Origin of the sequence: Enterobacter cloacae complex sp. SHL012, assembly GCF_049237505.1 — a bacterium.
Taxonomy (GTDB): Bacteria; Pseudomonadota; Gammaproteobacteria; order Enterobacterales; family Enterobacteriaceae; genus Enterobacter; species Enterobacter kobei.
In genome coordinates this window covers 1-57,478 of the sequence record NZ_JBMKIZ010000009.1, presented here as the reverse complement: position 1 = coordinate 57,478, position 57,478 = coordinate 1, and the positions used below count along the sequence as shown (strand labels likewise).

Annotated in this window: 51 protein-coding genes and 1 riboswitch (1 of these 52 cut by a window edge); of the genes, 25 read left to right on the top strand and 26 right to left on the bottom strand. The window is 56.1% G+C overall.

From position 1 onward, the window contains the following. Both rhaA and rhaB read right to left on the bottom strand, forming a co-directional pair. A protein-coding gene (rhaA, locus tag ACOTY9_RS20600) for an L-rhamnose isomerase (RefSeq protein ID WP_063614521.1) crosses the window boundary here: on the bottom strand, positions 1-1,092 show its 5' portion. It extends 168 nt beyond the left edge of the window; 1,092 of the gene's 1,260 nt are visible here — the first part of the coding sequence; the start codon lies at positions 1,090-1,092; its stop codon lies off the left edge, out of view. Further along, complete coding sequence (gene rhaB / locus ACOTY9_RS20595) at positions 1,089-2,558, bottom strand: rhamnulokinase (protein WP_348566086.1); 1,470 nt, start codon at positions 2,556-2,558, stop codon at positions 1,089-1,091. Before rhaB ends, rhaA begins: the two co-directional genes overlap by 4 nt. Positions 2,559-2,859: 301 nt before the next feature. Between rhaB and rhaS the strand changes: the two genes are divergently transcribed. Next, positions 2,860-3,693, top strand: a complete 834-nt coding sequence (gene rhaS / locus ACOTY9_RS20590) for an HTH-type transcriptional activator RhaS (protein WP_032635176.1) — start codon at positions 2,860-2,862, stop codon at positions 3,691-3,693. Positions 3,694-3,765: 72 nt separating this feature from the next. After that, on the top strand, positions 3,766-4,614 hold the full coding sequence (rhaR, locus tag ACOTY9_RS20585) for an HTH-type transcriptional activator RhaR (protein WP_023336471.1): 849 nt from the start codon (positions 3,766-3,768) through the stop codon (positions 4,612-4,614). On the opposite strand, the gene rhaT is transcribed toward rhaR, so the two are convergent. Then, positions 4,615-5,649, bottom strand: a complete 1,035-nt coding sequence (gene rhaT / locus ACOTY9_RS20580) for an L-rhamnose/proton symporter RhaT (protein WP_014885719.1) — start codon at positions 5,647-5,649, stop codon at positions 4,615-4,617. It lies immediately after the preceding gene. 289 nt (positions 5,650-5,938) lie between these two features. On the opposite strand from rhaT, the gene sodA reads away from it, so the two are divergent. Both sodA and yiiM read left to right on the top strand, forming a co-directional pair. Further along, complete coding sequence (gene sodA / locus ACOTY9_RS20575; protein WP_004203668.1) at positions 5,939-6,559, top strand: superoxide dismutase [Mn]; 621 nt, start codon at positions 5,939-5,941, stop codon at positions 6,557-6,559. A 70-nt stretch (positions 6,560-6,629) separates the two neighbouring features. Next, on the top strand, positions 6,630-7,325 hold the full coding sequence (gene yiiM / locus ACOTY9_RS20570) for a 6-hydroxyaminopurine reductase (protein WP_421637397.1): 696 nt from the start codon (positions 6,630-6,632) through the stop codon (positions 7,323-7,325). Between the two features lie 36 nt (positions 7,326-7,361). Here the strand turns inward: yiiM and cpxA are convergent, their stop codons facing one another. Both cpxA and cpxR read right to left on the bottom strand, forming a co-directional pair. Next, positions 7,362-8,735 carry an envelope stress sensor histidine kinase CpxA gene (gene cpxA, locus ACOTY9_RS20565; protein WP_421637396.1) on the bottom strand — a complete coding sequence of 458 codons (1,374 nt, stop codon included), beginning with the start codon at positions 8,733-8,735 and terminating at the stop codon, positions 7,362-7,364. After that, a complete protein-coding gene (gene cpxR, locus ACOTY9_RS20560) occupies positions 8,732-9,430 on the bottom strand; it encodes an envelope stress response regulator transcription factor CpxR (RefSeq protein WP_006179159.1) in 699 nt (232 codons plus the stop codon). Before cpxR ends, cpxA begins: the two co-directional genes overlap by 4 nt. Positions 9,431-9,580: 150 nt before the next feature. Between cpxR and cpxP the strand changes: the two genes are divergently transcribed. From cpxP to ACOTY9_RS20530, 6 genes are all read left to right on the top strand, one after another. Continuing rightward, positions 9,581-10,087 (top strand): cell-envelope stress modulator CpxP, encoded by a 507-nt coding sequence (gene cpxP, locus ACOTY9_RS20555; protein WP_047027628.1) that lies wholly within the window; start codon positions 9,581-9,583, stop codon positions 10,085-10,087. Positions 10,088-10,240: 153 nt separating this feature from the next. Next, on the top strand, positions 10,241-11,134 hold the full coding sequence (gene fieF, locus ACOTY9_RS20550; RefSeq protein ID WP_014885715.1) for a CDF family cation-efflux transporter FieF: 894 nt from the start codon (positions 10,241-10,243) through the stop codon (positions 11,132-11,134). 174 nt (positions 11,135-11,308) lie between these two features. Continuing rightward, on the top strand, positions 11,309-12,271 hold the full coding sequence (gene pfkA, locus ACOTY9_RS20545) for a 6-phosphofructokinase (protein WP_045268704.1): 963 nt from the start codon (positions 11,309-11,311) through the stop codon (positions 12,269-12,271). A 229-nt stretch (positions 12,272-12,500) separates the two neighbouring features. After that, positions 12,501-13,490, top strand: coding sequence for a sulfate ABC transporter substrate-binding protein (locus tag ACOTY9_RS20540; protein WP_348566089.1), 990 nt, complete (start codon positions 12,501-12,503; stop codon positions 13,488-13,490). 107 nt (positions 13,491-13,597) lie between these two features. Continuing rightward, positions 13,598-14,341 carry a CDP-diacylglycerol diphosphatase gene (locus tag ACOTY9_RS20535; protein ID WP_014885712.1) on the top strand — a complete coding sequence of 248 codons (744 nt, stop codon included), beginning with the start codon at positions 13,598-13,600 and terminating at the stop codon, positions 14,339-14,341. A 73-nt stretch (positions 14,342-14,414) separates the two neighbouring features. Next, positions 14,415-15,719, top strand: a complete 1,305-nt coding sequence (locus ACOTY9_RS20530; protein ID WP_348566090.1) for an SLC13 family permease — start codon at positions 14,415-14,417, stop codon at positions 15,717-15,719. A gap of 81 nt (positions 15,720-15,800) precedes the next feature. On the opposite strand, the gene tpiA is transcribed toward ACOTY9_RS20530, so the two are convergent. Together tpiA and ACOTY9_RS20520 are read right to left on the bottom strand one after the other, a co-directional pair. After that, the gene (gene tpiA, locus ACOTY9_RS20525; RefSeq protein WP_003862019.1) at positions 15,801-16,568 is read right to left on the bottom strand and encodes a triose-phosphate isomerase; all 768 of its coding nucleotides are present in this window, start codon (positions 16,566-16,568) and stop codon (positions 15,801-15,803) included. 111 nt (positions 16,569-16,679) lie between these two features. Continuing rightward, positions 16,680-17,276, bottom strand: coding sequence for a DUF1454 family protein (locus ACOTY9_RS20520; RefSeq protein WP_014885710.1), 597 nt, complete (start codon positions 17,274-17,276; stop codon positions 16,680-16,682). 112 nt (positions 17,277-17,388) lie between these two features. Between ACOTY9_RS20520 and ACOTY9_RS20515 the strand changes: the two genes are divergently transcribed. Next, positions 17,389-17,808, top strand: a complete 420-nt coding sequence (locus ACOTY9_RS20515; protein ID WP_023331602.1) for a DUF805 domain-containing protein — start codon at positions 17,389-17,391, stop codon at positions 17,806-17,808. On the opposite strand, the gene fpr is transcribed toward ACOTY9_RS20515, so the two are convergent. From fpr to ACOTY9_RS20495, 4 genes are all read right to left on the bottom strand, one after another. Further along, positions 17,809-18,555 carry a ferredoxin--NADP(+) reductase gene (fpr, locus tag ACOTY9_RS20510; RefSeq protein ID WP_014885708.1) on the bottom strand — a complete coding sequence of 249 codons (747 nt, stop codon included), beginning with the start codon at positions 18,553-18,555 and terminating at the stop codon, positions 17,809-17,811. A gap of 96 nt (positions 18,556-18,651) precedes the next feature. Next, a complete protein-coding gene (gene glpX / locus ACOTY9_RS20505) occupies positions 18,652-19,662 on the bottom strand; it encodes a class II fructose-bisphosphatase (RefSeq protein ID WP_023331601.1) in 1,011 nt (336 codons plus the stop codon). Positions 19,663-19,779: 117 nt separating this feature from the next. Next, the gene (gene glpK / locus ACOTY9_RS20500; RefSeq protein ID WP_014885706.1) at positions 19,780-21,288 is read right to left on the bottom strand and encodes a glycerol kinase GlpK; all 1,509 of its coding nucleotides are present in this window, start codon (positions 21,286-21,288) and stop codon (positions 19,780-19,782) included. Between the two features lie 21 nt (positions 21,289-21,309). After that, positions 21,310-22,155: an MIP/aquaporin family protein gene (locus tag ACOTY9_RS20495; protein WP_014885705.1), complete on the bottom strand. Its 846-nt coding sequence runs from the start codon at positions 22,153-22,155 to the stop codon at positions 21,310-21,312. 399 nt (positions 22,156-22,554) lie between these two features. On the opposite strand from ACOTY9_RS20495, the gene zapB reads away from it, so the two are divergent. Then, positions 22,555-22,794, top strand: a complete 240-nt coding sequence (gene zapB, locus ACOTY9_RS20490) for a septal ring assembly protein ZapB (protein ID WP_008501806.1) — start codon at positions 22,555-22,557, stop codon at positions 22,792-22,794. A 78-nt stretch (positions 22,795-22,872) separates the two neighbouring features. Here zapB and rraA read toward each other — a convergent pair whose 3' ends face one another. From rraA to priA, 7 genes are all read right to left on the bottom strand, one after another. After that, the gene (gene rraA / locus ACOTY9_RS20485) at positions 22,873-23,358 is read right to left on the bottom strand and encodes a ribonuclease E activity regulator RraA (RefSeq protein ID WP_014885702.1); all 486 of its coding nucleotides are present in this window, start codon (positions 23,356-23,358) and stop codon (positions 22,873-22,875) included. 92 nt (positions 23,359-23,450) lie between these two features. Continuing rightward, a complete protein-coding gene (gene menA / locus ACOTY9_RS20480) occupies positions 23,451-24,371 on the bottom strand; it encodes a 1,4-dihydroxy-2-naphthoate polyprenyltransferase (RefSeq protein ID WP_348566091.1) in 921 nt (306 codons plus the stop codon). A gap of 68 nt (positions 24,372-24,439) precedes the next feature. Further along, positions 24,440-25,774 carry an HslU--HslV peptidase ATPase subunit gene (hslU, locus tag ACOTY9_RS20475; RefSeq protein WP_010436948.1) on the bottom strand — a complete coding sequence of 445 codons (1,335 nt, stop codon included), beginning with the start codon at positions 25,772-25,774 and terminating at the stop codon, positions 24,440-24,442. A gap of 9 nt (positions 25,775-25,783) precedes the next feature. Continuing rightward, a complete protein-coding gene (hslV, locus tag ACOTY9_RS20470; RefSeq protein ID WP_008501802.1) occupies positions 25,784-26,314 on the bottom strand; it encodes an ATP-dependent protease subunit HslV in 531 nt (176 codons plus the stop codon). A 94-nt stretch (positions 26,315-26,408) separates the two neighbouring features. Then, entirely contained in the window at positions 26,409-27,413 is a 1,005-nt protein-coding gene (gene ftsN, locus ACOTY9_RS20465; protein ID WP_100124744.1) for a cell division protein FtsN, read from the bottom strand. A gap of 93 nt (positions 27,414-27,506) precedes the next feature. Beyond that, entirely contained in the window at positions 27,507-28,532 is a 1,026-nt protein-coding gene (cytR, locus tag ACOTY9_RS20460; protein WP_014885699.1) for a DNA-binding transcriptional regulator CytR, read from the bottom strand. A gap of 119 nt (positions 28,533-28,651) precedes the next feature. Next, positions 28,652-30,847: a primosomal protein N' gene (gene priA, locus ACOTY9_RS20455; RefSeq protein WP_348566092.1), complete on the bottom strand. Its 2,196-nt coding sequence runs from the start codon at positions 30,845-30,847 to the stop codon at positions 28,652-28,654. Positions 30,848-31,047: 200 nt separating this feature from the next. On the opposite strand from priA, the gene rpmE reads away from it, so the two are divergent. Beyond that, the gene (gene rpmE, locus ACOTY9_RS20450; protein WP_003862040.1) at positions 31,048-31,260 is read left to right on the top strand and encodes a 50S ribosomal protein L31; all 213 of its coding nucleotides are present in this window, start codon (positions 31,048-31,050) and stop codon (positions 31,258-31,260) included. 48 nt (positions 31,261-31,308) lie between these two features. Here the strand turns inward: rpmE and metJ are convergent, their stop codons facing one another. After that, positions 31,309-31,626, bottom strand: a complete 318-nt coding sequence (gene metJ, locus ACOTY9_RS20445; RefSeq protein WP_006179183.1) for a met regulon transcriptional regulator MetJ — start codon at positions 31,624-31,626, stop codon at positions 31,309-31,311. A 275-nt stretch (positions 31,627-31,901) separates the two neighbouring features. Between metJ and metB the strand changes: the two genes are divergently transcribed. From metB to katG, 4 genes are all read left to right on the top strand, one after another. Continuing rightward, entirely contained in the window at positions 31,902-33,062 is a 1,161-nt protein-coding gene (gene metB, locus ACOTY9_RS20440) for a cystathionine gamma-synthase (RefSeq protein WP_014885697.1), read from the top strand. 2 nt (positions 33,063-33,064) lie between these two features. Next, positions 33,065-35,497, top strand: coding sequence for a bifunctional aspartate kinase/homoserine dehydrogenase II (locus tag ACOTY9_RS20435; protein ID WP_023338878.1), 2,433 nt, complete (start codon positions 33,065-33,067; stop codon positions 35,495-35,497). A 225-nt stretch (positions 35,498-35,722) separates the two neighbouring features. Next, entirely contained in the window at positions 35,723-36,610 is an 888-nt protein-coding gene (gene metF / locus ACOTY9_RS20430; protein ID WP_023331596.1) for a methylenetetrahydrofolate reductase, read from the top strand. Positions 36,611-36,758: 148 nt separating this feature from the next. Further along, positions 36,759-38,939, top strand: coding sequence for a catalase/peroxidase HPI (katG, locus tag ACOTY9_RS20425; protein WP_348566093.1), 2,181 nt, complete (start codon positions 36,759-36,761; stop codon positions 38,937-38,939). Between the two features lie 92 nt (positions 38,940-39,031). On the opposite strand, the gene gldA is transcribed toward katG, so the two are convergent. The 5 genes from gldA to argE form a co-directional block, all read right to left on the bottom strand. Beyond that, positions 39,032-40,135 (bottom strand): bifunctional L-1,2-propanediol dehydrogenase/glycerol dehydrogenase, encoded by a 1,104-nt coding sequence (gene gldA, locus ACOTY9_RS20420; protein ID WP_014885694.1) that lies wholly within the window; start codon positions 40,133-40,135, stop codon positions 39,032-39,034. A gap of 12 nt (positions 40,136-40,147) precedes the next feature. Further along, entirely contained in the window at positions 40,148-40,810 is a 663-nt protein-coding gene (gene fsa, locus ACOTY9_RS20415) for a fructose-6-phosphate aldolase (RefSeq protein WP_032635167.1), read from the bottom strand. Between the two features lie 128 nt (positions 40,811-40,938). Beyond that, entirely contained in the window at positions 40,939-41,700 is a 762-nt protein-coding gene (locus tag ACOTY9_RS20410) for an AraC family transcriptional regulator (RefSeq protein WP_348566094.1), read from the bottom strand. Between the two features lie 55 nt (positions 41,701-41,755). Further along, on the bottom strand, positions 41,756-44,407 hold the full coding sequence (gene ppc / locus ACOTY9_RS20405; RefSeq protein ID WP_014885691.1) for a phosphoenolpyruvate carboxylase: 2,652 nt from the start codon (positions 44,405-44,407) through the stop codon (positions 41,756-41,758). 271 nt (positions 44,408-44,678) lie between these two features. Continuing rightward, positions 44,679-45,830, bottom strand: a complete 1,152-nt coding sequence (gene argE / locus ACOTY9_RS20400; protein ID WP_014885690.1) for an acetylornithine deacetylase — start codon at positions 45,828-45,830, stop codon at positions 44,679-44,681. 88 nt (positions 45,831-45,918) lie between these two features. Here argE and argC point away from each other — a divergent pair, with 88 nt between their 5' ends. The 4 genes from argC (at position 45,919) to oxyR (ending at position 50,400) form a co-directional block, all read left to right on the top strand. Then, positions 45,919-46,923, top strand: a complete 1,005-nt coding sequence (argC, locus tag ACOTY9_RS20395) for an N-acetyl-gamma-glutamyl-phosphate reductase (RefSeq protein WP_047027616.1) — start codon at positions 45,919-45,921, stop codon at positions 46,921-46,923. A 6-nt stretch (positions 46,924-46,929) separates the two neighbouring features. Then, a complete protein-coding gene (gene argB, locus ACOTY9_RS20390; protein WP_086527814.1) occupies positions 46,930-47,706 on the top strand; it encodes an acetylglutamate kinase in 777 nt (258 codons plus the stop codon). A 77-nt stretch (positions 47,707-47,783) separates the two neighbouring features. Beyond that, positions 47,784-49,157: an argininosuccinate lyase gene (gene argH, locus ACOTY9_RS20385; protein ID WP_047365887.1), complete on the top strand. Its 1,374-nt coding sequence runs from the start codon at positions 47,784-47,786 to the stop codon at positions 49,155-49,157. Between the two features lie 325 nt (positions 49,158-49,482). Further along, entirely contained in the window at positions 49,483-50,400 is a 918-nt protein-coding gene (gene oxyR, locus ACOTY9_RS20380; RefSeq protein WP_421637395.1) for a DNA-binding transcriptional regulator OxyR, read from the top strand. On the opposite strand, the gene sthA is transcribed toward oxyR, so the two are convergent. Next, positions 50,383-51,783, bottom strand: a complete 1,401-nt coding sequence (gene sthA, locus ACOTY9_RS20375; RefSeq protein WP_014885685.1) for a Si-specific NAD(P)(+) transhydrogenase — start codon at positions 51,781-51,783, stop codon at positions 50,383-50,385. The two genes, oxyR and sthA, sit on opposite strands and share 18 nt — an antisense overlap. Positions 51,784-51,979: 196 nt before the next feature. On the opposite strand from sthA, the gene fabR reads away from it, so the two are divergent. Both fabR and ACOTY9_RS20365 read left to right on the top strand, forming a co-directional pair. Next, the gene (gene fabR, locus ACOTY9_RS20370) at positions 51,980-52,618 is read left to right on the top strand and encodes an HTH-type transcriptional repressor FabR (RefSeq protein WP_008501784.1); all 639 of its coding nucleotides are present in this window, start codon (positions 51,980-51,982) and stop codon (positions 52,616-52,618) included. A 9-nt stretch (positions 52,619-52,627) separates the two neighbouring features. Beyond that, entirely contained in the window at positions 52,628-52,987 is a 360-nt protein-coding gene (locus tag ACOTY9_RS20365) for a YijD family membrane protein (protein ID WP_008501783.1), read from the top strand. 56 nt (positions 52,988-53,043) lie between these two features. Here ACOTY9_RS20365 and trmA read toward each other — a convergent pair whose 3' ends face one another. Continuing rightward, positions 53,044-54,144 carry a tRNA (uridine(54)-C5)-methyltransferase TrmA gene (gene trmA, locus ACOTY9_RS20360; protein WP_023338877.1) on the bottom strand — a complete coding sequence of 367 codons (1,101 nt, stop codon included), beginning with the start codon at positions 54,142-54,144 and terminating at the stop codon, positions 53,044-53,046. Positions 54,145-54,248: 104 nt separating this feature from the next. Next, positions 54,249-54,424, top strand: a riboswitch (cobalamin riboswitch). Positions 54,425-54,490: 66 nt separating this feature from the next. On the opposite strand from trmA, the gene btuB reads away from it, so the two are divergent. Both btuB and murI read left to right on the top strand, forming a co-directional pair. Then, positions 54,491-56,338 (top strand): TonB-dependent vitamin B12 receptor BtuB, encoded by a 1,848-nt coding sequence (gene btuB / locus ACOTY9_RS20355; RefSeq protein ID WP_048996438.1) that lies wholly within the window; start codon positions 54,491-54,493, stop codon positions 56,336-56,338. Beyond that, entirely contained in the window at positions 56,283-57,134 is an 852-nt protein-coding gene (gene murI / locus ACOTY9_RS20350) for a glutamate racemase (RefSeq protein WP_014885682.1), read from the top strand. The genes btuB and murI overlap by 56 nt, the downstream gene beginning before the upstream one ends. Positions 57,135-57,478 lie beyond the last annotated feature (344 nt).

Genomic DNA, 57,478 nt, shown 5'->3' with positions numbered 1-57,478 from the left:
CTCCAGCTGTTTCAGTGCTTCAGTGGGCTCCAGCAGGGCACGAAGCAGCGCTTTCTTCATGTTGCGGGTGCCGATAACCCACGCCGCGATGCGGTTGATGGAGGCGTCAAAGAAGTCGAGGCCAATATGGACGCGGTCGAACAGGTCGTGGCGAACGATCTCGCTGGCAATGGCCTGCGTTTCGTCATCCAGCAACACCACATGGTCGCTGTCCCAGCGCACCGGACGGCTGACGTGCAGCAGCAGGCGCGGCACGTAGAGCATGGCGGCAGAGATTTTGTCGGAGATGACCTCCGTCGGGTGGAAGTGTCCGGCATCCAGACACAGGGCAGTCTGGCGGCTGGTGGCGTAACCCATATAGAACTCGTTCGAGCCGACGGTATAACTCTCCGCGCCAATGCCGAACAGCTTGCTCTCCACGGCATCAATATGGTGCGCCGGGTTAAGCTTCTCGCTAATGGCTTCATCCAGTGCAGCCAGCAGGCGCTGGCGCGGGGCGAGGCGGTCAATGGTGACGTCCTTCATGCCGTCCGGGATCCAGATATTCATCACCGACGGGGTGCCAAGCTGTTCACCAAACCAGGCTGAAACGCGGCGGCAGGCCTTCACGTGGTCGATCCAGAACTGACGGATCTCGTGACTGGCATGGGCGAGGGTAAAGCCGTCAGCGCTGAGCGGGTGCGAGAAGCAGGACGGGTTGAAGTCCAGGCCCAGACCGTTGGCTTTTGCCCACGCCACCCAGTTTTTAAAGTGTTTCGGCTGGATTTCATTACGCGCGACCGGCTCGTCGGATTCCAGATAAATCGCGTGCAGGTTCAGGCGCTTCGGACCGGGTATCAGGCTGAGCGCCAGCGTCAGATCGGCGCGCAGTTCGGTCGCGTTGCGCGCTTTCCCGGGATAGTTACCGGTTGCCTGAATACCCCCCGTCAGGGAACCGCCTGGGTTTTCGAAGCCGGCGACGTCATCGCCCTGCCAGCAATGCATGGAGACCGGCAGACGGTCGAGCTGACGCAGTGCCGCTTCGACATCCACGCCGACGGCGGCGAAACGCTGTTTAGCCAGGTTCCAGGCTTGTTCAAGTTGAGTGGTCATGCGCAAAGCTCCTTAGTCAGTCGGTTTTGCTGAAACTGCGCCCGGTAGCGGGCAATTTCATGGCAGGGATCGGGAAGGAACGTGGTCAGGCTGCCGCTGGCGGTGACTACCGAGCGGAAATCGTCCACGCTGGCCAGTTCGTCAAGGGTCATCAGCTGAATGCCGATATTGCCGAGCGTGGAGGCCTCGACCGGGCCCGCCACCACGGTGATGCCGCAGGCATCGGCACAAAGCTGGTTTAACAGCGCGTTCTGGCAACCGCCGCCAACAATATGCAGCGTGTCGAACGGTCTGCCGCGAAGGCTGGCCAGCTCGCTCAGCACATCCGCATAAAGCAGGGCAAGGCTGTCAAAAATACAGCGCGCCAGTTCGGTCGGGCTTGATGGTACAGGCTGTCCGGCCTCGCGGCAGGCGGCCTGGATCTCGGTGCTCATGTGCGCCGGATTGATAAAGCGATCGTCATTGGGATGAATCAGGAACGTACAGGCTTTGCGCTTTTCGGTGTCGGCGATAAGCCCGGGCAGATCGGTAATTTTCTGCTCCTTAAGCACCCGCTGGAGCAGCCACAACCCCATAATGTTCTTTAACACCCGATAGCGCCCTTCGGCCCCGCCTTCGTTGGTGATATTTGCGGCCATTGCCTCCTCGCTGACGTAAGGCGTTTTGCTTTCAAAGCCCATCAGCGACCAGGTGCCGGAAGAGAGATAGGCGGCATCTTTACCGCAAAGCGGCGAGGCAATAACCGCGCTGGCGGTATCGTGGCTCGCCACGGCAACGACCGGGATCGCATTCCCCTGCGGGCACACCCACTGGCCGATGACGTTGCCGGGATGGGTCGGCGTACCGAACCACGCCGGGGATGCGCCCGTCCAGGCCAGCAGGTGCTCATCCCAGTTATCCGAGTTGATGTTGACCAGCTGGGTGGTGGTGGCGTTGGTATATTCCCAGTTCATGTTGCCGGTCAGGCGATAGCTCAAGTAGTCCGGGATCAGCAGCACATGGGCAACGTCTGCTGCCAGCCCTGGCTGCTGCTCGACCAGCGCGCGCAGCTGATACAGCGTGTTAAACGGCAGAAACTGTATGCCGCTGCGCCCGTAGATATCATCCTTACCGAGCCGGGCGATGGCGTGCGCCATCAGGCCATCCGTGCGGCTGTCGCGGTAGGAGACGGGCAGGCCAACGCGAGCGCCGCTGCTGTCCAGCAAGACATAATCGACGCCCCAGGTATCTATGCCGATGCTGTCGATGAGGATCCCGCTATCGCAGACTTTTTTGAGCCCGGTACGGATCTCCGTCTCAAGTTCATCAATGTTCCAGGTATCAAAGCCGTCCTGTTTTTGCAGGCAGTTCGCAAAATGATGCATCTCGCGAAGGGAAAGGGTGTGCTGGTCGCAGTCCCAGGTGGCGAGCATTACACGGCCGCTGGATGCGCCTAAATCCACAGCGACACAATGGCGAAAGGTCATGGTCGGATCCTTCTTGAAATCATTAGCGCTGAGTGTAAAAAAGGGGCGAAAAGACCACCTTCTCGCCACTGACAGTCCGCAACCCGTGCTGGCAAGAAAGCAAAGATGAACGTGAGGGGGTTCACACTTTTCCGCGAAGGCGCGCCGTTCAGCCACTGTGACGTTGACCGCAATTCCGGATCTTTCCCGCTTATTCTTGAAAAACAGGCAGGTTTTGCGGCGTTTGCTGTCGAAAATTTAAGGTGAGGGTGAGAGGCCTTATTTACTATTTTGAGAACATTTCTCATTGGTGGGGGGCGTTATGACCGTACTGCACAGCGTGGACTTTTTTCCGGCGGGTGGCTCGCCTGTGGCGATAGAGCCGCGGCTGCCGCAGGCGGCTTTCCCGGAGCATCATCATGATTTTCATGAAATCGTGATTGTTGAGCATGGCACGGGCATCCATGTCTTTAACGGTCAGCCCTACACCATCAGCGGCGGCACAGTCTGCTTTGTGCGCGACCACGATCGGCATCTGTATGAGCATACCGACAACCTGTGCCTGACGAACGTGCTCTATCGATCCCCGGACGCATTCCAGTTTCTCGCAGGGCTTCATCAGCTACTGCCGCAGGAGAAGGAAGGACATTATCCGTCGCACTGGCGCGTGAATCAGGCCACGCTGCAGCAGGTTCGCCAGATTTTGCTCCAGATGGAGCAGAGTCAGGACGGACAGGAGATGCATGCGCTCGCCACGCGCGAGATGTTGTTTATGCAGCTGCTGGTGGCGTTGCGCCGCAGTAACCCGGTGGAGGGGGAGAGCAGCGAAGCCCGCCTGAACCAGCTGATGGCCTGGCTGGAGGAACATTTTGCCGAGGATATCTGCTGGGAAATGCTGGCGAGTCATTTTTCACTCTCCCTGCGCACCCTGCACCGCCAGCTTAAGCAGCGAACCGGGCAGACGCCCCAGCGTTACCTTAACCGACTGCGGCTGATAAAAGCGCGCCACCTGCTGCGCCACAGTGATGAAAGCGTCACGGATATCGCTTATCGCTGCGGTTTCGGCGACAGTAACCACTTTTCGACGCTGTTTCGTCGGGAGTTCAGCTGGTCTCCGCGTGATATTCGCCAGGGGAGGGACACCTCACTACAGTAACGCGAGCCCAGTCAACGTTTTGCTGCCGTAAAGCGGGTAATAATGTCAGGTTTTCGCCGTTGAGGTGGTGATGTGGCCGCACCGTTAATTCTTCGCAAAGATGACTTTTTTGCCTCCGCTGAACAAGCTGTTGCGGTGGCGGATCGCTATCCGCAAAACGTCTTTGCTGAACACACGCACGAATTTTATGAGCTGGTGCTGGTGTGGCGCGGCAACGGTCTGCACATTCTCAACGATCGGCCTTACCGCATTACCCGGGGGGATCTGTTTTACATTCGTGCCGAAGATAAACACGCCTACGCCTCGGTGAATGACCTGGTTTTACAGAACGTTATCTACTGCCCCGATCGGCTCAGCCTTAACGTTGACTGGGCAGCATGCATTCCCGGCTTCAACGGCGCGAAAGGCTCGCCACACTGGCGTTTAAGCAGCAGCGGCATGACTGCCATCCGTCAGGCCATTTCCCTCCTTGAACAGGAGAGCTATAAAACCGATCCGCTGGCTAACCCGATGGCGGAGATCCTCTTCGCACAGCTGGTGATGATGCTTAAACGGCATCGCTACGAGACGGATAACCCCTCCGCCACGCAGCAGGAGACCCTGCTCGATAAACTGATTGCCACGCTGGCGGCCAGCCTGAATAAAAGCTTTGTACTGGAAAAGTTCTGCGAGCAGGAGCAGTGCAGCGAACGTGCCCTGCGTCAGCAGTTCCGTACCCAGACGGGCATGACGGTCAATCACTATTTGCGCCAGCTGCGCATTTGCCACGCCCAGTATTTGCTCCAGCATACAGAGTTCATGGTCAGTGACGTGGCAATGCGCTGTGGCTTTGAGGACAGTAACTACTTTTCGGTGGTTTTTAATCGCGAGGTAGGGATGACGCCGGTGCAATGGCGTCATCACAGTCGCAGGGCGGCGTAATCAGTTCGCCATACCGAGGCCGACAATGTTGGCCGCAATGATAATCACCACGCAGCCCAGGCTCAGAACGCCCACCGGTCGGCGTCCGGCATTGTTCCACTCTCTCAGGATGAGACCCACCAGTCCGCCGCACAGCACGTAGAAGCTCATGTGCAGCATCCAGCTCATATAGTCATATTGTGCCGGGATGCTGGCATGTCCCCAGGCGTAGAAAAAGAACTGCAGGTACCACATCAGTCCGCCGAGCGCCGAAAGCAGTACGTTGGTGATGATGACCCGTTTTGCCAGTGAGAAGTCGGCTTTTAGCGACAAACTCTCAACTTTTGCCAGACGAATTACGCAATAGCCGAGGTTAACCAGTGCACCGCCGCCCATGATCACCACGTAGCTGGGCAGCGCCACGTACAGCGGGTCGACGCCCAGCGCGGCTGCCGCCTCGTGCATCGGTTTGGCGGCGTTCATGGCAAACGACATTCCGGCGGAGAAGATGCCGCACATTACCGCCAGCAGCAGACCCTTTTTCAGGTTAAAGTCCTCGGCTTTTATGCCCATCTTGCGCTCTTTCAACTGGCCCGCGCGGGTCACTATTCCGACGCCAATAACCGCTACCAGCACGCCCAGCAGCGTCATTCTGCCGCCTTCGGTATTCAGTAACACGTCGAGGTTACCGTTGAGGATGGGCGTCATCAGAGTGCCGACAATCAGCGTGATGCCAATCGCGATGCCGATCCCCATCGACATGCCGAGATAGCGCATGGTGAGGCCGTAGTTAATATTGCCGATGCCCCACATGGCACCAAACAGAAACACCGGCAGCAGAGTGGAGGCGTTAAAAGAGGAGAAGTAGCCCCAGAAATCCGGGAGTAGCATGGCGCTGATGGCCCAGGGAAGCAGGATCCAGGAGACCACACCGCCAACCGACCACATGGTTTCCCATGACCACTGCCTGACTTTTTTAAACGGAGCATAGAAGCAGGCTGCACTGGCCGCACCTATCAAATGCCAGAAAATACCCATCGTAATCGCATGATTCATGTTTACGTCCTCATCGTTTTTATCGGTCAATGGCATCCCACCGACCCGATGAGTGTAAAAATTAAGCAGAACGACCACCTTCGGGAGGCTGCCGCACTTTGGTTTTAAATGGCAATCAACGCGTTAAGCGGGTGAGCAGATTCACATTTTCACGCTTCATCAGAAAAGGAATGACCTTACAAAAACTACGGCATTGATAATCATTTTCAATATCATTTAATTAACTATAATGAACCAACTGCTTACGCGGCATTAACAGCTGTGCCGCCCGACAATAATGGAGAGGATTATGAGTTATACACTGCCATCCCTGCCGTATGCCTACGACGCACTGGAACCGCATTTCGACAAGCAGACGATGGAAATCCATCACACTAAACACCACCAGACCTATGTGAACAACGCGAATGCTGCGCTGGAAAGCCTGCCAGAGTTCGCTAACCTGTCTGCTGAAGAACTGATCACTAAACTGGACCAGCTGCCAGCGGACAAGAAAACCGTTCTGCGTAACAACGCAGGCGGCCACGCTAACCACAGCCTGTTCTGGAAAGGCCTGAAAACCGGTACCACCCTGCAGGGCGACCTGAAAGCGGCTATCGAGCGCGACTTCGGCTCCGTTGACAACTTCAAAGCGGAATTCGAAAAAGCCGCTGCAACCCGTTTCGGCTCTGGCTGGGCGTGGCTGGTTCTGAAAGGTGACAAACTGGCGGTGGTTTCCACTGCTAACCAGGACTCCCCGCTGATGGGTGAAGCGATCTCTGGCGCATCCGGCTTCCCGATCCTGGGTCTGGACGTGTGGGAACACGCTTACTACCTGAAGTTCCAGAACCGTCGCCCTGACTACATCAAAGCGTTCTGGGATGTGGTGAACTGGGACGAAGCAGCAGCGCGTTTCGCCGCTAAAAAATAAGGTTGCATTGACGCCTGTGAGAAGCGAGTCTGATGACTCGCTTTTTTGTATCTGCGTAATGGAGGCAGCGATGCATTACCCGGTGAATGTGTTTACAGGCAAGGTAAGGGAGTACGACGGCAGCCGCCCGAGCGCCATCGCGAAAGTGCAGGTTGACGGTGAACTGACCTTAACCGACCTTGGGCTGGCAGGCGATGAGCAGGCCGAAAAGAAAATCCACGGCGGGCCGGATCGCGCGCTGTGTCACTATCCTCGCGAGCACTATCAGCACTGGAAAACCGAATTTCCTGACCAGGCGGACCTCTTCGTCGCGCCTGCATTTGGTGAGAATCTCTCGACGGAAGGGCTGACGGAAAAGAACGTGTTTATCGGCGATATTTATCGCTGGGGCGACGCCCTGATTCAGGTGACGCAGCCTCGCTCGCCGTGTTTCAAGCTCAACTACCACTTCGGCATTCAGGATATGTCGGCCCAGCTGCAAAGCGCGGGTAAAACCGGCTGGCTGTACCGTGTGGTGCTGGCCGGGCAGGTTTCAGCGGATGCGCCGCTTGAGCTGGCTTCGCGCCTGAGCGACGTGTCGGTGTATGACGCCTGCGCCATCGCCTGGCATATGCCGTTTGATGATGAACAATATCATCGATTGCTGTCTGCGGCGGGGTTATCGACCAGCTGGACCAGAACGATGCAGAAGCGGCGGTTAAGCAACAAGATCGAAGATAATTCGCGGAGATTGTGGGGAAAGAAAATAGTGCTCCGCAGAAAGTAGGCCGGGTAAGGCGAAGCCGCCACCCGGCACATACAGTTACGAACGCTTATACAACGGCAGCCACAGCGTTAACCGCAACCCGCCCAGCGGGCTGTCGTCAGCTTTCACCCAGCCGCGATGCTGTTGCATGGCGGTTTCAACTATTGCCAGACCCAAACCTGTACCGACGGATTCACGGTCGCGCGCTTCGTCAGTACGGTAGAACGGACGGAAAATCTGCTCCCGATCTTCAGGGCTGACGCCTGGACCGTCGTCATCCACGATAACGGTGATCCCGTCTTTATCCACCGAGAACGCCACCTCAATCTTGGTATGCGAGTAGCGCAGAGCGTTACGCACAATATTCTCCAGCGCGCTTTCCAGCGTGTTAGGGTTGCCGTACAGCGGCCATGGACCCGGCGGGAAGTTAACGGTGAACGATTTGCCCATCTGTTCCGCTTCGAACGCCGCGTTGTCCAGCACCTCATGCCACAGGTGATTGGCTTTCACCGTTTCGCTGACCAGAGCGTTTTTCTGCTGGTTGCGTGACATCACCAGCAGGTCATTGATCATGCTGTCCAGGCGGTGAGCTTCCGTTTCAATACGTTCCAGCTCTTTACTTTCCCCACTGCGGCGGCGCAACAGCGCGGTGCCAAGCTGCAAACGTGTAAGCGGGGTGCGCAGCTCGTGCGAGATGTCCGATAGCAGACGCTGCTGTGAGGTCATCATTCGATCGAGGGCGCTGACCATCTGGTTAAAACTGGTCCCGGCGGCAAGGAATTCCTGTGGCCCCGCTTCCAGCTCAGGGTGTTGTCGCAGGTTACCCTGCGCCACTTCATCGGCGGCGTTTTTCAGCTTACGTGCGGGTTTTGCCAGACTCCACGCCAGCCATAACAGCAGCGGCGAGCTGACCAGCATGGTAACAATCAGCAGCAGGAGCGGACGGTCAAACAGCAGGTTGATGAAATCGGACTGGGAACTGCTCGCAGGGCGAATCAAATAGAGCTGGTAATTGTCTTCCCCATCCCGTACCGAGAAAGGACCGACCATCTCTACCCGACCATATTTCTTTTTCTGTGGGTGATCGGCATTATCCGCCTGGCCAATAAAGTTACGGATAATCTGCATTTCATTGCGATCGGCCCCAATGACGCGGCCTTCGCTGGTGACCAGCAAAAGGCGTTGCCCGGGCGGCGCCCACTTGTCGATAGCGCGAAACAGCCTGCGCCACCACATCAAATCGTTCGGCGGATCGTTTGCCAGCTCCGCTTCAACATGCTGCTCGATCATCACGCCCTGACGTTGCTCGCTGTCAAGAAGCTCCGTCATCTGGCGTGAGTCGAGTTTTGGCAACATCAACACGAGCATTAAAACCAGGGCCAGCGTCAGCCAGAAGATGGCAAAGATGCGGGCGGTTAAGCTGCCTATCATGAAGCGGAAACCATCAGATAGCCGCGACCACGCAGGGTTTTAAACCATGGGTGACCGTCTTTACGCTCCGGCAGCTTGCGGCGCAGGTTAGAGATGTGCATGTCGATGGCGCGGTCAAACGGGGTAAGACGTTTGCCCAGCACTTCCTGACTCAGGTGTTCACGCGATACCACCTGGCCGAGGTGCTGCGCCAGCAGATAAAGCAGGGTGAACTCTGTGCCGGTCAACTCCAGGGTCTGACCGTCGAAGCTCGCTTCCTGACGACCTGGGTTCAGGCTAAGGGAGTCCACTTCCAGCGTGGGTGAGCTGTTGTCGGTATTCTGCTGCTGCTCGCTCCAGTGGGAACGGCGCAGGATAGCGCGAATACGGGCCACCAGTTCACGATCGTTGAACGGTTTCGGTAAATAGTCATCCGCACCCAGCTCAAGGCCGAGAACGCGGTCAAGTTCGCTGCCGCGGGCGGTCAGCATGATAACGGGGGTCTGGTGTGTCTGGCGAAGCTCTTTCAGCGTATCAATACCGTTTTTCTTCGGCATCATGACGTCGAGCAAAAGTAAATCGATGCTGTCGTCAAGGAGACTCAGCGCCTGCTCGCCATCATGGGCAACCAGGACGTTGAAACCTTCCATGTCGAGCAACTCCTTTAAAAGGGATGTGAGCTCTCGGTCATCATCAACTAACAGGATTTTATTCATTGTTTAAATACCTCCGAGGCAGAAATTACGACATCAAGGCTATCTAATCCATGACTTTACGTTGTTTTACACCCCCTGACGCATGTTTGCAGCCTGAATCGTAGACTGTCTCTCGTTGAATCGCGACACGAAAGATTTTGGGAGCAAGTGATGCGCAAAGTTACCGCTGCCGTCATGGCCTCAACGCTGGCGTTCAGTGCGTTTAGCCAGGCCGCTGTAGCTATCAACGGCGATACCGGTCCCTCACCAGAGGGCGCAACGCAGCTCAGTAGCCAAAGCCATATGTTTGACGGCATAAGTTTAACCGAACATCAGCGTCAACAGATGCGAGATCTGATGCAGAGGGCACGACACGACCAGCCCCCTGTTAATGTTAGCGAAATGGAGACAATGCACCGCCTTGTCACCGCAGAAAATTTTGACGAAAGCGCTGTACGCGCTCAGGCCGAAAAAATGGCAGAGGAACAGGTTGCCCGCCAGGTAGAGATGGCGAAGGTCCGTAACCAGATGTTCCACCTGCTAACGCCCGAGCAGCAAGCGGTTTTGAACACCCGACATCAGCAACGAATGGACCAGTTGCGTGAGGTTGCACGGATGCAGCGAAGCCTGGATGCGACGCTTTTCAGTAGCAATAGCAGTACCCGTAGTAACCAGTAAACCCTGTTTTCCTTGCCATAGACACCATCCCTGTCTTCCCCCACATGATGTGGGGGTTTTTTTTGCCCCGCATTCTGATTTGTTAACCGTTTATTCATCCTCCGTCCCCCTATGCTTCCGTTATACTAGCGGCAAGACATGACAGGAGCGTTTATGAATCAATCCTATGGAAGGCTGGTAAGCCGGGCCGCTATTGCGGCAACCGTTGTGGCGTCTGGCCTGTTACTGATTAAAATCTTTGCCTGGTGGTATACCGGTTCGGTCAGTATTCTGGCGGCGCTGGTGGATTCGCTAATGGATATTGCCGCCTCGCTAACCAACCTGCTGGTGGTGCGCTATTCACTGCAGCCCGCGGATGAAGAGCACACGTTTGGGCACGGTAAAGCGGAGTCGCTGGCCGCGCTGGCGCAAAGCATGTTTATTTCCGGTTCTGCACTGTTCCTGTTTTTGACCGGCATTCAGCATCTCGTCTCGCCGACACCGATGAACGATCCCGGCGTGGGCGTAGTGGTGACGGTCGTTGCACTTATAAGCACACTTGTTCTGGTAACGTTCCAGCGCTGGGTGGTTCGCAAAACGCAAAGCCAGGCTGTACGGGCGGATATGCTTCATTATCAATCTGATGTTATGATGAATGGGGCAATTCTTATTGCGCTGGGCCTGGCCTGGTATGGCTGGCACCGGGCCGATGCGCTATTTGCGTTAGGTATCGGCATCTATATTTTGTATAGCGCCTTACGGATGGGGTATGACGCGGTGCAATCGTTGCTTGACCGAGCCCTTCCGGACGCAGAACGCAATGAAATTTTTTCTCTTGTGACCTCCTGGCCTGGCGTCAGCGGTGCACACGATCTTCGAACGCGGCAGTCAGGGCCGACCCGCTTTATTCAGATTCATATTGAAATGGAAGACAACCTGCCACTGGTACAGGCTCACGTGATTGCTGAGCAGGTCGAGCAGGCAATTTTGCAGCGTTTTCCTGGTTCAGACGTCATTATTCACCAGGATCCCTGCTCGGTTGTACCCGGACACGTGGGGCTTTCGTAATTGGTTGTAAAAAAGTGAGCCAGGCCAGCATTTTGTGTATAAATTACCGCCATTTGGTCTGACCTGAATCAATTCAGCTGGAAGGGATTGATATACTATTTGCAGTATTCGTTGGTCGATAAGTTTCTTCCGGCAACAGATTTCAATTTTGCATTCCTAAGTTCAGAGGTAGTCATGATTAAGAAAATCGGTGTGTTGACAAGCGGCGGTGATGCGCCGGGCATGAACGCGGCAATTCGTGGTGTTGTCCGTGCAGCGCTGACGGAAGGTCTGGAAGTTTTTGGTATCTATGATGGTTACCTGGGTCTGTATGAAGATCGTATGGTTCAGCTCGACCGTTACAGCGTGTCCGACATGATTAACCGTGGCGGTACCTTCCTTGGGTCTGCGCGCTTCCCGGAATTCCGTGACGAACACATCCGTGAAGTGGCTATCGAGAACATGAAAAAACGCGGTCTGGACGCGCTGGTGGTTATCGGTGGTGACGGCTCTTACATGGGTGCAAAACGTCTGACCGAAATGGGCTTCCCGTGCATCGGTCTGCCGGGCACCATCGACAACGACATCAAAGGTACTGACTACACTATCGGCTTCTTTACTGCACTGGGTACCGTTGTTGAAGCGATCGACCGTCTGCGCGATACCTCGTCTTCTCACCAGCGTATCTCTATCGTTGAAGTGATGGGGCGTTACTGCGGTGACCTGACCCTGGCCGCGGCGATTGCCGGTGGTTGTGAGTTCGTGGTGGTTCCGGAAGTGGAATTCAGCCGTGAAGATCTGGTCGCTGAAATCAAAGCCGGCATCGCGAAAGGTAAAAAACACGCGATCGTGGCTATCACCGAGCACATCTGTGACGTTGACGAGCTGGCGAAGTACATCGAAACCGAAACCAAACGCGAAACGCGCGCGACGGTTCTGGGCCACATTCAGCGCGGTGGTTCTCCGGGTCCTTACGACCGTATTCTGGCGTCCCGCATGGGTGCATACGCTATCGAGCTGCTGCTGCAGGGCCACGGCGGCCGTTGCGTCGGTATTCAGAACGAAAAACTGGTTCACCATGACATCATCGACGCGATTGAAAACATGAAGCGTCCGTTCAAAGGTGACTGGCTGGACTGCGCGAAAAAACTGTACTGATCGGCTCTGTTGCCCGGTGGCAAGGTAAATGCAAAACGGTAACCCTTGGGTTACCGTTTTTTATGTTTGCTCCCTCTCCCGTGGGAGAGGGTTGGGGTGAGGGCATCTGGCTGCTCACATTCTTCTTTTTATTCCTCTACGTTATAGCCAATCTTTTTTTATTCTTTAATCATCGAATCGCTTTCTGGCACGCTGCATTCATCAAAACACTACACAAGAGAGCCGGGCGATGAATAAATGGGGCGTGGGTTTAACATTATTGCTGGCATCGGCCAGCGTTCTGGCGAAGGACATCCAGTTACTGAACGTGTCTTACGACCCGACGCGTGAGCTGTACGAGCAGTACAACAAAGCATTTGCGGCGCACTGGAAACAGGAAACTGGCGACAATGTCGTGGTTCGCCAGTCTCACGGCGGCTCCGGTAAACAGGCGACCTCCGTCATCAACGGTATCGAAGCCGATGTGGTCACGCTGGCGCTGGCCTACGATGTTGACGCCATTGCCGAGCGTGGCCGTATCGACAAAAACTGGATCAAACGCCTGCCGGATAACTCTGCGCCATACACCTCGACCATCGTCTTCCTGGTACGTAAAGGCAACCCGAAACAGATTAAAGACTGGAACGACCTGGTAAAACCGGGCGTGTCAGTGATTACACCAAACCCGAAAAGCTCCGGCGGCGCTCGCTGGAACTACCTGGCGGCCTGGGGTTACGCGCTGCATCACAACAACGGTGACCAGGCCAAAGCGCAGGAGTTCGTGAAAGCGCTGTACAAAAACGTCGAAGTGCTGGACTCCGGCGCGCGTGGGGCCACCAACACCTTCGTCGAGCGCGGTATCGGCGACGTGCTGATCGCATGGGAAAACGAAGCCCTGCTGGCCACCCACGAGCTGGGTAAAGACAAGTTCGAGATTGTGACCCCTGGCGAGTCTATTCTTGCCGAGCCGACTGTTTCCGTGGTCGACAAAGTGGTTGATAAGAAAGGGACAAAAGCGGTGGCGGAAGCCTACCTGAAATATCTCTACTCGCCTGAAGGCCAGGAAATTGCGGCGAAAAACTTCTATCGTCCACGCGATGCGGCTGTTGCGAAGAAATATGAAGGGGAATTTCCGAAACTGAAGCTCTTCACCATTGATGATGTGTTCGGCGGCTGGACGAAAGCGCAGAAAGAGCACTTCTCTAATGGTGGCACCTTCGACCAGATTAGCCAGCGCTAAGCGTTATCAAACGGCACGGTGACCCGGTGTGAGAAATCCACCGGGTTTTTTATTTGGTCATCATTTTGCGTTACTCTTTCGCCTCTATCGAAAACAGGGAACGCGTTGTGAAAAAAATTATCTTATTGATCCTTATTATCATCGCCCTTGCCGCTGGCGGCGTGTACTGGATAAAAGCGGGTAATCCGAATGCGTTGCGTCATATCGTTCTCGACCAGTGCCTGCCTAATCAACTGCAACACCGTAACCCGGCACCCTGCGCACAGGTGAAGCCTGATGCGGGCTATGTCGTATTTAAAGACCGCAACGGGCCGTTGCAGTATCTGCTGATGCCGACATACCGCATTAATGGAACCGAAAGCCCGCTCCTGACCGAGCCTCACACGCCAAATTTCTTCTGGCTGGCGTGGCAGTCGCGCAGCTTTATGACCCTGAAGCGGGGATCTGAGGTGCCTGACAGCGCCATTTCACTGACGATTAACTCGCCGACTGGCCGTACGCAGAACCATTTCCATATTCATATCTCCTGTCTGCGCCCGGACGTACGTGAGAAACTCAATGCGGCACAGGGCGACATTAGCACCCAGTGGCTACCTCTGCCCGGTGGGCTGGAGGGGCACGAGTATCTTGCCCGACGGGTAACGGAGAATGAACTGGTCCAGCGCAGCCCGTTTATGATGCTGGCGGAAGAGCTACCCGAAGCGCGCGACCACATGGGGCGCTTTGCGCTGGCGATGGCGCAGCAGTCGGATGGTTCGTTTGTTTTGCTGGCGACCGAGCGAAACCTGCTCATGCTTAACCGCGCCTCGGCTGAGGAATTGCAGGATCATCAATGCACTATCCTGAAGTGACCCCACCATAAATAGCGTTTACTCGTCCTGCCTGTCGCCGTAGACTTGCTGAAAAAATCTACAGGAGACAGGTATGTCGCTCTGGTTATCTCATCCTCTGCTGCTGCCTTCGTTGATTGTTGGCGTCACCATCGTGCTATGGGCGACGTCGCTATTGCCAGAATTTATCACCGCGCTGCTGTTTTTCACGGCAGCGATGGCCGCCAGAATTGCCCCGCCGGAAGTCATTTTCGGCGGCTTTGCCTCGTCGGCTTTCTGGCTGGTATTCAGCGGTTTTGTACTGGGGGTGGCGATCCGTAAAACCGGTCTGGCTGACAGGGCCGCCCGGGCGCTGTCAGCAAAGCTTACCGATTCCTGGATATTGATGGTGGCGAGTGTGGTGCTGCTGAGCTATGCGTTGGCGTTTGTGATGCCGTCGAATATGGGGCGTATTGCGCTGCTGATGCCGATTGTTGCGGCGATGGCGAAACGTGCCGGTATCCCTAACGGTTCCCGCGCCTGGTTTGGTCTGGCGCTGGCCGTGGGGTTCGGCACTTTTCAGCTCTCGGCAACTATCCTGCCTGCTAACGTCCCTAACCTGGTGATGAGCGGTGCGGCGGAAGGCTCGTACGGCATCCACCTGAACTATGTTCCGTATCTGCTGCTGCACACCCCAGTGCTGGGCATTCTCAAAGGGCTGATCCTGATTGGCCTCATCTGCTGGTTATTCCCCGGCAGCCCAAAACCGCCGAAGGATCTGGCGCCATCTGAACCCATGGGGCAGGATGAAAAGCGCCTCGCCTGGCTGCTGGCGGTGGTGCTGGTGATGTGGGTCACGGAGAGCTGGCATGGTATTGGGCCGGCATGGACTGGGCTGGCGGCGTCCGTCATCGTTATGCTGCCGCGCGTTGGTTTTATCACCGGGGAAGAGTTTTCTGCGGGGGTGAATATGCGTACCTGTCTCTATGTTGCAGGCATTCTTGGGCTGGCCATCGTGGTGACGCAAACCGGTATCGGTACGGCGGTGGGCGAAGCGTTGCTCCGCATTATGCCGCTGGACGCAGACAAACCGTTCACCAGTTTCCTGGCGCTGACCGGTATCACCACCGCGCTCAACTTCATTATGACTGCCAACGGCGTTCCGGCGCTGTATACCACCCTGGCACAGAGCTTCTCAGATGCCACCGACTTCCCGCTGCTGTCGGTGATTATGATTCAGGTACTGGGTTATTCCACGCCGCTACTGCCGTATCAGGCGTCGCCGATTGTTGTGGCGATGGGGCTAGGGAAGGTGCCTGCAAAGGCGGGGATGATGCTCTGTCTGGCGCTGGCCGTTGCGACGTATCTGGTGCTGCTGCCGCTGGATTATCTGTGGTTTAGCTTGCTGGGGAAAGTGTAGTCCGCCCAACCCTCTCCCGAAGGGAGAGGGAGGAGAAGAGCGTAGGGCGGGTTAGCGAAGCGCCACCCGCCGCAAAGGCAATTACGCCTGTTTAGCCGCTTCTGCCGCTTTAACGATCACCGCGAAAGCGTCAGCTTTCAGGGATGCACCGCCAACCAGCGCGCCATCGATGTCTGGCTGGGTGAACAACTCAGCAGCGTTGGATGCGTTTACGGAACCGCCGTACTGGATAATCACTTGCTCAGCCACTTTCGCGTCGGCTTTAGCAATGTGGTCACGGATGAATTTGTGCACGGCCTGAGCCTGCGCTGGCGTTGCAGATTTGCCGGTACCGATCGCCCAGACTGGCTCGTAAGCAATGACTGCACCTTCGAACGCTGCTGCGCCCTGCGTTTTCAGAACCGCGTCGATCTGACGTGCGCACACTTCTTCGGTTTTGCCCGCTTCGTTTTCTGCTTCGGTTTCACCGATGCACAGAACCGGGATCAGACCCTGCTCTTTCAGCACAGCGAATTTCTTCGCGATGAACTCGTCGGATTCTTTGTGGTAGGTGCGACGCTCTGAGTGGCCGATGATGATGTATTTTGCGCCGATATCTTTCAGCATTTCAGCGGAAGTTTCACCGGTGAACGCGCCAGACAGGTTAACGTCAACGTTCTGTGCACCCAGAATGATGTGGCTGCCGTCAGCGGCGCGTTTAGCCAGATCCAGGTACATATCCGGCGGAGCGATAGCAACCGCGCAGCCCGTTACGCCAGCCAGCTCTTTACGCAGGTTCGCAACCAGTTCGTTTACCATGTGGCGGCTGCCGTTCAGTTTCCAGTTACCCATCACTAAAGGATGTCGCATTTCAATTCTCCACGCTAAATAAGCGAATTAAGGAATATGGCCGCCCTGTCGGGCAGCATGGTCTGTGAATCAGTATAGAGATTTTCCCTCGAAAGGCTTTGCTTTTTGTCATTAATTCGCCCCGCCGAGGGTGTCAGATAGCGCCAGCTTAATCGGTTCAACTGCGAAGGTCAGTCCTTTTTCGCCGTTATCCGCCACCACATAGCGAATTGCCCCTTCAGTTGTGGCGTAGTACCGCTTGTTTTTACCCGCGGCCAGCAGCTTTTGCAGCTTTTGCTGGCTTTGCTTTTTCGTCAGCGCGGGCGTAAACGCCTGTAATACCGCGCTCATGTACTCCTGCGCCTTCGTTTTTGCCGCTTTCTGCTCTGGGCCCTGGATCGGTAGCCAGGTGATTTGCATGCTTTTGATTTTTAACGTCCCACGCTCCAGCGCCGTGGAGGCATACAAGTTTTCGTTTATCTTGCTCGCCGCGCGGGTCAGGGTTGGGGTATCACGAGAGCTATCAATTGCGCGAAACTCATCCAGCGGCAACGTAGGGTTGGTCTGATTGAAGGTTTCACGAAACTGACTGATGGATTGATCGAACGACGGCGCGCCTGCCAGCAAATAGGGTGCCGTGGTAGGGGCCGACGTGTCGGCGGCGTGCAGCGGAAAACCCGCGCCAAGCATCGCTATACACAGGAAGAGAGTGTGTGCCGAACTTTTCATCAACATTGCCCCTGGCCGTAAGTGCTCATGATTAAAACGATATCTGCCCGGCTTGTCAAAAGGTCACAACTCCAGGGTAAAATGCGGACTAAATGATAATAAGGAACCTTACATGACCATACAGCAGTGGCTGTTTTCATTCAAAGGGCGTATCGGACGCCGTGATTTCTGGGTCTGGATGGTGACGTGGGTTGTCGCCATGCTGCTTCTGTTTTTCGTTGCGTACAATGCCTGGTTGAGCACGCAAACGGCGGCTTTCGCGCTGGTCTGTTTGCTGTGGCCAACGGCGGCCGTGGTGGTGAAACGTCTTCACGATCGTGGCCGTTCCGGCGCGTGGGCCTTTCTGATTATTCTGGCGTGGATGCTGGTCGCAGGGAACTGGGGGATGCTGCCGTCCATTCTTCCCTGGGTGGTGGGCAGACTGCTGCCGTCCGTTATCTTCGTGATGATGATTGTCGATCTGGGCGCGTTTATCGGCACCCAGAGCGAAAATAAATACGGTAAAGACACCCTTGAGGTGAAGTACCGCTGATCACCAGTAGTGTTCGGCAGTCATATGACCCGGTCGGCGGCGAAGATGTTTCGTCATCTGCCGGGTATCCTTCAGAAGCTGTTGCGTATCCCGAACCATCTGCGGGTTACCACACAGCATGACGTGGCTGGTGTCTGCAGTCATCGGTAAACCCACTGCGTTTTCCAGCACACCACTCTCAATTAACGCCGGCACGCGACCGGTCAGCGTACCTGCTACGGTTTCGCGGCTGACGACGGTCTGAATTTTCAGCTTCCCGCCATATCGCTGTTCCAGCGCCTGCATCTGCGGCAAGTAGCTCAGGTCTGCGGCGTAGCGCGCAGCATGCACCAGCACGATGTTTTTAAAGCGCTCAAGGTCTTTGCCATATTGCAGAATGGAGAGGTAGGGGCCAATGGCCGTGCCGGTTGCCAGCATCCAGAGCGTGTCACAATCAGGGATCTCTTCGAGTACAAAGAAACCTGCTGCTTCACTCACAATTTGCACATCGTCACCGGGCTTAAGGGCGGCAAGGCGCGGGCTGAGCTTACCGTCCGGGACGGTCACCAGATAGAACTCAAGATCCGGATTATCCGGCGCGTTAACGTAAGAGTAGGCGCGCTGCACGCGTTCGCCGTCGACATCCAGCCCCAGCTTCGCAAATTGTCCGGCCTTAAACGGGTGAACGGGAGCATGCAGGGTGAGACTAAATAGCGCATCGGTCCAGAACTCTATCTTTGTGACTTTACCTGTTACCCAGTCCGCCATGATCTTCTCCTGTGCTGTTTCTCTGTTCTATCTTCCGTACTTGTGGGAAACATTTCCAGCCCCTTCGGGCCGGAAAGCTCTATCGATCAAACGGTTTTACAGAATGTGCGTCTGTACGTCCGGGTCTTTACGATCGAGATAGTGGATGGACTGAATGCGGCGAATAGTGCGCGATTTACCGCGGATCAGCAGCGTTTCGGTGGTCGCCATATTGCCCTTGCGGGTGATGCCGTCCAGCAGGTCACCTTTGGTGATGCCGGTGGCGGAGAAAACAACGTTGTCGCTGCGTGCCATTTCATTCAGCGCGAGAACCTTATTGGCTTCGATACCCATTGCTTCGCAGCGAGCCAGCTCGTTTTCACCAATACGGCGGTTCTCGTCGCTGTCGCCTTTCACCTCATGGCGGGGCAGCAGGCGCGCCTGCATATCGCCGTCCAGCGCGCGGATCACCGCCGCCGAGACCACGCCCTCCGGCGCACCGCCGATGCCGTACAGCACGTCTACTTCGCTGTCCGGCATGCAGGTCAGAATTGAGGCGGCAACATCGCCATCCGGAATGGCAAACACGCGCACGCCGAGCTTTTGCATCTGCGCGATGGTGGCGTCGTGGCGCGGTTTTGCCAGAATCGTCACGGTCAGTTCACTCAGGGGTTTGCCCAAAGCTCTGGCGATGTTGCGCAGGTTCTCTTCCAGCGGCAGGCTGAGGTCGATTGCGCCCTTCGCACCAGGACCGACTATCAGCTTTTCCATGTACATATCCGGCGCGTTAAGGAAGCAGCCTTTATCGCCCACGGCCAGAACCGCAAGCGCGTTGGCCTGACCCATCGCCGTCATGCGGGTGCCTTCAATCGGGTCTACGGCGATATCCACCGCATCCCCTTTGCCGGTACCGACTTTTTCACCAATATAGAGCATTGGCGCTTCGTCGATCTCGCCTTCGCCGATGACGATAGTGCCGTCGATGTTGACCTGGTTAAGTACAATGCGCATGGCATGGACAGCAGCACCGTCCGCGGTATTTTTGTCGCCACGCCCCAGCCATTTATAGCCTGCGAGGGCGGCCGCTTCGGTGACGCGGGAAAACTCGATAGCAAGTTCACGTTTCATGAGGTACTCGTGCAATCAAAAGGAATTGCACGAAGTTTATCACAGAGTGGGGAGGGGAGAGGGGACCGGTGCTGTCTGGGCCCCTCACCCTCTCCTCATGGGAGAGGGAATATAGGATTACTCGTCGTGCTCTTCCCACGCCAGGGCGCGCTTCACTGCTTTCTTCCAGCCGCTGTAGCGGAAGTTGCGCTCGGTGGTTTCGATGCCCGGGCGGAACTCGCGTTCGATAACCGCTTTTTCCTGCAGCTCGTCCAGGTTCTGCCAGAAGCCTACCGCCAGACCGGCAAGATACGCCGCACCCAGCGCCGTGACTTCACGCACTTCAGGGCGCTCAACGCGGGTACCCAGAATGTCGGACTGGAACTGCATCAGGAAGTTATTCGCTACCGCGCCGCCGTCCACGCGCAGGGCGTGCAGACGAATGCCGGAGTCTGCCTGCATCGCTTCCAGCACGTCGCGCGTCTGGTAGGCAATGGATTCCAGGGTGGCGCGAATAATGTGGTTCGAGTTCACACCACGCGTCAGACCGAAAATCGCACCGCGTGCATAGGGATCCCAGTACGGTGCGCCCAGGCCGGTGAACGCTGGCACCACGTACACACCGTTGGTGTCCTTCACTTTGGTTGCAAAGTATTCGGAGTCGAAGGCATCGCTAATCAGCTTCATCTCGTCACGCAGCCACTGAATAGACGCACCCGCCATAAACACCGCACCTTCCAGGGCGTAGTTCACTTCACCGCGAGGGCCGCAGGCGATGGTGGTCAGCAGGCCGTTTTCTGATTTCACCGCTTTCTCACCGGTATTCATCAGCATAAAGCAGCCGGTGCCGTAGGTGTTCTTCGCCATCCCTTCTTTGACGCACAGCTGGCCGAACAGTGCCGCCTGCTGGTCACCGGCGATACCGGCGATAGGAATACGGGTGCCGCCTTTACCGCCAATGTTGGTCTGACCGTAGACTTCTGAAGACTTGCGCACTTCAGGCAGCATCGCGCGTGGGATATCCAGCGCGTCCAGCATCTTGTCATCCCACTCCAGGGTGTTGATGTTGAACAGCATGGTACGCGAGGCGTTGGTGTAGTCGGTAACGTGAACGCGTCCCTGGGTCATCTTCCAGATAAGCCAGGTATCAACGGTCCCGAACAGCAGCTCGCCGCGTTTTGCACGCTCGCGTGAACCTTCCACGTGGTCGAGGATCCACTTCACTTTGGTGCCGGAGAAGTACGGGTCAACCACCAGACCGGTGGCGCTGCGCACGTACTCTTCCATCCCATCACGCTTCAGCTGTTCACAGATTTCTGAGGTACGGCGGCACTGCCAGACAATAGCGTTATAGATAGGCTTACCGGTTTCGCGTTCCCAGACAATCGTCGTTTCACGCTGGTTGGTAATACCGATAGCGGCAATCTCGTCGGAACTGATATCGGCTTTCGCCAGTACTTCAACCAGCGTTGAGCTTTGTGAAGCCCAGATCTCCATTGGGTCATGTTCTACCCAGCCTGGACGAGGGTAAATTTGCTCAAATTCACGTTGAGACACGCTGACAATGTTCGCGTCATGATCCATTACGACAGCGCGGGAGCTGGTAGTGCCCTGGTCGAGCGCAACGATATATTTTTTTTCGGTCATGGTATGTGTCCCGTAGTCAGATTACAGCGAAGCTTTTTGTTGTGCGGTAGAAGTCGTTTCCTTCTCCTCTTCCACACAGGTGTCGCACGGTAAGTGGCGACCAATTAATTTGCGGTAGCTAAACGCGCCCAGCGCAGCCCCAACTACCGGCGCAAACAGCGGTACCAGGAAGTAAGGGATATCTTTCCCGCCAGTAAAGGCCACGTCGCCCCATCCCGCGATAAACGCGAAGGCTTTCGGTCCGATATCACGCGCCGGGTTCATCGCAAACCCGGTCAGCGGGCCCATGGATGCGCCGATCACCGCAATCAGCAGACCAATCAGCAAAGGTGCCAGCGGGCCACGCGGAATGCCGTTTCCGTCGTCGGTCAGCGCCAGGATAACGCCCATCAGAATAGCGGTAATCACCATTTCAACTGCGAACGCCTGCACAAAATTGATATGCGGGTTTGGATAGGTTGAGAAGATGCCTGCCAGATCCAGACTTTCGACGCTGCCGCGCACCATATGATGCGTCTGTTCGAAGTCGATGAAAAGATTGTAATAAAGCCCGTAAACTAACGCCGCTGCACAAAACGCGCCGGCAAACTGAGAAAGAATGAAGGGAACAACTTTGCGTCCGTCGAAGCACGCGAACAGCCACAGTGCGATAGTCACCGCCGGGTTAAGATGTGCACCAGAAACCCCTGCAGTCAGGTAGATGGCCATCGCCACGCCCAGACCCCAGATGATACTGATTTCCCACTGACCAAAACTGGCACCCGCCACTTTCAGTGCAGCGACACAGCCCACTCCGAAGAATATCAACAACCCGGTACCAAGGAACTCGGCAATGCACTGGCCTTTTAAGGTTGATGTCTGACTCATAATCGGAATCCTGAAGAAATTGATGTTTATTGTTAGCGTGGTCGCCCGTGACAGCCACGATGCCCTGTAGACATAGTGTTAATTTATCGTTAACGAGCAAAAACGAGAAATATCGAAATCAAAATGTGTGGTCTGCGTCAATAAAATGAGCGTTTTCGCGCCATAAAGCGCGTTTTTGCATCAGAAATGAAATGTGAGCTGAATCATTTCATTAACGAATGAGTTAACAACTTAGTGGTATATGCCGCGAACGCACCAGGACGAGACCGAAAAGTGTTGCAAACCGCGATCTGCGCGGCGTGTCGCTGGACACAGAGCGCCGCGCTCCATACAATCGATGAAATATGTCGTGCGCGTTTACGTTAAAGCGTCGCCTTGCAATTCAGGAGAGGTAGCATCATGTCTTTAGAAGTGTTTGAGAAACTGGAATCGAAAGTACAGCAGGCGATTGACACCATCACGCTGCTGCAAATGGAAATTGAAGAGCTGAAAGAGAAAAACAACAGCCTGGCGCAGGAAGTGCAGAACGCGCAGCACAGCCGCGAAGAACTGGAGCGTGAAAACAACCAGCTGCGCGAACAGCAGAACGGCTGGCAGGATCGCCTGCAGGCGCTGCTGGGACGTATGGAAGAAGTCTGATTCCCATTGCCCGAGGGACAAAAAAAAACCGCCACATTGTTATTGGCGGTTTTTTTATGATTTACGCTTACTGTTTTATTACTCAATATCCAGCGGATCTTCCGAAAGAATAATCCCGGTGTTATCAGCGTAAAGATGGTCGCCGGAGAAGAAGGTCACGCCGCCAAAATTGACGCGGACGTCGCTTTCACCGATGCCGTCACCCGCTGCGCCTACCGGAATGGCCGCAATCGCCTGAATCCCGATATCCAGGTCTTCGAGATCGTCCACCTGGCGCACGGAACCGTACACCACAATGCCTTCCCACTCGTTCTGCACGGCAATGCCGGCCAGCTCTGCATCTATCAGAGCGCGACGCACGGAACCGCCGCCATCGACGACCAAAACGCGGCCACGACCGTTCTGTTCGAGCAGATCGTACAGCAACCCGTTGTCCTCGAAACATTTCACCGTGACGATTTGTCCGCCAAACGACGACCGTCCACCAAAGTTGGAGAACAGCGGTTCAACGACGTTGACATCTTCCTGGTAGATGTCACAAAGCTCGGAGGTATCGTATTTCATAGGTTTACCGCTCAGTTGCTGCGAATGTGTTCAGTATATCGTGCTAAATGCGTTGTTGGCAAAATCATCAATTGTTAATTGATATTTGTCAGCTAACTGAGCGTCTGGCTTAAGACAATCCCAATGACGAACAACAGGTTAGTCAGAAGGGCGCCTTTTACCGTTCGTTCCAGCATCGGCGGCATCGCGGCCGGGCTAAGTTCACGCATGACGAAGCGGGCCTGCTTAATCAGCAGCGGCGCGGCGAGTATAAACAGCCAGCCCCATACGCTGTGCAGCGACATCAGATTAAACAGCGCCAGACAAACCAGGGCACCAATCAGCAGGCAGGCATGATAGCGGCGCGCATTGACCGGCCCCAGACGTACCGCGAGCGTATTTTTACCGTTCTCACGGTCGCTGTCGATATCGCGCAGGTTATTGATGTTGAGTACCGCCGTCGCCAGCAGACCGCAGGCGGTTGCGGGCAGGAAAAGGGCAGGGATAACGGTATGCACCTGCAGGTACCAACTCCCCATCACGCTCAGCCAGCCGAAGAACACCAGCACGGAGATATCCCCGAGGCCAATATACCCGTAAGGACGCGTACCGACGGTGTAGGTAATGGCCGCGATAATTGCGAGCAAGCCCAGCACCAGGAAGCCGATGAAGTCGCTGGTGGTTTTCGAGGCGACCGTCACCAGTGCCAGACCCGATAAACAAATCAGTACCACGGTGATAATCAGCGCGCGCTTCATCTGTGCCTGGGTAATCACCCCTTTCTGCATCCCGCGCAGCGGTCCGATACGGTCAGGTTTGTCACTGCCTTTCACCGCATCACCGTAGTCGTTAGCGAGATTGGAGAGAATTTGCAGCAGCCCTGCGGTAATCAATGCCAGCGCAGCGACCAGAGGATCAAAATAACCTTGCCACCAGGCAAGTGCCGTGCCGACGATAATGGCGGCAAAGGCCAGAGGAAGCGTTTTAGGGCGTAGACTTTCGAGCCACGCCTGAGTACGGCTGATATCAGTCATAAGTATTTAGCCAATAAAAATGGGGGCATTAGCCCCCATTAACGGTGATGAGAATGCAATAACCGCGATTATAGGATAAAACGGCTAAGATCTTCATCTGCCACTAACGCATCAAGATGTTTGCTCACATATTCAGCGTCAATGGTAATGGTTTGACCGTTAAGGTCGCTCGCATCATAAGAGATATCCTCCACCAGGCGTTCCAGCACGGTGTGCAGACGACGCGCACCGATGTTTTCGGTGGTTTCGTTAACCTGCCACGCGGCCTGGGCGATACGTTTGATACCGTCTTCGGTGAACTCCAGGTTCACGCCTTCGGTTGCCATCAGCGCTTTGTACTGTACGGTCGCAGAGGCGTTTGGCTCGGTCAGGATGCGTTCGAAATCTTCGGTGGTCAGCGCCTGCAGTTCAACGCGGATCGGCAGACGACCCTGCAGTTCCGGGATCAGGTCAGACGGGCTGGCAACCTGGAACGCGCCGGAAGCGATAAACAGGATGTGGTCCGTTTTCACCATACCGTGCTTGGTGGAGACGGTGCAGCCTTCAACCAGCGGCAGCAGGTCGCGCTGAACGCCTTCACGGGACACGTCCGGGCCGGAGCTGTTGCCGCCGCGCTTACAAATTTTGTCGATTTCGTCGATGAACACGATGCCGTGCTGCTCAACCGCGTCGATAGCATCCTGCTTCAGCTCTTCCGGGTTCACCAGCTTCGCCGCTTCTTCTTCAATCAGCAGCTTCATCGCGTCTTTGATTTTCAGCTTACGTGCTTTCTGCTTCTGGCCGCCCAGGTTCTGGAACATGGACTGCAGCTGGCTGGTCATCTCTTCCATGCCAGGAGGTGCCATGATTTCTACACCCATTGGCGCGGCAGCAAGATCGATCTCAATCTCTTTATCATCCAGCTGGCCTTCACGCAGTTTTTTGCGGAATGCCTGACGCGCGGCAGACGGTTCAGCCTGCTGCTCAGCCTGGCCCCAGTTGTTTTTCGCCGGTGGGATCAGCACGTCGAGAATGCGCTCTTCGGCCATCTCTTCCGCGCGATAGCGGTTTTTCTCAATCGCCTGGACGCGCACCATTTTGATTGCCGAGTCGGTCAGATCGCGGATGATGGAGTCCACTTCTTTACCCACATAGCCCACTTCGGTGAACTTGGTAGCTTCGACTTTGATGAAAGGCGCGTTCGCCAGCTTCGCCAGACGACGGGCAATTTCGGTTTTACCGACACCGGTTGGGCCGATCATCAGAATGTTTTTCGGCGTCACTTCATGGCGCAGCTCTTCGTCAAGCTGCATACGACGCCAGCGGTTACGCAGAGCGATAGCCACGGAGCGCTTGGCGTTATCCTGGCCGATAATGTGTTTGTTCAGTTCGCTGACAATTTCGCGTGGGGTCATTTCAGACATGGGAGATCCTTACGCTTTGGAGGTCAATTCTTCGATGGTGTGGTTATGGTTGGTATAGATGCAGATATCACCTGCAATATCCAACGCCTTCACCGCGATATCACGTGCGTTCATGTCGGTATTTTCCAACAGCGCGCGGGCTGCAGCCTGGGCATAAGGGCCGCCAGAGCCGATGGCAATCAGGTCATTCTCCGGCTGAATAACGTCACCGTTACCGGTGATGATCAGCGAAGCGGTTTCATCGGCTACCGCCAGCAGCGCTTCGAGCTTGCGCAGCATACGGTCGGTACGCCAGTCTTTTGCCAGCTCAACGGCCGCTTTCACCAGATGACCCTGGTGCATTTCAAGCTTGCGTTCAAACAGTTCAAACAGCGTGAAGGCATCAGCTGTACCGCCTGCAAAACCGGCGATCACTTTGTCGTTATAGAGACGACGGACTTTCTTCACGTTGCCTTTCATGACGGTATTACCCAGCGTGGCCTGGCCATCACCGGCGATTACCACATGGCCGTTACGGCGTACACTTACTATTGTTGTCACGAGCAGACCCCCTGGTTACAAATTCGGGAAACAGAAGCCCTGAGCCTGTGCTCAGGGCTGAATTAAATGATAGATGGGGGAGATTTTGGGGGTTTCAACCCCCAGAGGCGAGTCGAATGCAGTTTGTGTGGCCGGCCACTTTCAAACGAGAAAGGGTGCCATCGGCGTTTTCTTTGCCTTTGACCGGGCCAATCACCACGCGGTTCCAGCCGTTATTGGTGGTAATGCGTGAATCAAACCCTTCAAATGCCAGCTGAGCACGCACGGTTTCGGCCTGCTCCGCACCTTTAAACGAACCGCACTGTACCATCCAGCGACGTTCGTCTTTTTTCTCCGCCGTCTGCTTCGGCGCTTCGGTCTCTTTGGTCACCGGCGCAGCCTGCTGCGTTTTCGGCTGCTGTGCAGTGGTATGCGCTGGCGTCTGGAGCAGATCCTGATACGGCTGAGCCGCCTGTTTTTGCGGCTGTGCTTTTGGCTGCTGCTGAACAGGCTGAGATTGTACCGTACGCGTCTGCTGCTGCGGTTGCTGGTAAGGCTGTGCCTTCGGCTGCTGTACCGGCTGAGTTTGCGTCCACTGCTGCTGTTGCTGCTGTTGCTGCTGTTGCTGCTGAATTTGAGCCTGGCGCTGACGCTGCAACTGCAACGTTTGCTGACGCTGCGCTGGCGTTTGTTCATTCCACGGCACTTCGTTCAGCTGCGTCGGCTGCTGGCGCATATCGGCCTGCATTTGTGCCAGCAACTGGCGCTGCTCGTCCGTCAGCTGATCGGCATTCTTCACTTCACCACCGGCAGAGGGCTCGGTAGGCGCACGCACGCCAGGCTGGCGGCTTTCCAGCTCTTTGATATAGCGCCAGCGCTCTTCAGGTTTCGGAGGAAGGCCATTACCGGCCACTTTACTGGCCTGAAGCGCCTCGGACTCTTCCTTTTTATGGTGCGTGATGAAGTACAGACCACCAATAAAGGCGACGACAACAGCCGCAGCAATAGCGACCATTGCTGGCGAGACAGCAGGCAGGCTACGTTGCTTTTTCCTTGAGCTACTCTTTTTGCGTCGCGAAGGTGCCGGCTGGCCGCGACGTACATAATCTCGTTGTGCCACTATCGTTTCGCTGTATTTATTCGTTCGTCAGCCCGCCATGTTACTTAAGCGGCGGGGCTTTGACCAGATAAGGGTGTCCTAAAGACGTTTACGTTAAGTCAATGCCTGGGTAGAGCCCCGGACTATCAGTTCGCAGTCCAGCAACCGCGAGCCGCTGCTAACTGTTTGACCGTGAAGCTGATCCAGCAGAAGCAGCATCGCTTCGCGACCGATTTGATAGCGCGGTTGCGCGACCGTTGAGAGCGGCGGATCGCAAAATTCTGAAAGCGAAATATTATCGAATCCGATGATGGATAAATCTTTCGGTATGCGCAGGCCGCGGCGTTTGGCGTACGATAACGCGCCCAGCGCCATCACGTCGCTGTGACAAAATACGGCGGTTGGCGGTTCAGGCAGGTCCAGAAGCTTCTCCAGCGCCTGGCCACCGGCAGCGAAGGTAAAATCACCGCGGGCAATGTAGTGCGGATCGACGGTAACGCCAGTACGGCGCAGTGCCTGAACGTAACCCTGCAGGCGGTAGTGGCACAGCGGCATCTCTTCTGGCCCGGCAATACAGCCAATGCGCTTATGCCCCAGCTCCTGAAGATAGTTCACCGCGTTGAATGCGGCGGTGAGGTTATCGATATGGACCGTCGGCAGCTCCAGTTCAGGGGCAAACTCGTTAGCCATGACCATCGGCGGTAAATTACGCTGCTCTTCAATGCTGGCGTCAAACGGCAGGCGCGAGCCAAGCAGCAGCATGCCATCGATCTGCTTGGTGATAATAAGGTCGATAAAGGTCTTTTCCTGCTGGTTCTGATGGGCGCAGTCGCCAATCAACACCAGATACCCTTGTTCCGCCGCCGTCACTTCGATACCGCGGATAATCTCACTGAAGAAGGGATCGCAGATGTCCGGCACAATCACAAGGATTGTGCGTGATTCATTGCGTTTGACGTTGCGCCCCATCGCCTGTGGGAAATAACCCACTTCAAGCGCAGCCTGCTCTACCCGGTTGCGGGTCGCCTGGGAGACTTTATCCGGGTTCATTAATGCGCGGGACACGGTTGCCGTTGAGACTTGTGCTTTCTCGGCAACGTCTTTCATGGTCGCCGTGGCAACCTCTTTCCTGGACTTCAACGTCTTCTCCTCGCCTGAACACCGAACTTCTGACATCACCATTTTTACAGATAGTTAATGGAATCGGTTACAGAATTTTCATAAAAAGTGTGAGGAGCGTTAAATTTTTCGATCCGTCTTCAGCCTTCGATGGGATCGACGTCCAGCACCCACTTCACTTTACGTGCTTCAGGCAGGGTGTTGATCAGCGCCAGCGTGCCGCTAACAATGTGCTGTAAACGGATCCGCGAAGGATGCTGGAGCAAAATTTGCCAGCGGAAACGTCCGCCGCGTTTCGGCGCCAGCGCCGGTACCGGACCCAGGATCCACAGCTGATTATCCACCAGGGGGCTGGCCTGCAGGAGATTTCGCAGCTGCTGCAGGAAAAGCGGTGCCTGCTGGTTGTTATGATCTTCCGCGCGGATGATGACGTGGCTGGTCCACGGCGGCAGCTGCATGGTCTGTCGTTCGGCCAGCGCCTGCTCGGCAAAGGCGTCATAGCCTTTGTGCAGCAGGGTTTGCAGCAGCGGGTGCTCAGGGTGGTGCGTCTGCAGAACCACTTCGCCCTGTTTGCCTGCGCGCCCTGCCCGTCCGGCCACCTGGGTATAGAGCTGGGCAAAACGCTCGGCCGCGCGGAAATCCGCAGAGAACAGCGCGCCGTCCACGTCCAGCAGGGCGACCAGCGTGACGTCCGGGAAGTGGTGCCCTTTTGCCAGCATTTGGGTACCAATCAGAATGCGCGCCCCGCCGCGATGTACTTCCGCGAGCTGCTGTTCCAGCGCGCCCTTGCGGCTGGTGGTGTCTCTGTCGATACGAGAGATTGGAACGTCAGGGAAGAAGGGCGCCAGCGCCTGCTCAAGCTGTTCCGTTCCCAGACCGACCGGCACGATATGCGTTGACCCGCACGATGGACACTGGCGCGGCACCGGACGCTGGCTGTCGCAGTGGTGACAACGCAGGTGGCGCTGTGCCTGATGGAAGGTGTAGTAGTGGTCACAGCGTGGGCATTCCGCAATCCAGCCGCAGTCGTGGCACAGCAGGGCGGGTGCAAATCCGCGGCGGTTGAGGAACAGAATCACCTGGTTGCCCGCCTGCAAATGCTGACGCATGCGGGTAATCAATGCGGGTGCTAGCCCGGCCTGAACCTGCTGACCTTTTAGATCGAGCACGTGCTGAATGGCCGGACGGGCATTCCCGGCACGACGCGTCAGACGCAGCATATGATATTTGCGCTGGCGCACGTTGTGCAGGGTTTCGAGCGCAGGGGTGGCGGAGCCAAGAATAATCGGAATTTGCTCGCTGTGGGCGCGATAAACTGCCAGATCGCGCGCATGGTAGCGCCAGCCTTCCTGTTGCTTATAGGAGCTGTCGTGCTCTTCGTCGATCACGATCACGCCAAGATTTTTAAACGGCGTAAACAGCGACGAGCGGGTGCCGATCACAATCGCCGCTTCGCCATTTTTCGCTTTCAGCCAGGCGCTGAGGCGTTCGCTGTCGTTCAGACCGGAGTGCAGAACCTCAACCGGCGCGTTAAAGCGCTCGCGGAATCGAGCGATGGTTTGAGGGGTTAAGCCAATTTCCGGCACCATGACCAGCGCCTGTTTGCCCTGCGCGAGCACGTTTTCCAGCACGCTCAGATACACTTCGGTCTTACCGGAACCGGTGACGCCCGCCAGCAGCCAGGCAGAAAAATGGTCCGAGGCGCTGTGAATGGCGCCGACCGCGGTGGCCTGCTCGGTATTCAGGCGCAGACGATCCCCTGAAACGGAGAAGCCGTCGCGCCAGTCGTGAAGGGCTGGGGCCTGGCTTGCCAGCTCGCTCAGACCTTTCTTTCTCAGGGCCTGTAAAGCGGCTTCGCTCACCTCAAGTTCGTCGACCTGATGCCGCCAGATGTTACCCTGGCGCAGAGCGGCCAGCGCCTGCTGCTGTTTCTGCGATCGTTTGAGGCTATTAATGTCTACGGCTTGCCCTTGCTCGGTGGCAAACCAGTACCACATCGGCGCATGGCTGGCGCTCTTACCCTGGCGCAGCAGGATAGGCAGGGCGTGGAACAGGACATCCCCAATCGGATGATGGTAGTAATCAGCCGCCCACAGTAGCAGTCGCCAGGTGCTGGTGGAGTAAACCGGTTCGCTGTCCAGTACCTCAATGACCGATTTCAGCTCATTAAGGGGGAGATCGCTTTTATCGCTGACGGAAACAACGATCCCCACACGCTGTTGTTTGCCAAACGGCACGGTCACGCGACAGCCCGCTTTGGCGCTCATGCTGTCGGGCAGCAGGTAGTCAAAGGTGCGGGGAAGCGGAACGGGCAGGGCAACGTGAGCGACGGGCATCGAATCTTCCTGACTTGAAAAGTGGCGCGTTAGTATACACATTAGTGAAAGCGGCGTGCGGATCAGTTTGCATACGTTGGTCAAATTCTGTATGATTCGCCGCCTTTGGTGTACTTTACGCCAAAGAACTTACATTCAACATCGCGTGGTGTCTGGCGTTAGGGCTGGAAGAGCGACGCGGCCTTAACTGAGGTTCTCCCATGAAAAAAGATATTCACCCGAAATACGAAATGATTACTGCAAACTGTTCTTGCGGTAACTCTATCCAGATCCGCTCCACCGTGGGTCACGATCTGAACCTGGACGTGTGCGGCAAATGCCACCCGTTCTACACTGGTAAGCAGCGTGATGTTGCAACCGGTGGCCGTGTTGACCGCTTCAACAAGCGTTTCAGCATCCCGGGCGCTAAATAAGTTTCCCGAAAAAAAGGCACCGCAAGGTGCCTTTTTTGTATCCGCTTCTCAGTATTCCCACGTATCCGGGTCAATACCCAGTTCACGCATGATCACCTTCGCCTCTTCCGGGATTTCGTCGCTACGCTCTTTGCGCAGATCGTCATCGTTCGGCAACGGTTGACCGGTAAACGCATGCAGGAACGCTTCGCACAGCAGTTCGCTATTGGTCGCGTGACGCAGGTTGTTCACCTGACGACGCGTACGTTCATCGGTGAGGATCTTCAACACCTTCAGAGGAATGGAAACCGTAATTTTCTTTACTTGCTCACTCTTCTTACCGTGCTCAGCGTATGGGCTGATATATTCGCCGCTCCATTCAGCCATGAGATACCTTTAATCCTCTCAGTCATTAATCTAAAGGTGCAAACCGGTCACTGCCCGTTTTGAACCGTAATCTTGCGTAGTTTACCGTAGAGACGATACCGTGGCACGGATATTGCCGCTGCAGCGTGCACTAAAGCATATAATTTTAACGGCTATTTGCGCATTGCTCAATCTATACGCAAAGAAGTTTAGATGTCCAGATGTATTGACGTCCATAATTTGAATGTTTACTCTGGTGCCTGACTTTTCACCTCATTCGCCAGGAAGCCCTCACCATGACGCGTAAACAGGCCACTATTGCAGTGCGTAGCGGATTAAATGATGACGAGCAGTACGGCTGCGTTGTCCCGCCGATTCATCTTTCCAGTACCTACAATTTCACCGGATTTAATGAACCCCGCGCGCACGACTACTCGCGTCGTGGCAACCCTACGCGTGATGTGACCCAGCGTGCGCTGGCCGAGCTGGAAGGGGGCGCAGGGGCCGTATTGACCAACACCGGGATGTCTGCGATTCACCTGGTGACGACCGTGTTCCTGAAGCCGGGCGACCTGCTGGTGGCACCGCACGACTGCTATGGCGGCAGCTATCGTCTGTTTGACAGCCTCGCAAAACGCGGCTGTTATCGCGTGCTGTTTGTCGATCAAAACGACGAACAGGCGCTGAAACAGGCGCTGGCAGAGAAACCAAAGCTCGTTCTGGTGGAAAGTCCAAGCAATCCATTGTTGCGCGTTGTCGATATTGCGAAAATTTGTCAGCTCGCAAGGGATGCGGGAGCGATAAGTGTAGTGGATAATACGTTCCTCAGTCCGGCCCTTCAGAACCCACTCGCACTGGGTGCTGATCTGGTATTGCATTCATGCACTAAATATCTGAACGGCCACTCTGACGTGGTAGCGGGCGTGGTGATTGCAAAAGATCCCGACGTTGTCACGGAACTGGCATGGTGGGCCAATAATATTGGCGTCACCGCCGGGGCGTTCGACAGCTACCTGCTGTTGCGCGGCATCCGTACGCTTTCTCCGCGTATGGAAGTGGCGCAGCGCAATGCCCAGGCCATTGTCGATTTCCTGAAAACCCAGCCGCTGGTGAAGAAGCTTTATCACCCGTCGCTGCCGGAAAACCAGGGGCACGAGATTGCCGCGCGCCAGCAGAAAGGGTTTGGCGCGATGTTAAGTTTTGAACTGGACGGCGACGAGCAAACGCTGCGTCGCTTCCTGAGCGGGCTGTCATTGTTTACGCTGGCGGAATCATTAGGTGGGGTTGAAAGCTTGATCTCCCACGCCGCAACCATGACGCACGCCGGTATGGCACCGGAAGCACGTGCCGCCGCCGGGATTTCCGAGACGCTGCTGCGTATCTCGACCGGTATTGAAGATTCTGAAGATTTAATTGCCGATCTGGAAAATGGCTTCCGGGTCGCAGCCAAGGGGTAATCATGAGTGTGATAGCGCAGGCAGGGGCGAAGGGTCGTCAGCTGCACAAGTTTGGTGGTAGTAGTCTTGCTGATGTGAAATGTTATCTGCGCGTTGCAGGGATCATGACGGAGTATTCACAGCCGGGTGACATGATGGTTGTCTCCGCGGCGGGCAGCACCACCAACCAGTTGATTAGCTGGCTGAAACTGAGCCAGACCGATCGCCTTTCTGCGCATCAGGTGCAACAGTCCTTACGCCGCTATCAGAGCGAACTGATTGCTGGCCTGCTGCCAGCGGACGTTGCCGACGGGCTGATCAGCGCTTTTACGCACGATCTTGAACGTCTGGCGGCCCTGCTGGACAGCGGGATCACCGACGCGGTGTATGCCGAAGTGGTGGGCCACGGTGAAGTGTGGTCTGCACGTCTGATGGCTGCCGTGCTGCAACATCTGGGTGTGGATGCCGCCTGGCTCGACGCCCGTGATTTCCTCCGCGCCGAACGCGCCGCACAGCCGCAGGTGGATGAAGGGTTATCCTATCCGCTGCTGCAACAGCTCCTGGTGCAGCATCCCGGCAAACGTATTGTTGTCACCGGCTTTATCAGCCGCAGCAACGCGGGCGAAACCGTGCTGCTGGGCCGTAACGGTTCTGACTATTCGGCAACGCAAATCGGTGCGCTGGCGGGCGTGTCCCGCGTGACCATCTGGAGCGATGTGGCCGGCGTTTACAGCGCGGACCCACGCAAGGTGAAAGATGCCTGCCTGCTGCCATTGCTGCGTCTGGACGAAGCCAGCGAGCTCGCTCGCCTGGCCGCGCCCGTGCTGCACGCCCGCACGTTGCAGCCGGTGTCCGGCAGCGATATAGACCTCCAGCTGCGCTGTAGCTATACCCCGGATCAAGGCTCTACGCGTATCGAGCGCGTGCTGGCGTCCGGTACGGGCGCGCGTATTGTCACCAGCCACGACGACATCTGTCTGATTGAGTTCCAGGTGCCCGCGGGCCAGGATTTCAAGCTGGCGCATAAAGATATCGACCTGGTGTTAAAGCGTGCCCAGGTGCGTCCGCTGGCCGTTGGCGTGCATAACGACCGCCAGCTGCTGCAGTTCTGCTATACCGCTGAAGTGGCGGACAGCGCCCTGAAGATTCTGGATGAAGCGGGCCTGCCGGGCGAGCTTCGCCTGCGTCAGGGGCTGGCGCTGGTGGCGATGGTGGGGGCGGGCGTCACCCGTAACCCGCTGCACTGCCACCGCTTCTGGCAGCAGCTGAAAGGCCAGCCGGTTGAATTTACCTGGCAGTCAGAAGAGGGCATCAGCCTGGTCGCCGTGCTGCGTAAAGGGCCAACCGAAAGCCTGATTCAGGGTCTGCACACCTCCCTGTTCCGCGCGGAAAAACGCATCGGCCTGGTGCTGTTTGGTAAAGGCAACATCGGTTCCCGCTGGCTGGAGCTGTTCGCCCGTGAGCAGGTGACGCTTTCGGCACGTACCGGGTTTGAATTCATTCTCGCAGGCGTGGTGGACAGCCGCCGTAGCCTGCTGAATTACGAAGGGCTGGACGCCAGCCGGGCGCTGGCCTTCTTTAACGATGAGGCCGTCGAGCAGGATGAAGAGTCGCTGTTCCTGTGGATGCGCGCGCACCCGTATGACGATCTGGTGGTGCTGGACGTCACCGCCAGCGAACAGCTTGCGGATCAGTATCTGGATTTCGCCAGCCACGGTTTCCACGTCATTAGCGCCAACAAGCTGGCGGGGGCCAGCAGCACGGATAAATATCGTCAGATCCACGACGCGTTTGAAAAAACAGGCCGCCACTGGCTGTATAACGCCACCGTTGGGGCGGGCCTGCCGGTTAACCACACCGTGCGTGACCTGATTGAAAGCGGCGACAGCATTCTGGCGCTGAGCGGGATCTTCTCCGGCACGCTCTCCTGGCTGTTCCTGCAGTTTGACGGCACCGTACCGTTTACCGACCTGGTGGATCAGGCGTGGCAGCAGGGCTTAACCGAGCCTGACCCGCGTGTCGACCTCTCCGGTAAAGACGTGATGCGTAAGCTGGTGATTCTGGCGCGCGAAGCGGGTTACGACATCGAACCGGATGCCGTCCGCGTCGAGTCCCTGGTGCCTGCTGGCTGTGAAGAAGGGTCTGTGGACCATTTCTTTGAAAATGGTGAAGAGCTTAACGAGCAGATGGTGCAGCGTCTGGAAGCGGCGAACGAGATGGGACTGGTGCTGCGCTATGTGGCGCGTTTTGAGGCCAACGGTAAAGCCCGTGTCGGCGTCGAGGCGGTGCGACCTGACCATCCGCTGGCGGCGCTGCTGCCGTGCGATAATGTCTTCGCGATCGAAAGCCGCTGGTACCGCGATAATCCGCTGGTGATCCGTGGCCCGGGCGCGGGGCGCGATGTCACCGCCGGAGCGATCCAGTCCGACATCAACCGTCTGGCTAAGCTGCTGTAACGTCTACATTTCCCTCTCCCTGTGGGAGAGGGCCAAGGTGAGGGCATCGGACCGCGCTCACCCCATCATGAATTTCCTTCATCTTCCCTGAGCAAACCTCACCGTTATTGTTGATTATTTATGTTGACGTCCCTCCGCTTTTCCGTCATTTTTACATCTGGACGTCTAAACGTATAGAAGTTCACAATACAACAAACAATGACACGCGACAGATAGAGGTAAGGTATGAGCTTTTTTCACGCCAACCAGCGGGAAGCACTGAATCAGAGCCTGGCCGAAGTAAACGGCCAGATTAACGTCTCTTTTGAATTTTTCCCGCCGCGCACCAGTGAAATGGAGCAAACCCTGTGGAGCTCTATCGATCGCCTGAGCAGCCTGAAGCCAAAGTTTGTCTCCGTGACCTACGGTGCGAACTCCGGCGAGCGCGACCGCACGCACAGCATCATCAAAGGCATTAAAGACCGTACCGGTCTGGAAGCTGCGCCGCACCTCACCTGTATCGACGCCACCCGTGACGAGTTACGTGCCATTGCCCAGGACTACTGGAACAACGGTATCCGTCATATTGTCGCCCTGCGCGGCGATCTGCCGCCGGGAAGTGGCAAGCCAGAAATGTATGCCGCCGACCTGGTCGCGCTGCTGAAAGACGTGGCCGACTTTGATATCTCCGTCGCCGCGTATCCTGAAGTTCATCCGGAAGCGAAAAGCGCCCAGGCGGACCTGCTCAACCTGAAGCGTAAAGTGGATGCGGGTGCCAATCGCGCGATTACTCAGTTCTTCTTTGATGTGGAGAGCTACCTGCGTTTCCGTGACCGCTGCGTTTCCGCGGGCATCGACGTTGAAATTATCCCGGGGATCCTGCCGGTCTCTAACTTCAAACAGGCGAAGAAATTTGCTGATATGACCAACGTGCGCATTCCGCTGTGGATGTCCAAAATGTATGAAGGGCTGGACGATGACCCGGAGACCCGCAAGCTGGTGGGCGCTAACATCGCGATGGACATGGTGAAGATCTTAAGCCGCGAAGGGGTGAAGGATTTCCACTTCTACACGCTCAACCGCGCGGAAATGAGCTATGCCATCTGTCACACCCTGGGCGTTCGTCCGGCATAAAAAAATAGAAAGCCCTTATAAAATGAGGGCTTTTTAATCAAACAGATAGTTAAAAGGTATTAACTATCGAATCTGTGGATTATTTCAACTATATCTTATTGCTAGTGGTGTATATCGTAACGGTAACACTGTACAAGGGAGCATAGCGATGAGCACGTCAGACGAGACCAATAACGCAGCATCAGCCGGCAAATGCCCGTTCCATCACGGCGGCGCCGATCACAGCGCGGGAGCAGGTACAAGCAGCCGTGACTGGTGGCCAAAGCAACTCCGCATTGACCTTCTTAACCAACATTCCAACCGTTCTAACCCGCTGGGTGAAGACTTCGACTACCGCAAAGAATTTAGCAAACTCGACTACTCTGCCCTCAAAGGCGATCTCAAAGCGCTTTTAACCGACTCTCAGCCGTGGTGGCCTGCTGACTGGGGCAGCTATGCTGGCCTGTTTATTCGCATGGCGTGGCACGGCGCGGGTACTTATCGCTCCGTTGATGGACGCGGCGGGGCAGGACGCGGCCAACAGCGTTTTGCACCGCTGAACTCCTGGCCCGATAACGTCAGTCTGGATAAAGCGCGTCGTCTGCTGTGGCCCATCAAGCAAAAATACGGGCAAAAAATTTCCTGGGCTGACCTGTTCATTCTGGCGGGGAACGTGGCGCTGGAAAACTCCGGTTTCCGCACCTTTGGTTTCGGTGCCGGTCGTGAAGACGTCTGGGAACCGGATCTGGACGTGAACTGGGGCGATGAAAAAGCCTGGCTGACCCACCGTGACCCGGAAGCGCTGGTGAAGCGTCCTCTGGCCGCAACCGAAATGGGCCTGATCTACGTTAACCCGGAAGGGCCAAACGCCAGCGGTGAACCACTGTCCGCGGCGGCAGCCATCCGCGCGACCTTTGGCAATATGGGCATGAACGACGAAGAGACCGTGGCGCTGATCGCCGGTGGTCATACGCTCGGTAAAACCCATGGCGCAGGTGAAGCCACACATGTGGGCACCGACCCTGAAGCCTCACCGATTGAAGCGCAGGGCCTGGGCTGGGCGAGTACGCACGGTACAGGCGTTGGTGCAGATGCCATTACGTCCGGTCTGGAAGTTATCTGGTCGCAAACTCCGACCCAGTGGAGCAACTACTTCTTCGAGAACCTGTTCAAATATGAGTGGGTCCAGACCCGCAGCCCGGCAGGTGCCATTCAGTTTGAAGCCGTGGATGCGCCAGAAATTATGCCGGACCCATTCGACCCGTCGAAAAAACGCAAACCAACGATGCTGGTCACCGACCTGACGCTGCGTTTTGATCCGGAATTCGAGAAAATTTCTCGCCGCTTCCTGAACGATCCGCAGGCTTTCAACGAAGCCTTTGCGCGCGCGTGGTTCAAACTGACTCACCGCGATATGGGCCCAAAAGCGCGGTACATTGGTCCGGAAGTGCCAAAAGAAGATCTGATCTGGCAGGATCCGCTGCCTCAGCCGGTGTTCAATCCTTCGAAAGAAGACATCGAAAGCCTGAAAGCGGAAATCATTGCCTCGGGTCTCTCCGTGAGTGAGCTGGTTTCCGTTGCCTGGGCGTCTGCGTCGACCTTCCGCGGTGGCGACAAGCGTGGCGGCGCCAACGGTGCGCGTCTGGCGCTGGCGCCTCAGCGCGACTGGGATGTTAACGCCGCTGCCGTACGTGCATTACCGGCTCTGGAAGCCATCCAGCGCACCACCAATAAAGCCTCCCTGGCCGATATCATCGTGCTGGCGGGCGTGGTAGGCGTTGAGCAGGCGGCGAAAGCGGCAGGCGTTTACGTTACCGTACCGTTTACGCCGGGCCGCGTGGATGCGCGCCAGGACCAGACGGATATCGAGATGTTTAACCTGCTCGAGCCGATTGCCGATGGCTTCCGCAACTACCGTGCGCAGGTGGATACGTCAACCACCGAATCACTGCTGATCGACAAAGCGCAGCAGCTGACGCTGACCGCACCCGAACTGACGGTTTTGGTCGGCGGTCTGCGCGTACTCGGGGCAAACTTCGATGGCAGCAAGAATGGCGTGTTCACCGACCGTGAGGGCGTGCTGAGCAATGACTTTTTCGTGAACCTGCTGGATATGAATACCCAGTGGAAGGCGACCGACGACTCAAACGAGCTGTTTGCCGGTAGCGATCGCGCCAGTGGCGAAGTGAAATACACCGCGACCCGCGCGGACCTGGTGTTCGGTTCAAACGCCGTTCTGCGCGCGCTGGCTGAAGTCTACGCCAGCAGCGATGCACACGAGAAGTTTGTGCGTGATTTTGTTGCCGCTTGGGCGAGAGTGATGGATTTGGATCGGTTTGACGTGAAGTAACCAGTATGCCGGGTGGCGGCTACGCCTTACCCGGCTTGCAAAAGCATGTCATTCGTAGGCCGGGTAAGCGTAGCGCCACCCGGCTTTTTTTATTACTCCCACTCCTGCAGGAACCGCTGTCCATACTGGTCAGCCACCAGCAGCGCCGCATACACCTGATCTGGCGTTACTCCGCCCGGCATGTTGTGAATAGTTTCCCCTTCTGCACAGGACGCTTCTGCGATCAGCCGCATTTTGGCCGGAATATCCTCTTTAATATTCAGCTGCGCCAGCGTGATCGGCAGTCCCACGCTGTGGCAAAGCGCCGCGACGGTCTCTATTTCTTCTACCGGCGCATTTTCGAGCACCAGCTGCGTCAGCGTACCAAACGCTACTTTTTCACCGTGATAGAAGTGATGCGCATCCGGCACCGCCGTCATACCGTTATGAATCGCATGTGCCGCAGCCAGTCCACCGCTTTCAAAACCTACGCCGCTGAGATAGGTGTTGGCTTCGATAATGCGTTCCAGCGCAGGCGTTACGACATGCTGTTCCGCCGCCAGCATGGCTTTCTCACCCTCTTCAAGCAGCGTGTTATAGCACAGCTCCGCCAGCGCGAGTGCCGCCTGCGTGCATTTACCGCCCGCCATCGTCGTGGCACCGCTACGCGAGCAGGCGCGCGCTTCAAACCAGGTCGCCAGCGCATCGCCAATCCCCGCGGCAAGCAGACGAGCCGGTGCACCCGCGACGACTTTGGTATCCACAATCACCATGTTCGGGTTGTGCGGCAGCATCAGGTAGCGATCGAACTCGCCGCTGTCGGTATAGATTACGGAAAGTGCGCTGCACGGTGCATCGGTGGAGGCAATGGTCGGGGCAATCGCAACCGGCACGTCCATAAAGTGTGCCAGCGCTTTGGCGGTGTCCAGCGTCTTCCCGCCGCCGATACCCAGCACGGCCAGACAGTCGGCGCTATCGGCCAGTTTTTTCAGACGATCGATTTCATTTTGTGAACATTCGCCACCAAACGGTGCGATTTCTGCATGCAGCTCTGCGTTTTTAAAGCTCTGGCGCAAGGTTTCTTCAGCAAAACCCAGCACAAATTTATCCCCGACAACCAGCCAACGCGTTGCCAGCGGTTTCAGGTAGTCGCCGAGGCGGGTAAGCACATCAGCGCCCTGGATATATTTTCCCGGCGATTGAATGATACGGTCCATAACATTTCTCCCTTAGAGGTTGAGGTTACCAAACGCGTTTTTCCAGTCCTGCTCGAACTTCTCTATGGCTGACTCTACCGCCGGCGTGCCGAGCATTTGTTGCGCTACATCTAAAGGAAGCGTGATTGCGTCGCATCCGGCCAGCAGGCAGTCCAGCGCCTGACGTGGCGTTTTGAAGCTGGCGGCCAGCACCTTGCTCTCAGGGGCATGCATTTCCAGAAGAGACTGCAGCTCCTGGACCATGCGGATACCATCACCGCCCTGGGCATCGACGCGGTTCACATACGGTGCGACATACGACGCGCCCGCCAGCGCAGCCAGCAGACCCTGTGCGGCGCTGTATACGGCCGTCCCGAGTGTAGTGATCCCCTCGTTTTTCAATGCCTTAATCGCTACAAGTCCTTCTGCCGTTACCGGAATTTTCACCACGATATCCGGCAGGGCATTACTGAGACGTTTGGCTTCTGCCACCATTCCCCCGGCGTCACGGCTCATGGTCTGGGCAAACAGAGTGCCCCGGGGAGCGATGGCTTTTTGCAGGCGCGGCAGCACGCTCCAGATGGACTCCCGGCTGGCGGCAATAATGCTCGGGTTAGTGGTCACACCCGCGATCGGGAATACCCGCGCCAGACGCTCAACTTCCGCCACGTTGGCGGTGTCCAGGTACAGTTCCATTATTTTTCCTTAAGTCAGAAAGGTTGAATAAAGGATAAGGCGCGGCAGAGTACGGCGGATACAGGTCAATTTTGCCAAATACTGGACAAATGTAATGTCCTTAGTGAAGTGAGAGAACGATCACAATGCTATTTTTTGGCGATCAGCTGGCTGTGATACTGACGACGATATTCGGAAGGGGAGCGCTCGGTGTGCTTACGAAAGAGACGGCAAAAGTAGTTGCTGTCCGTAAATCCGCAGCGTGCGGCGATATCTTTAATTTTGAGGTCATAGCCTTTCAGCAGCTGGCGCGCGTGTTCCAGACGGGTCTGCGTCAGGTATTCATTGAACCCGACGTTCCCGGTCTTCTGAAAAAGGTGAGAGAGATAGTTAGGGGAAATATAAAATGCCCCGGCAACGGAATCCCGGGTCAGCGCCGAGGCATGGTTTTCGTCAATAAAGCGACGAACGGCTTCGAATAATGCGCGACTGCGGCTATCAGTGTGGATATCACTGCCAAGCAGATCGCGGCAGTGGCTGAGCAGACTTAATATCACCAGCCTGGCCGTGTCATGCTCAGTTGGCTGCATCTGCAGCTCATTGAGCGTTTGAAGGAGAAACGCGCCCGTCCGGGGCCCTCTTCTGGCAATCTGCTGCTGTTGTATAAGAGCGTTGCCCCGGTAGAGCTGAAGCATCAGCTGCTGTTTGCCGAAGCTTATTATGAGCGAGTTTGAAGAATGCAGTGGGACGTTCCCGGATGCGGAAAAGAAGGCTTCGCAGCGGGTTTCCAGGATAACTGAGAGACAAGGTGATGTGCGGTTATTCTCGGCAGGCGCGACAAAGTGCACTTGATCCAGGGGGAATGCGCCTTTAATCAGAGCCGTGAGGATGTGCGTAATATCGTGGAACATGTTTTGGATACCGGGGTATTGCCGGGTGGGCGCAAGCACCCCCCGGCATAGCGGATTAGCCCGTGTTACGCATACCCGCCGCAACGCCCGCAATCGTCACCATCAGCGCCTGCTCAACGCGAGGATCCGGCTCTTTGCCTTCTTCTTCCGCCAGACGAGAACGGTGCAGCAGCTCTGCCTGCAGGACGTTCAGCGGGTCGGTGTAGATGTTACGCAGCTGGATAGACTCGGCGATCCACGGCAGGTCCGCCATCAGGTGTGAGTCGTTGGCGATATCCAGCACCACTTTGATGTCGCCTTCCAGCAGTTCGCGCAGCTCTTTACCCAGCGCCCACAGCTCAGGCTTAACCAGACGCTGATCGTAGTATTCCGCCAGCCACAGGTCAGCTTTCGAGAAGACCATCTCCAGCATACCCAGACGGGTAGAGAAGAATGGCCAGTCGCGGCACATGGTTTCCAGTTCGTTCTGTTTACCGTCTTCCACCACTTTCTGCAGCGCGGCACCGGCACCTAGCCAGGCAGGCAGCATCAAACGGTTCTGCGTCCAGGCGAAAATCCATGGAATCGCGCGCAGTGACTCTACGCCGCCGGTCGGGCGACGCTTCGCCGGACGCGAGCCCAGCGGCAGTTTACCCAGTTCCTGCTCAGGTGTTGCCGAGCGGAAGTAAGGCACAAAATCTTTGTTTTCACGCACGTAGCCACGGTAAAGATCGCAGGAGATCGCCGACAGTTCGTCCATGATATGGCACCAGGACGCTTTCGGCTCCGGCGGTGGCAGCAGGTTTGCTTCCAGAATGGCGCTGGTATAAAGCGACAGACTGCTGATGGTCACTTCCGGCAGGCCGTATTTGAAGCGGATCATCTCACCTTGCTCGGTCACGCGCAGGCCGCCTTTCAGGCTGCCTGGCGGCTGCGACAGCAGTGCCGCGTGTGCAGGTGCGCCGCCGCGGCCGATTGAGCCACCGCGTCCGTGGAACAGCGTCAGCTCAATACCGGCTTTCTCGCAGGTTTTAATCAGTGCATCCTGCGCCTGATACTGCGCCCAGGATGCCGCCATCACGCCCGCATCTTTGGCGGAGTCGGAATAGCCAATCATCACCATCTGCTTGCCCTGAATAAAGCCGCGATACCAGTCGATGTTCAGCAACTGGGTCATCACGTCGTTGGCGTTGTTCAGGTCATCGAGGGTTTCAAACAGCGGCGCCACCGGCAGGGCATAGTCGATGCCCGCTTCTTTCAGAAGCAGATGAACGGCCAGCACGTCGGACGGGGTCTTCGCCATGGAGATCACATAGGCGGCCACCGATCCTTTCGGTGCGTCCACGATCGCTTTACAGGTGTTGAGCACCTCGCGGGTTTCGTTGCTTGGCTCCCAGTTGCGCGGCAACAGAGGGCGCTTGGAGTTCAGTTCGCGGATCAGGAATGCCTGTTTGTCGGCTTCAGACCAGCTTTCATAGTCGCCGATGCCGAGATAGCGGGTCAGTTCACCCAGCGCTTCGGTATGGCGGGTACTTTCCTGACGTACGTCGATACGCACCAGCGGCACGCCGAAACATTTCACGCGGCGCAGGGTGTCGAGCAGTTCGCCGTTAGCGATGATGCCCATCCCGCAGGCCTGGAGTGATTTATAACAGGCGTACAGCGGTTCCCAGAGCTGTTCGTTCTGGCTGAGCAGGCCTTCCGGCTTCGGCAGACGCTGGCCTTTCAGGCGCGCTTCCAGCCAGGCCTGAGTCGCCATCAGCTGACCGCGCAGTTTTTTCATCAGGAAACGGTACGGCTCGCTGGCGCCTTCTTCACCGGCCAGCGCGCGCAGTTCCGGCGTCGCTTCGACCATCGACAGTTCGGAAATCAGCACCTGAATATCTTTCAGGAACAAATCGGTCGCTTTCCAGCGGCTCAGCAACAGAACGTGACGGGTGATTTCCGCAGTGACGTTCGGGTTGCCGTCGCGGTCGCCGCCCATCCAGGAGGTGAAGCGTACCGGCACAAAGTCGACCGGCAGGCGGTAGCCGAGGTTCTCTTCCAACTGTTCGTTCAGCTCGCGCAGGTAGTTCGGCACCCCTTCCCACAGGCTGTTTTCCACCACCGCAAAGCCCCATTTGGCTTCGTCGACCGGGCTGGGGCGTTGCTTACGAATTTCGTCGGTATGCCAGGACTGAGCAATCAGCTGGCGCAGACGGCGCATCAGCTGGTTGCGTTCATAGTCGGCGATGTCTTTGTTATCCAGCTGCTTGAGGCAGTTGTTCACTTCCACCATTTTGTGGATCAGGGTACGACGGGTGATCTCGGTTGGGTGAGCGGTCAGAACCAGCTCCAGCGAGAGAGACTCCACCGCTTTTTTGATGGTGGCTTCGGTGAGATCGGGCTGGTCTTTCAGTTTACGCAGCGTACGGGCAATCACTTCCGGGTTGCTGGCAGCTTCGCCATTAGGCGAAATGCTGTGGTATTGCTCAGCGGTGTTGGCCAGGTTCAGGAACTGGCTGAAGGCACGGGCAACGGGCAGCAGCTCATCGTTGGAGAGGTTCTGCAAGGTGGTGAGCAGTTCCTGACGGCTGGCCTCGTTACCGGCACGGGAAGATTTAGACAGCTTGCGGATGGTTTCAACGCGTTCGAGGATGTTTTCCCCTAACGCATCTTTGATGGTATCTCCAAGCACTTTGCCGAGCATACTGACATTACTACGCAACGCGGAATATTGTTCGTTCATAAAAACCCAGTCACCCCATCATTTTTGTTTATGCCCATGCGAAAAACTGCTGGACAATATTTTGTCATCTCCCTTTATAAAGCCACGTAAAACCCCCGTCGTCAATTGCTGCGAAAACGGTTCAGCAAACGAATAAATGCGGGCAATTTACGAAATTTAATTCGCATTGCGTCAGATAAGAGATGCTTATGGGAATGTGACGGAGATCATGCGATTTGTTGCCCTCACTCTAACCCTCTCCCACCGGGAGAGGGTTAGAGTCGGTGCGGTTTTAATGCCAGCAGAAGTGGTGCACAACCTGGGTAATCAACTCGCGAGTGGGCTTGATGAAGCGGGTTTCCAGATACTCATCCGGCTGGTGCGCCTGGTTAATGGAGCCAGGGCCAAGGACCAGCGTCGGACACAGCGTCTGAATGAACGGCGCTTCGGTGCAGTAGTTCACCACGTCGGTTTTTTCACCAAGCAGTTTTTCCACCACTTCAACCAGCTGATGATCCGGAGGGCACTCATAACCCGGGATCGGCGGATGCAGTTCGGAGACCGTCAGGCGGCCCGGCCAGCGCTCGCTCACCGGGGCCAGTGCTTCATTCAGCAAGCCGTCGAGATCGCTCAGCGTCATACCCGGCAGCGGGCGGATATCCATATGCAGTTCGCAGCAGGCGCAGATACGGTTGGAGGCATCGCCGCCGTGCAGGCTGCCGAGGTTTAGGGTCGGATACGGCACGGTAAACGCGTCATAGTGATAACGTTCTTTCAGCGAGTCGCGCAGGGTCATGATGCGGCCGATGGCGTCATGCATCAGCTCAATCGCATTTACGCCGCGCGCCGGATCGCTGGAATGACCGGACTGGCCCAGCACGCGCACGGCCGTCGAGATATGACCTTTGTGCGCGCGAATCGGTTGCAATGACGTCGGCTCGCCGATAATGGCGCAATCCGGGCGAATCGACGTGTTTTCAGAGAAGTAGCGCGCGCCCGCCATGCTGGTCTCTTCGTCGGCGGTCGCCAGAATGTAGAGCGGCTTTTTCAGTTTTGTCACGTCCACGTCACGCAGCGCGTCGAGGATAAAGGCGAAGAAGCCTTTCATGTCGGCGGTGCCGAGACCATAGAGTTTGTTGTCGTGCTCGGTCAGGGTGAACGGATCGCGGGTCCAGCGGCCATCGTCAAACGGCACGGTGTCGGTATGACCGGCAAGCAGCAGGCCGCCCGCACCGGTTCCGGTGCTGGCCAGCAGGTTAAATTTATGACGGGTTCCGGGGACGGGCTGTACCTCAACGTTAAACCCAAGATCGCTAAACCAACCCGCCAGCAGATTGATTAAAGACTCATTGCTTTGATCCAGCGCTTCTTCCGTTGCACTGATGGACGGTGTGGCAATCAGGGCGCGGTAGATCTCGATAAATGGCGGTAAGTTCATTTTCATTGTTGACACACCTTAGGTCGTGATAGTATCAATATTCATGCAATAAATGTGAATAAAAATACATTAACGTTGAGCATAAAGGAACCCGATGTTGAATACGCTGATTGTAGGCGCTAGCGGTTATGCGGGCGCAGAGCTTGTAAGCTACGTGAATCGCCATCCACATATGACCATAACCGCTTTGACCGTGTCAGCGCAAAGCAATGATGCAGGAAAGTTAATTTCCGATTTGCATCCGTGGCTTTTGGGCATTGTCGATCTGCCGCTGCAGCCGATGTCTGACATCAGTGAGTTCACCGACGGCGTTGACGTGGTGTTTTTAGCCACTGCGCACGAAGTCAGTCATGACCTGGCACCGCAGTTCCTGGCAGCCGGCTGCGTGGTGTTCGATCTCTCCGGCGCGTTCCGCGTTAACGACGGCGCGTTCTACGAAAAATATTACGGTTTCACCCATCAGCACCCCGATCTGCTTGAAAAAGCGGTTTACGGCCTGGCGGAGTGGAGCACAGACAAACTCAAAGAAGCGGATCTGATTGCCGTGCCAGGCTGCTACCCGACGGCGGCGCAACTTTCCCTGAAGCCGCTGATCGACGCAGGTCTGCTGGATCTGAACCAGTGGCCGGTGATCAACGCCACCAGCGGCGTGAGCGGAGCAGGGCGCAAAGCGGCGATCTCTAATAGCTTCTGCGAAGTGAGCCTTCAGCCGTATGGCGTGTTTAATCACCGCCATCACCCTGAAATCACGACGCATCTGGGTACGGACGTCATTTTCACGCCGCATCTGGGCAGCTTCCCGCGCGGCATCCTTGAAACCATCACCTGCCGCCTGCAACCGGGCGTGACCAAAGAGCAGGTGAGCGAGGTCTTCACGCAGGCGTATGCGGATAAACCGCTGGTGCGTCTGTATGACAAAGGCGTGCCGGCGCTGAAAAATGTGGTCGGGCTGCCATTCTGCGACATCGGCTTTGCCGTACAGGGCGAGCACCTGATTGTGGTCGCTGCAGAAGATAACTTACTCAAAGGCGCTGCCGCACAGGCAATGCAGTGTGCAAATATTCGTTTCGGCTTCCCTGAAACGCAGGCTCTTATTTAAGGTGTGATGATGAACCCATTAATTATCAAACTCGGTGGTGTACTGCTGGACAGCGAAGAAGCGCTGGAGCGTCTGTTTACCGCGCTGGTGAACTATCGTGAATCACACCAACGTCCGCTGGTGATTGTGCACGGCGGCGGCTGCGTGGTAGATGAGCTGATGAAAGGGCTCAACCTGCCGGTGAAAAAGAAAAACGGCCTGCGCGTCACGCCCGCTGACCAGATTGACATCATTACCGGTGCGCTGGCGGGAACGGCGAACAAAACGCTGCTGGCATGGGCGAAGAAACATCATATCGCCTCCGTTGGTCTCTGTCTGGGGGATGGCGACAGCGTAAAAGTGACCCAGCTCGATGAAGAACTGGGCCACGTTGGACTGGCGCAGCCGGGTTCGCCTAAGCTGATTAACACGCTGCTGGAAGGTGGTTTCCTGCCAGTGGTGAGCTCTATCGGCGTGACCGAAGAGGGCGAACTAATGAACGTTAACGCGGATCAGGCGGCAACGGCTCTGGCGGCTACGCTGGGCGCAGACCTGATCCTGCTTTCCGACGTGAGCGGCATTCTGGACGGCAAAGGCCAGCGCATCGCGGAAATGACCGCGGCCAAAGCCGAACAGCTGATCGCGCAGGGCATCATTACTGACGGCATGATCGTCAAAGTGAACGCCGCGCTGGATGCCGCTCGCACGCTGGGTCGCCCGGTGGATATCGCCTCCTGGCGTCACGCGGAACAACTGCCGGCGCTGTTTAACGGCACGCCGATTGGCACGCGTATTTTAGCGTAATCGATTTAATGTTTTGTAGGCCCGGTAAGCGCAGCGTCACCGGTCAATGAAATTCAAAGATATTAAGGAAGCATGTTATGGCACTTTGGGGTGGGCGTTTTACACAGGCAGCGGATCAGCGGTTCAAACAGTTCAATGACTCTTTGCGCTTCGACTACCGCCTGGCCGAACAGGATATTGTCGGCTCTGTGGCCTGGTCCAAAGCGCTAGTAACCGTTGGCGTGCTGACCGCAGAGGAGCAGCTGCAACTGGAAGAGGCGCTGAATAACCTTCTGGAAGAGGTGCGTCTGGATCCGCAGCAAATCCTGCAGAGCGATGCCGAAGATATTCACAGCTGGGTGGAAGGCAAACTTATCGACAAAGTCGGTCAGTTGGGTAAAAAGCTACACACCGGCCGTAGCCGTAACGACCAGGTTGCGACCGACCTGAAGCTGTGGTGTAAAGAGACCGTTGGCGAGCTGCTGGCAGCTAACCGTCAGCTGCAGAGCGCGCTGGTAGAGACCGCGCAGAACAACCAGGACGCCGTGATGCCGGGCTATACCCACCTGCAACGCGCGCAGCCGGTGACCTTTGCCCACTGGTGTCTGGCCTATGTTGAGATGCTGGCGCGTGACGAAAGCCGTCTGCAGGACACCCTGAAACGTCTGGATGTCAGCCCACTGGGCAGCGGCGCGCTGGCCGGTACCGCGTATGAAATCGACCGTGAGCAGCTGGCAGGCTGGCTGGGCTTTGCCTCTGCCACCCGTAACAGCCTGGACAGCGTCTCTGACCGTGACCATGTACTGGAGCTGCTCTCCAATGCGTCTATCGGGATGGTGCATCTGTCGCGCTTTGCCGAAGACCTGATCTTCTTTAACTCCGGTGAAGCCGGTTTTGTGGAGCTGTCCGACCGCGTGACGTCCGGATCTTCCCTGATGCCGCAGAAGAAAAACCCGGACGCGCTGGAGCTGATTCGCGGCAAGTGTGGCCGTGTGCAGGGCGCACTTACCGGTATGATGATGACCCTGAAAGGGCTGCCACTGGCTTATAACAAAGATATGCAGGAAGACAAAGAAGGGCTGTTCGACGCGCTCGACACCTGGCTGGATTGTCTGCATATGGGTGCGCTGGTGCTGGATGGCATTCAGGTGAAACGTCCGCGCTGCCAGGAAGCGGCGCAGCAGGGGTATGCCAACTCCACCGAGCTGGCGGATTACCTGGTCGCGAAGGGCGTACCGTTCCGTGAAGCGCACCATATTGTGGGCGAAGCGGTGGTGGAGGCGATTCGTCAGGGTAAACCGCTGGAAGACCTGGCGCTTGCTGACCTGCAGAAGTTCAGTGCGGCTATCGGGGAGGATGTCTATCCGATTCTGGCGCTGCAATCCTGCCTGGATAAGCGTGCCGCGAAAGGCGGCGTGTCGCCGAAGCAGGTCGCGCAGGCGATTACGGATGCGAAAAACCGGTTGGTTTGATCGGTGCGGGTGGGTGCCCTCACCCCGGCCCTCTCCCACAGGGAGAGGGAGCAAACACTAAAAATGGCAACTTCGGTTGCCATTTTGCGTTTACCTCGGGCTTTTTTGTGCAAAAAAAAGCGGACCACGGGGTCCGCAAAAGTTCACGTTGGCTTTAGTTGTTCGAGTTTTGAGAGAAACTCGATGACGGTGCGGGGACGTCAAGGGTCAAACACGTGCCGCCTCGTCTATGTGGTGTATTATTCAACAGAAAGCTTGATAGGGATAATCGTTCGTTGCTATGCTATCTATCGCCATGAACTATCGTGGCGACGGAGGATGAATAATGAATATTCGTGATCTTGAATACCTGGTAGCGCTAGCCGAGCACCGCCATTTTCGCCGTGCTGCAGATTCCTGCCACGTCAGCCAGCCGACGCTGAGCGGTCAGATCCGCAAGCTGGAAGATGAGCTGGGCGTAATGCTGCTGGAGCGCACCAGTCGTAAGGTACTGTTCACCCAGGCCGGTTTGTTGCTGGTGGATCAGGCGCGCACCGTGCTGCGCGAGGTCAAAGTGCTCAGGGAAATGGCAAGCCAGCAGGGGGAAGCGATGTCCGGCCCACTGCATATTGGCCTGATCCCAACCGTTGGCCCGTATCTTTTGCCGCACATCATTCCAATGTTGCACCAGACTTTCCCAAAACTCGAAATGTACCTGCATGAAGCGCAAACCCATCAACTGCTGGCGCAGTTAGATAGCGGCAAGCTCGACTGCGCTATTCTGGCGCTGGTGAAAGAGAGCGAAGCGTTTATTGAAGTGCCGCTGTTCGATGAGCCAATGATGCTGGCGATCTATGAAGATCACCCGTGGGCGAACCGCGATCGCGTGCCGATGGCCGATCTGGCCGGTGAAAAGCTGCTGATGCTGGAAGATGGCCACTGTCTGCGCGATCAGGCAATGGGCTTTTGCTTTGAAGCGGGTGCCGACGAAGATACCCATTTCCGCGCAACCAGCCTGGAAACGCTGCGTAATATGGTGGCGGCGGGAAGCGGGATTACGCTGCTGCCTGCGCTGGCCGTGCCGCGCGAGCGTAAGCGTGATGGCGTGGTTTATCTGCCGTGCATTAAGCCTGAACCGCGTCGCACGATCGGCCTTGTTTATCGTCCGGGGTCACCGCTGCGCAGCCGCTATGAGCAGCTGGCAGAGGCCATCCGCGGTGCGATGGATGGCCATTTCGATAACGCGTTAAAACAGGCGGTTTAAGCCGTTCAGCGCGGCGACCCGATAGGCTTCTGCCATAGTCGGGTAGTTAAAGGTGGTGTTAACGAAGTACTCAATGGTGTTACCGCCGCCTTTTTGCTCCATGATCGCCTGGCCGATGTGAATGATTTCCGCCGCGCGCTCACCAAAGCAGTGAATGCCGAGGATCTCTTTCGTCTCGCGATGGAACAGGATTTTCAGCGTCCCCACGCTCATTCCGACAATTTGCGCCCGCGCCAGATGTTTAAACTGCGCGCGACCCACCTCATATGGCACTTTCATTGACGTCAGCTGCTGCTCGGTTTTCCCTACGGAACTGATTTCCGGAATGGTATAGATGCCGGTCGGGATATCTTCGATCAGATGCGCCGTCGCTTCACCTTTCACCAGCGCCTGTGCGGCAATACGGCCCTGGTCATAAGCGGCAGAGGCCAGGCTTGGGTAACCAATCACGTCGCCGACCGCGTAAACGTGCGGCAGGGCAGTCTGGTACATGCTGTTGACCTTCAGCTGACCGCGGCTGTCGGTCTCAAGTCCGATATTCTCCAGCTGCAGGGAATCGGTGTTGCCGGTACGACCGTTGGCGTACAGCAGGCAGTCCGCTTTCAGCTTCTTACCGGACTTAAGGTGCATGATCACACCGTCGTCGCAACCTTCAATCTTCTCGTATTCTTCGTTGTGGCGAATCACCACGCCGCTGTTCCAGAAGTGGTAGGAGAGAGAGTCTGACATCTCCTGATCGAGGAATGCCAGCAGGCGGTCGCGCGTGTTGATGAGATCAACTTTGACATCCATTCCGCGGAAGATCGACGCATATTCGCAGCCAATGACCCCTGCGCCATAGATGATGACGTGGCGGGGTTCATGGTGCAGGCTCAGAATCGAGTCGCTGTCGTAAACGCGCGGGTGCGAGAAGTCGACGTCGGCCGGGTGGTAAGGGCGCGATCCGCAGGCAATCACAAATTTTTCGGCGGTGAGTGTCTCAACCGAACCGTCGTGGCATTCAAGTGCCAGGGTGTGTTCATCCACAAAATGCGCGTTGCCCTGCAAAATCTCACAGTGGTTACGCTCATAAAACCCCTGGCGCATGCGCGTCTGCTGGTTAATGACGGTATCCGCATGATTCAGGATGTCGGCAAAGGAGGAACGAAGAAGTCGGGAGTGGTCGCTGTAAAGAGGGTTCTGGTTAAATTCGATAATGCGGCTAACGGCGTGGCGGAGGGCTTTTGAAGGGATGGTGCCCCAGTGGGTGCAACCGCCGCCGACATTATGGTAGCGCTCAATGACCGCTACTCTGGCTCCCTGTTTCACCAGACCCATAGCAGCGCCTTCGCCTCCGGGGCCGGAACCAATAACTATTGCGTCGTAATCGTAGGAATGTGGCATGGTAAGGCTTACCTGTTCTTATACATAAAAGCAACAGAATCATAACATCATTGCCAGGGTAACCCAATTATCGTTGTGCTTTTTTCCGGCAGTGGAGCACAAACCGCACGTAAACAATCATTCACAAAGCCAGGCAAACAGATTAATTTTATTCTCTGGTATAGTGCCAGCAGGCCTTTGGAAGGATTCAACTATCGTGATGGGCGTAAGAGCACAACAAAAAGAGAAAACCCGGCGTTCGCTGGTGGAAGCCGCATTCAGTCAACTGAGTGCCGAGCGGAGTTTTGCCAGTTTGAGCCTGCGCGAAGTCGCACGCGAGGCCGGGATTGCGCCAACGTCCTTCTATCGTCATTTCCGTGATGTGGATGAACTGGGCCTGACCATGGTCGATGAAAGCGGTCTGATGCTGCGCCAGCTGATGCGCCAGGCACGTCAGCGTATCGCCAAAGGGGGGAGCGTGATACGCACCTCCGTGTCGACCTTTATGGAATTTATTGGCAATAACCCCAACGCTTTTCGTCTTCTTTTGCGCGAGCGTTCGGGCACATCGGCGGCGTTTCGTGCCGCCGTCGCGCGTGAAATTCAGCACTTCATCGCGGAACTTGCCGACTATCTTGAACTCGAAAATCATATGCCGCGTGCGTTTACTGAAGCACAGGCTGAGGCGATGGTGACGATTGTTTTCAGCGCGGGTGCCGAAGCGCTGGATGTCAGCATTGAACAACGCAAACAGCTCGAAGAGCGACTGGTATTGCAGCTCAGGATGATCTCCAAAGGCGCGTACTACTGGTATCGCCGTGAACAAGAGAAACTGGCACATCAAACCGAAGAGTGAAGGTGAGTAATGAAACAGTCAGGTCAGGATAAAGGGACGCTGTTGCTGGCATTGATCGCTGGCTTATCCATTAATGGGACGTTTGCCGCTATTTTTAGCTCAATTGTTCCGTTTTCGATTTTCCCGCTTATTGCGCTGGTGCTGACGGTGTACTGCCTGCATCAACGTTACCTGAACCGCACCATGCCGGTGGGGTTACCGGGGCTGGCCGCTGCCTGCTTTATTCTCGGCGTATTGCTGTATAGCACCGTGGTGCGTGCGGAGTACCCGGATATCGGATCTAACTTCTTCCCTGCGGTACTGTCTGTGGCGCTGGTATTCTGGATTGGCTCGCGCATGCGTAGCCGTAAGAGCCAGTTACCAGAGTAATGAATTATTTGTAGGGCAGGTAAGCGAAGCGCCACCTGCCAAAACCGGCCTACAGATCACCGTGCGGTCAGTAAAACGCCGCACTCCATATGGTGCGTATACGGGAACTGATCGAACAGCGCCAGACGTTCAACTTTGTGCGTCTGGCTTAATGTTTCGAGGTTCTTGCACAGCGTCTCCGGGTTACAGGAGATGTACAAAATGCGCGGGTACGCCTGCACCATCTTTTCGGTTTCGCTGTCCAGGCCACTGCGCGGCGGGTCGACAAAAATCGTCTCACACTGGTAGCTCTTCAGGTCGATCCCTTCCAGGCGGTTAAACGCCCGCACGCCGTTCATGGCCTGCGTGAACTCTTCTGCGGCCATACGAATGATCTGCACGTTGTCGATATGGTTAGCGGCAATGTTGTACTGCGCGGCGGCAACTGACGGCTTGGCAATTTCGGTTGCCAGAACGCGATCAAAGTTACGTGCCAGGGCCAGGGAGAAGTTGCCGTTACCGCAGTACAGCTCAAGCAGGTCGCCTTTAGATCCTTCCGTCGCCTTGAGCGCCCACTCCAGCATCTGCACGTTCATCGCGGCGTTCGGCTGAGTGAAGCTGTTCTCGACCTGACGATAAATCATCTCTTTACCCGCTACCGGCAAACGCTCATCGACGTAATCCTGATCCAGCATGATTTTGGTTTTGGTCGCGCGGCCAATCAGGTGGACATTGATGTTCTGCGCACGCAGCGCATCGCGCAGGGCTTCTGCCTGTTCGCGCCATTCGTCGGTCAGCGCTTTGTGGTAGAGCAGAGAGACAATCGCCTGATTGCTTTGCGTGGTCAGATAGTCAATCTGGAACAGCTTATGACGCAGCACCGGATTATCGCGTACACCGTCAATGATCAGGGTCATCAGCTGGTTGATGAGCTCACTCGCCGCCGGGAAGCTGTCCACGCGAATGCGGGATTTTGTCTGCTGATCGAAAATGATGTGGTACAGGTCATCTCCGTCGTGCCAGATGCGGAACTCGGCGCGCATGCGGTAGTGGCTGACGGGAGAGCGGAACACCTCGGGAACGGGCGCGTTGAACGGCGTCATCATACTTTGCAGGCGGACGACTTTCTCTGCCAGCTGCGCGTCGTACTGTTCTGTCGGGAGGTGTTCTGGGGTCATGATGCGTCCTGAGTGATAAAGAATTACGCGGGGATTGTAGGCATTGTGCAGGGGATGTCCAGATTTAATGGCTCATAGCTGTCTGGACATCTATACGTGTCTAATTGTAGCATTCTGTTTCCGGTCTCCTGAGAGTGAAAAGGGAATCCAGTGTAATTCTGGAGCTGACGCGCAGCGGTAAAGACTGGCGGGATGAACGTTGTAGACACTGTGAAAATGGGAAGTCTTCATCCGTATAACGCCACCTAGCCCGAAGACCTGCCGGGATCACGTCGCATTTGGTTTCATCATCGCGTGCTATCGATGGGGCCTGCGGCATCCTTCTTATATTGTGGATGCTTTAACAATGATTAAAAAAGTATCGCTGTTGACGGCGCTGTCCGTCACGGCATTTTCGGGCTGGGCGCAGGATAGCGCCGACTCGTTGGTGGTGACGGCAAATCGTTTTGAACAACCTGAAAAAACTATTCTGGCGGCAACCTCCGTTGTCACGCGTGCCGATATTGACCGCTGGCAGTCAACCTCGGTCTTGGATGTTATGCGTCGCCTGCCCGGTGTGGATACGGCGCAAAGTGGTGGGATGGGTCAACTCTCTTCTCTCTTTATACGTGGTACCAACTCCAGCCACGTCCTGATTCTCGTTGATGGCATCCGTCTTAACCAGGCGGGCGTCACGGGATCGTCCGATCTCAGCCAGTTCCCCATCGCTCTGGTGCAGCGTATCGAATACGTTCGTGGCCCGCGTTCGGCAGTGTATGGCTCGGATGCGATTGGTGGCGTAGTGAACATCATCACCACCCGTGCAAAGGACGGTACGACCCTGAATGCAGGCGTAGGATCGCACGGTTACCAAAACTATGGCGGCAGCACTCAGCAGACGCTGGGTGACAGCACGCGCGTCACGCTTGCGGGTGATTACACCTATACCAAAGGTTTCGATGTGGTCGCGGACGGCAACAACGGTGGCCTTGCCCAGACCGATCGCGACGGCTTTATGAATAAAACGCTCTATGGCGCAGTGGATCACGCATTCTCAGACCAGTGGAGCGGATTTGTTCGCGGCTTTGGCTACAGCAACCGTACGGCCTACGACGGTTATTACAGTTCATTTACGCCTGACGTACTGGTCGATACCCGTCAGCTCTATAGCCAGACCTGGGATGCAGGATTGCGCTTCAACGATGACATCTTCCATTCACAGCTGCTCACCAGCTATAGCCACAGCAAGGACTATAACTACGACCCGAATTTGGGCCGTTACGATTCGACTGCGACACTGGATGAAATCAAACAGTACAACGTCCAGTGGCTCAACTCTGTTGATGTGGGTCACGGGAACATTGGCGCGGGCGTTGACTGGCAGAAGCAGAGCACTGAACCGGGTACAAACTATGTGACCAACGGCTATGACTTGCGTAACACCGGCGTTTACCTGACGGGGTTGCAGCAGTTTGGTGATGTCACTCTGGAAGGGGCAGTTCGCAGCGATGACAACTCTCAGTTTGGTCGTCATGGCACCTGGCAAAGCAGTGCAGCGTGGGAGTTCGTGGACGGTTACCGCTTCATTGCCTCTTATGGTACGGCCTATAAAGCACCCAATCTGGGGCAACTCTATGGCTTCTATGGCAATGACCATCTTGATCCCGAAGAGAGCAAGCAGTGGGAAGGCGCGTTTGAAGGCCTGACTGCGGGGGTGAGCTGGCGCGTTTCCGGCTACCGTAATGACGTTGATAATCTCATCGACTTCAATAATAACCTCCAGCAATATTACAACGTCGGTAAAGCACGCATTAAAGGTGTGGAAGCGACAGCATCGTTTGATACGGGTCCGTTGACGCATACTGTGGGCTACGACTATGTGGATGCCCGCAATGCAGCAACCAACGAACTTCTGGACCGTCGTGCTAAGCAGCAGGTGAAATATCAGCTCGATACGCAGATCTATGATTTCGACTGGAGCCTGACTTATCACTATCTCGGTACGCGTTACGACACTGACTTTGGTACTTATCCGTCAGAGAAAGTAAAAATGGGTGGTGTCAGCCTGTGGGATGTCGCAGTTTCGTATCCTGTCACCTCACACCTCACAGTTCGTGGTAAAATAGCCAACCTGTTCGATAAAGATTACGAGACAGTTTATGGCTACCAAACTGCAGGACGGGAATACACCTTGTCTGGCAGCTACACCTTCTAATCCGCGTCCCACCGTGCTGGTATTTGATTCCGGCGTCGGTGGGCTTTCGGTCTATGATGAGATTCGGCATCTCCTGCCGGATCTCCATTACATTTACGCTTTCGATAATGTCGCGTTCCCGTACGGGGAAAAGAGTGAGGACTTTATCGTCGAGCGCGTGGTTGAAATCGTCACCGCAGTGCAAAAGCGCTATCCCCTTGCTCTGGCCGTCATCGCCTGTAATACGGCGAGCACCGTTTCCCTTCCCGCCCTGCGTGAAAAATTCCCGTTCCCGGTTGTGGGCGTCGTGCCTGCAATCAAGCCTGCGGCACGTTTGACGGCGAACGGCATTGTGGGATTGCTGGCCACGCGAGGTACGGTAAAGCGTCCTTATACCCGCGAGCTGATCGAGCGTTTTGCTAACGAATGCCAGATTGCGATGCTCGGTTCGGCAGAGCTGGTGGAGATGGCCGAAGCGAAATTGCATGGACAGGCGGTATCACTCGACGAGCTGCGTCGTATTCTTCGTCCATGGTTGCGGATGCCCGAACCCCCGGATACGGTTGTGCTCGGCTGCACCCACTTCCCGTTACTACAGGAAGAGCTGTTAGAGGTACTACCGGAGGGAACACGGCTGGTGGATTCCGGTGCGGCTATCGCGCGTCGTACGGCCTGGCTGCTGGAACATGAAGCGCCTGATGCGAAATCAGCCGATGCGAATATTGCTTTTTGTATGGCAATTACGAAAGAGACTGAGCAACTTTTACCCGTTTTACGCCGTTATGGCTTTCAAACGCTCGAAAAACTGGCGCTATAGCACGGTTTTGAGCAAAAAAGAGACGGTTGAAAGTTTTTTTTAAAAGAGGGGTTGTCAACGTCTGAGAACTCCCTATAATGCGCCTCCACTGACACGGAACAACGGCTTACAGGCCGCCGGGTTAGCGGGGTTCAGAGATGAACGCCAACAGAGAAAAGCAAAAATAATCGCTTGACTCTGAATGAGGAAAACGTAATATACGGGACCTCGCAACGGTGAGCTGAAAGCCGCGTTGCAACTGCTCTTTAACAATTTATCAGACAATCTGTGTGGGCACTCAAAGTGACATGGATTCTTAACGTCCTCGGACGAAAAATGAATACCAAGTCTCTGAGTGAACATAC

What these genes read in the sequence shown, in the direction of transcription:
- argH (WP_047365887.1), top strand. Translation starts at nt 47,784, where the DNA reads ATGGCACTTTGGGGTGGGCGTTTTACACAGGCAGCGGATCAGCGGTTC.
- argB (WP_086527814.1), top strand. Translation starts at nt 46,930, where the DNA reads ATGATGAACCCATTAATTATCAAACTCGGTGGTGTACTGCTGGACAGC.
- cpxR (WP_006179159.1), bottom strand. Translation starts at nt 9,430, where the DNA reads ATGAATAAAATCCTGTTAGTTGATGATGACCGAGAGCTCACATCCCTT.
- ACOTY9_RS20540 (WP_348566089.1), top strand. Translation starts at nt 12,501, where the DNA reads ATGAATAAATGGGGCGTGGGTTTAACATTATTGCTGGCATCGGCCAGC.
- tpiA (WP_003862019.1), bottom strand. Translation starts at nt 16,568, where the DNA reads ATGCGACATCCTTTAGTGATGGGTAACTGGAAACTGAACGGCAGCCGC.
- pfkA (WP_045268704.1), top strand. Translation starts at nt 11,309, where the DNA reads ATGATTAAGAAAATCGGTGTGTTGACAAGCGGCGGTGATGCGCCGGGC.
- fieF (WP_014885715.1), top strand. Translation starts at nt 10,241, where the DNA reads ATGAATCAATCCTATGGAAGGCTGGTAAGCCGGGCCGCTATTGCGGCA.
- oxyR (WP_421637395.1), top strand. Translation starts at nt 49,483, where the DNA reads ATGAATATTCGTGATCTTGAATACCTGGTAGCGCTAGCCGAGCACCGC.
- rraA (WP_014885702.1), bottom strand. Translation starts at nt 23,358, where the DNA reads ATGAAATACGATACCTCCGAGCTTTGTGACATCTACCAGGAAGATGTC.
- ppc (WP_014885691.1), bottom strand. Translation starts at nt 44,407, where the DNA reads ATGAACGAACAATATTCCGCGTTGCGTAGTAATGTCAGTATGCTCGGC.
- rhaT (WP_014885719.1), bottom strand. Translation starts at nt 5,649, where the DNA reads ATGAATCATGCGATTACGATGGGTATTTTCTGGCATTTGATAGGTGCG.
- argE (WP_014885690.1), bottom strand. Translation starts at nt 45,830, where the DNA reads ATGAAAATGAACTTACCGCCATTTATCGAGATCTACCGCGCCCTGATT.
- ACOTY9_RS20515 (WP_023331602.1), top strand. Translation starts at nt 17,389, where the DNA reads ATGACCATACAGCAGTGGCTGTTTTCATTCAAAGGGCGTATCGGACGC.
- trmA (WP_023338877.1), bottom strand. Translation starts at nt 54,144, where the DNA reads ATGACCCCAGAACACCTCCCGACAGAACAGTACGACGCGCAGCTGGCA.
- metJ (WP_006179183.1), bottom strand. Translation starts at nt 31,626, where the DNA reads ATGGCTGAATGGAGCGGCGAATATATCAGCCCATACGCTGAGCACGGT.
- rhaS (WP_032635176.1), top strand. Translation starts at nt 2,860, where the DNA reads ATGACCGTACTGCACAGCGTGGACTTTTTTCCGGCGGGTGGCTCGCCT.
- cpxP (WP_047027628.1), top strand. Translation starts at nt 9,581, where the DNA reads ATGCGCAAAGTTACCGCTGCCGTCATGGCCTCAACGCTGGCGTTCAGT.
- btuB (WP_048996438.1), top strand. Translation starts at nt 54,491, where the DNA reads ATGATTAAAAAAGTATCGCTGTTGACGGCGCTGTCCGTCACGGCATTT.
- rhaB (WP_348566086.1), bottom strand. Translation starts at nt 2,558, where the DNA reads ATGACCTTTCGCCATTGTGTCGCTGTGGATTTAGGCGCATCCAGCGGC.
- glpX (WP_023331601.1), bottom strand. Translation starts at nt 19,662, where the DNA reads ATGAAACGTGAACTTGCTATCGAGTTTTCCCGCGTCACCGAAGCGGCC.
- zapB (WP_008501806.1), top strand. Translation starts at nt 22,555, where the DNA reads ATGTCTTTAGAAGTGTTTGAGAAACTGGAATCGAAAGTACAGCAGGCG.
- metB (WP_014885697.1), top strand. Translation starts at nt 31,902, where the DNA reads ATGACGCGTAAACAGGCCACTATTGCAGTGCGTAGCGGATTAAATGAT.
- metF (WP_023331596.1), top strand. Translation starts at nt 35,723, where the DNA reads ATGAGCTTTTTTCACGCCAACCAGCGGGAAGCACTGAATCAGAGCCTG.
- katG (WP_348566093.1), top strand. Translation starts at nt 36,759, where the DNA reads ATGAGCACGTCAGACGAGACCAATAACGCAGCATCAGCCGGCAAATGC.
- cpxA (WP_421637396.1), bottom strand. Translation starts at nt 8,735, where the DNA reads ATGATAGGCAGCTTAACCGCCCGCATCTTTGCCATCTTCTGGCTGACG.
- hslU (WP_010436948.1), bottom strand. Translation starts at nt 25,774, where the DNA reads ATGTCTGAAATGACCCCACGCGAAATTGTCAGCGAACTGAACAAACAC.
- yiiM (WP_421637397.1), top strand. Translation starts at nt 6,630, where the DNA reads ATGCATTACCCGGTGAATGTGTTTACAGGCAAGGTAAGGGAGTACGAC.
- rpmE (WP_003862040.1), top strand. Translation starts at nt 31,048, where the DNA reads ATGAAAAAAGATATTCACCCGAAATACGAAATGATTACTGCAAACTGT.
- ACOTY9_RS20365 (WP_008501783.1), top strand. Translation starts at nt 52,628, where the DNA reads ATGAAACAGTCAGGTCAGGATAAAGGGACGCTGTTGCTGGCATTGATC.
- argC (WP_047027616.1), top strand. Translation starts at nt 45,919, where the DNA reads ATGTTGAATACGCTGATTGTAGGCGCTAGCGGTTATGCGGGCGCAGAG.
- ACOTY9_RS20520 (WP_014885710.1), bottom strand. Translation starts at nt 17,276, where the DNA reads ATGAAAAGTTCGGCACACACTCTCTTCCTGTGTATAGCGATGCTTGGC.
- menA (WP_348566091.1), bottom strand. Translation starts at nt 24,371, where the DNA reads ATGACTGATATCAGCCGTACTCAGGCGTGGCTCGAAAGTCTACGCCCT.
- ACOTY9_RS20410 (WP_348566094.1), bottom strand. Translation starts at nt 41,700, where the DNA reads ATGTTCCACGATATTACGCACATCCTCACGGCTCTGATTAAAGGCGCA.
- ACOTY9_RS20435 (WP_023338878.1), top strand. Translation starts at nt 33,065, where the DNA reads ATGAGTGTGATAGCGCAGGCAGGGGCGAAGGGTCGTCAGCTGCACAAG.
- ACOTY9_RS20530 (WP_348566090.1), top strand. Translation starts at nt 14,415, where the DNA reads ATGTCGCTCTGGTTATCTCATCCTCTGCTGCTGCCTTCGTTGATTGTT.
- fsa (WP_032635167.1), bottom strand. Translation starts at nt 40,810, where the DNA reads ATGGAACTGTACCTGGACACCGCCAACGTGGCGGAAGTTGAGCGTCTG.
- fpr (WP_014885708.1), bottom strand. Translation starts at nt 18,555, where the DNA reads ATGGCGGACTGGGTAACAGGTAAAGTCACAAAGATAGAGTTCTGGACC.
- murI (WP_014885682.1), top strand. Translation starts at nt 56,283, where the DNA reads ATGGCTACCAAACTGCAGGACGGGAATACACCTTGTCTGGCAGCTACA.
- sodA (WP_004203668.1), top strand. Translation starts at nt 5,939, where the DNA reads ATGAGTTATACACTGCCATCCCTGCCGTATGCCTACGACGCACTGGAA.
- glpK (WP_014885706.1), bottom strand. Translation starts at nt 21,288, where the DNA reads ATGACCGAAAAAAAATATATCGTTGCGCTCGACCAGGGCACTACCAGC.
- gldA (WP_014885694.1), bottom strand. Translation starts at nt 40,135, where the DNA reads ATGGACCGTATCATTCAATCGCCGGGAAAATATATCCAGGGCGCTGAT.
- sthA (WP_014885685.1), bottom strand. Translation starts at nt 51,783, where the DNA reads ATGCCACATTCCTACGATTACGACGCAATAGTTATTGGTTCCGGCCCC.
- priA (WP_348566092.1), bottom strand. Translation starts at nt 30,847, where the DNA reads ATGCCCGTCGCTCACGTTGCCCTGCCCGTTCCGCTTCCCCGCACCTTT.
- ACOTY9_RS20495 (WP_014885705.1), bottom strand. Translation starts at nt 22,155, where the DNA reads ATGAGTCAGACATCAACCTTAAAAGGCCAGTGCATTGCCGAGTTCCTT.